Below are 57192 nucleotides of genomic sequence, written 5' to 3'. Positions count from 1 at the left end.
GCTGCGTCAGCAGCTCGTGGACAGCCTCCGCGCCGAAATCGCCTCCGGCGAGCTGGGCGCGGGCAGCGCGCTGGTCGAAAACGCGCTCAGCGAACGGTTCCAGGTCAGCCGCGGCACCGTCCGCGAGGCGCTGCGCGAGCTGCACGACCAGGGTCTGGTGGTGCAGCGGCCGCGCACCGGCACGTTCGTGCGCCGGCTCAGCCCCGCCGACATCACCGAGATCTACGACGTGCGCGCCGCGCTGGAAGGGCGCGCGGCCGTGGCGATCGCGCGCTCACCGTTGTGGGACGACTACGCCGACCAGCTCGAGCGGCACGTCGACGAGATGCACCGCGCCCGCACCGGCACGTTCCTCGACCGCATCCGCCTCGACCTCGAGTTCCACCGGCTGCTGTGCAAGCTGTCCGGCAACAACACGCTCGCCCAGGCGTGGGAGCACCTCGTGACCCAGATGCTCTCGGTCCACGCCGGCATGGGCGAATCGCTGGTCCTTCCGCTGATGGCTGCGGAGGACCACCTGGTGTTCGTCGACGCCATCCGCTCGCGCGAACCCGCCCGGATCCAGGCCACGTTCGACGAGATCATGGCCCACTCCGCGGCCCAGCTGCTCGCCTCGATGCGCGACCCCGCCCGCGGCACCACCGGCTACTCCGATTCCACCCCCCACTAGATCCCGGTACTCGACGAGGAGACCGACCATGAACCCCGAATCCTCCACGGCCCCCACGCCGCAGAGACCCGCCGAGGACGAACCGCCCGGCTCGGCCCCGGGCAAGGTCGTCGCCGCCAGCATGATCGGCACCACGCTGGAGTTCTACGACTTCATCGTCTACGGCACGGTCGCCGCGCTGGTCTTCAACCGGCAATTCTTCCCAGCCGCCGCGCCCGGTGTCGGGACGCTGCTCGCGCTCTCGACGTTCGCCGTCGGCTTCCTCGCCCGCCCGCTCGGGGCCGCGTTGTTCGGCCACCTCGGTGACCGCATCGGCCGCAAACGCACGTTGATGCTCACGCTCGTGATCATGGGCGGCGCCACGGTCGCGATCGGTGTCCTGCCGCCGTACGCGGCCATCGGGTACTGGGCGCCGCTACTGCTGGTGGTCTTGCGCGTGCTGCAGGGCGCGGCGGTCGGCGGCGAGTGGGGCGGCGCCGTGCTGCTGATCGGGGAGCACACGGCGAAAGGCCGCCGCGGCTGGGCGACGAGCTTCGCGCAGCTCGGTTCACCGCTGGGCTTGTTGCTGTCCAACGGCGTCGTGCTCGGCACCGTCGCCCTCGCCGGCAGCGACCGCTTCGCGAGCTGGGCCTGGCGGATCCCGTTCCTGCTCAGTTTCGTGCTCATCGTGATCGGTGTCGTGTTGCGTCGCACCGTCGAGGAATCCCCGGTGTTCCAGCAGATGCAGGTGCGCCAGGGCACCGCGAAGTCACCCGTGGCCGAGGTCCTGCGCCGCCACTGGGCACGTTTGCTGCTCGCGATCGGCGTGACTGTGGTGTCCTTCGGCGGCTACTACGTCTTCACCACCGTCGGGCTTGCGTACGTGAGCCTGAAGAAGATCCCCAGCTCCTACGGTCTCTACGGCACCGTGATCGGCGCGGCGCTCACCGTGCCGGTGATCCTCGGCTCCGGCGCGCTGTCCGACCGCGTGGGCCGCCGACCGCTCTACGCGGTGTCCGCGGTGCTCATGGCCGGCTGGGCGTTCGCGTTCTTTCCCTTGCTGGACACGGGTTCCGCGGTACCGGTGGTGCTCTCGTTCGCCGCCGGCATCGTCGCCTGGAGCGTGCTCTACGGGGCCCAGGGCGCGTTCCTGTCCGAGCTGTTCCCCTCTCGGGTGCGCTACACCGGCGCGTCGATCGCCTACCAGGTCACCGGTGCGCTCGGCGGGCTCGTGCCCCTGCTTTCCTTGTCCCTGCTGCAATCCCTGGGCACCACGGTCGCGATCTCGGTGTTCGTGGCGCTGACGGCCGTCGTCACGCTCGTGGCGCTGCGGCTGGCACCGGAGACCTACCGGCTGGCCGACGAGGGGGAAGGCGCATGACCACCGGCCTCACCCACCACCACGCCGACCTGGGCGACGTGCGCCTGCACTACGTCACGGCCGGGCACGGGGAACCAGTGGTGCTCCTGCACGGCTGGCCCCAAACGTGGTTCTGCTGGCGCCACGTGCTGCCCCTGCTCGCCGGCGACTTCACGATCGTCGCCCCCGACCTGCGCGGGCTCGGCGACTCCTCGCGGCCCGAGGGCGGGTACGACACGCGCACGGTCGCGTCGGACATCGACCGCTTGATGCGGGAAGAGCTGCGGGCCGACCGGTTCCACGTGATGGGGCACGACTGGGGCGGGCTCGTGGCCTACGCCCTCGCCGCGCAGTTCCCCGGCCCCGTGCGCACCCTGACCATCGTCGACGTCGCGATCCCCGGCGACGGCAGTCCCGGCATCAACCAGGGCGGCCGCCGCTGGCACCACGAGTTCCACCGGACGCCCGGCTTGCCCGAAGCGCTGATCGCCGGGCGGGAAGACCTCTACCTCGGCTGGTTCTACGACCACTACGGCCACCGCGCCGACGTGATCACCCCCGCCGACCGCGCCGAATACCTGCGTACCTACACGCAGCCCGGGGCGTTGAGCGCGGGGTTCGAGTACTACCGCGCGATCGACCAGGACGCCCGCGACAACGCCGCGCGCGCCGCCGAACAGCGGATCGCCGTGCCGGTGCTCGCCGTCGGTGGCGCGGGCGGCTGGGGCCGGGGCGCCGAGGTCGAGGCGTCGGTCTCCCGGCTGGCCGACGACGTCACCGGCGCTGTCGTGGCCGAAGCCGGGCACTGGGTGCCGGAGGAGCAGCCGCGAGAGCTGGTGCGGTTGTTCCGCGAGTTCACCGCGCGGAACACTCCACAGTAGACGGTTCACCGCCCGACCGGCTCCACGGGTTCCTGCGGTCGTCCCCTCGGTTGCAACTCTTCAGCCGCGAACATCCGATGCAGCAACTGGATCGCCACCGAACCCTCACCCACCGCCGACGCCACCCGCTTCACGGAGCCGTGCCGCACGTCTCCCGCCGCGAACACGCCCGGCAGGCTCGTTTCGAGGGGCAGCGGGGCGCGCTCGAGCGGCCACGGGCCGGCCAGGTCCGGGCCCGTCACGATGAAGCCGCGGTCGTCGCGCTCGACCTCCGGGGGCAGCCACGCGGTGTGGGGGTGCGCGCCGATCATGACGAAGAGGGCGTCGGCGGGGGCGGTGGCCGAGCGGCCGGTCAGCCGGTCGCGAAGCACGAGGTGCTCCAGCCACCCGGTGCCGCCGCCGTCGACGACCTCGGTGGCGAGGAGGACGCTGAGCCGGGGCGTGGCCTCGATTTCCCGGGCGAGGTAGTGCGACATGCCCGCGCCCAGCGACCGGCCGCGGATTAGGAGCGTGACCTGCCTGGCATACCGCGCCAGGTACAGCGCGGCCTGGCCGGCCGAGTTCCCGCCGCCGACGACGTAGACCTCGCGGTCGGCGACACCGGGCGCCTCCGAAGCCGGACCGCCGTAGTAGACGCCGGCCCCGTTCAACGCCTCGAGGGCCGGCACGCCCAGCCGGTGGTAGGTGGCACCCAGCGCGAGCAGCACCGCGCGGGACCGCACCTGCGTGCCGTTGGACAGCGTGATCGAGAGCTCGTCTTCGCGCCGCAGCTCGGCTGCCCGCTGCATGAACACGAACTTCGCCCCGAACACCCACGACTGGTCGTACGCCTGCTGCGCCAGCCGGCGGCCGCTGACGCCCCGGGGGAAACCGAGGTAGTTGCGGATCAGCGAACTGGACGTCGCCTGGCCCCCGAGCCCGCCTTCGTCGACGACCAGCGTGCCGAATCCTTCCGACGCGCCGTACATGGCCGCCGAAAGCCCGGACGGGCCCGCCCCGATGATCACGAGGTCGAACTCCATGCGGTCCGGGTTGACCGGCGCGCCCGAGGCCACGGCGATGTCGGCGTCGGTGGGGTTGCGCAGGACCGTGCCGTCGGGGAAGACGACGATCGGGAGCTCGCCCGGCCCGGCCTGGGCGATGCGGGCGCGTCCTTCGCTCGAGTCCGCCAGGGAGAACGAGTGCGGGATCGCGCACCGCCCGAGGACCTCCCGCAGCCGGTAGGCGCGTCCGGACCAGGTGTCGCCGACCACGTGGATCGTGTAGGGCGACGTGCGCCGCAGCTCGGTCCATTCGAGCAGCAGGTTCGAGATCGCGTGATGGAACACCTCGTCCGGCGCGGCGAGCGGCCGCAGCACGTAGTGGTCGATGTGCCCGCGCGCGATCGCGTCGAAGATCGCCTCACCCGTGGCCCGGTCGCCCCATTCGCCCCAGGCGATCAGCAGCCCGCGCTTCGCGTGCGGGTGCAGCCGGCGCGCCTGGGCCAGCAATTCGCCACCGGTCGTGCCGGAAAGCCATTGACCGGCAAGGACGAGCGCGACGTCTTCACCATCCGCGGCGAGTTCTTCGAGCAGCACCAACGCTTCCTGCGCCGAGGGCAGGCTCACGATGCGGTAGTGGCGCGCGTAGCGCTCGCGCAGTTCCCGTTCGACGTCACGCAGCGCATCCGCGTTCTCGTCGACGGCGAGAAGCACGGCGCCGGACATGCACCCGACAGTAACGGCGATCCACACCCGCGCGAACGCGTGGTTTTTCAGAGGCCGTCAGGCCCGGAACACGAACACCCCGCCGTCCTCGCGGTGCCGCGGCCACCCCGGGTCGCCGGTCGTGGCGAAAGCCACCCACGCCGCCTGTACCCGATCCGCCAGCGCACGCGGCGGCGTCGGCCCTTCGAGATCGGACAACCCGAGGTTGCCGAACACGAACCCCAGCTCCAGCCCGTGCGCAGCGCCCACACCGGGCAACGGCGAGGGCCACGCGAACTCGTACACGAATGCCGGCCGTGCCCGGGCGATCTCCGTGACCGGACGGCGGAACAGGGCGTCGGTCAGCACGTCGGCGTAAAGCTCGACCGGCGTCGTCCCTTCGGGAGCGGCTTCGACCGCAAGACCCAGCCGTCCCAGCAATTCCGTCACGTCCGAGTGCGAGACACCGTCCGGAAGCGACGCGCCGGCCAGCGCCAGCAGCTCGTCGGCGTTGGTGCCGATCAACAGATCCACCCCGCCGCCGCGCACGACCACGTCGAACGGCGGTTCGGTCAGTACCTCCCCGTCCACCACCGGCAGGAACGGCTGCGCGGCGGCCACGGTCGTCGCACCCCAGCGGGCGGAGTCGAGATCGGCCGTGAGGTCCGTGACGGCCGCCGTCGACAGCGCGGCGAGCTTCTCCGGCGCGACGCGCGCGAACCCCGCCGCCGTCGGCTCCACGCCGGCCGCGCGCGCGATCTCGCCGGTGACCAGAAGCGCGTCGGACGCGGAAAGCGCGGCCCGCGCGCCGGCGCTCTGCACGATCGCCCGCCGGAACAGGCCGCGATCCATCGCCACGTGCGCCAGCGTCGCGCCCGCGCCCGCCGACGTGCCGAACAACGTCACCGCGTCCGGATCCCCGCCGAACGCCGCGATGCCGGAGCGCACCCACTCCAGCGCCGCGACCTGGTCGAGCAGCGCGCGGTTCGCGACCGCGTCCGGCAGCAGCGCGAAGCCTTCCGCGCCGAGCCGGAAGTTCACCGACACGAACACGACCCCTCGCCGCGCCAACGCCGCTCCGTCGTAGATCGGCATCGCCGACGAACCGGTGACGTTCGAGCCGCCGTGCAGCCACACCAGCACCGGCAGTCCGGCCGCGTCCGGGTCGGGCGTCCACACGTTGAGGTTGAGGCAGGCCGGCCCCTCGACCACCGGCTCCGCCAGGAACGAACCCGGCAACGGAACCGAAGGCGCGGTCGGCCCGAACTCGTGCGCGTCACGCACGCCGTCCCACGCCTGGGGCGGGCGCGGCGCCCGGAACCGTGCCTCGCCGAACGGCGCGGCCGCGTAAGGGATGCCGAGGAACCGCGTGACGCCTTCGCGCACGCTGCCCCGCACCCGGCCGTACGGGGTGGTGACGATGGGATCGGTCATCCCTCCATCGTTACCAGCGCCGGGCCCGCACCGGGGCGCGGCTGCCCGAATCGCCGGCGATTTCTGTCCCGAACGCACGAACCCCCGGCCGGCGGTGATGCCGGCCAGGGGCCCGTGTCATGACTCAATCAGTGACTCAGCCGTCCGACTCGGCCGACGGGATGTACGCACCCGGCACCTGATCCGGCGAGAAGACCTTGTTCTCACCGGGGTACGGGGTCTTGAACCCGTGCGTCTGGTACCACGTGAAGTGGTTCATCTGCGCGGGGTTCGCGTAGTCCGCCGTCGCGTTCGGACCGGTGAGGCGCTGGTTCTTCTGCCACGCCGACCACTGCGAAGCGACCTGCTGCTTGTCCGCCGGCACCGCGGTGTCGGGCTGAACGGACGCGAACTGCGGAGCCACCACGTCCGGACCGCACGACGGCTGCGTCGCGAGGCCGCCCGTGAGCGACGTGCGGTTCGCCACCGCGTTGAACGGCGTGAGGTTCGGCTTGCTCGTGAACGCACTCGCCATCGGGGTGGCCGCGCTGTCCTTCTGGTTCATCGGCTGGATCCCGAGGATCTGCTCGATCGTGCGAACCATCGTGATCTGCGAGTAGTACGTGCTGTCCACGACACCGTGCTGGGCGTACGGGCTGATGATCTGGATCGGCGCCCGGTGCCCGTCGACGTGGTCCAGGCCGGCCTGGGAGTCGTCCTCGACCACGAAGATCGCGGAGTCCTTCCAGTACTGGCTGTGCGAGATCGTGTCGACGATCTTGCCCACGGCGAGGTCGTTGTCCGCGACCTGGGCGGCGGCGTTCGCGGGACCACCGGTGTGGTCACTGGAAAGCCAGAACATGTTCAGGTTCGCGGGGCCGTTCTTCTCGAAGTCCTGCTGCCAGATCTGCTCCCGGTAGACGTCCGGCACGCTGGTGTCGAACTTCGGGAAGCCGTGCACCGACACGTCGTTGAGCGACGGGATCGGCGACGACGACACGAGCGGGTAGGCGCTGGGCTCACCCGTCGCGGCCATGTTCTTGCTGTCGCAGTACAGGTTCTGCCAAGACGCGCCCGAAGGCTTGGTCAGGAACTGCTGGAACTCGCCGAAATCGCGCACGGTGTTGCCCGCCGCCTCGGCACCCGACCACAGCGTGCCGGAGGCCTGGTGGCCCAGCACGTCGTCCTCGGTGTCGTAGCTGCGCAGGTACTCACCGGCCGAGGACTCGGTGTACTCCGGGTCGTCGGCCTGCATGAGCCAGTTGTGGCCCTCGGCGGAGTTCGTGCCGATGTCGTACGTGTTGTCGTACAACCCGAACTGCTGCGCCAGCGCGTGCTGGTTCGGCGTCACGTTCTCGCCGAACTGCGCCAGCGCCGCGTCGCCGTTGCCCTGCGGGATGTCACCGAAGACCTGGTCGTAGGTCCGGTTCTCCTTGACGAGCAGGAACACGTGCTTGATCGGCGACGGGTCGCCGAGGCGAGCCGGCACGGGAACCGGCTTCTTGTTCTTGCCGTTCGCCACCTGGACAGCGTTGTTCGTCCAGCCGTTCTGCTTGAACACCTTCGGCGTGTACGACTTGATCGTCCGGTCGTCGGGCAGCTGGAAGCGCTGCACGCTGGACGTCGTGTCGTGCGTGCCGTGCCCGGCGGCCGTGGTCGGGCGCTGGGCGTCGATGCCGCGGGTGTTGGACACGACGATGTCCTTGCCCACTGTGGCGATCGCGGTCGGGAAGTAGTCCGTGGGCAGCAGGCCGATGTAGCTGGCCGGCTCCTTCGGGCTGGCGTACTTGTAGACGGCGATCGCGTTGGCGCGGCCGAGCGTCACCAGCAGGTGCCCGTCCTTGGTGAGCGTGATGCCGTCGGGCTCGTACCCGACCGTGGCCTCGGGCCACGGCTGGGTCGCGATGGTCTGGGTGACCTTGTCCTTGCCCGAATCGATCACGGACACGTTGTTGCTCGACGTGTTCGCGACGAACACCGTGCCGTTGCTGGCGTACACCGCGGTCGGGTGGAGCCCGACGTTGATGGTCGCCACGGCGGCGGCCGGCTTCGCGGTGTTGATCACTGAAACCGTGCCGGTGGTGGAGGCACCCGTGAACGGGTCGGCCGGCACCTGGGTGTTGTACGAGTTGATCGTCGTCTCACCGGGGAGCGGCATCCGGCCGCCCTCGTTGCTGACGTAGAGCTTCGAGCCCACGAGCACGAGGTCGCGCGGCGCGATGCCGGTGTTCCAGCTCTGCTGGACGGCGCCGGTCGACGCGTTGATGGCGACCACGCGGTTCTGGCCGTTCACGGCGGCGTACACGACGGCGCCGTCGGGCGAGAACACCGCCTGGGCGACCAGGGCGTGCTTGGGTCCGTCGGCGGGGATCTTGACGGACACGGGGTTGGCGAGCGAGCCGTCGGCGTTCACCGAGAACTTGGTGTAGCCGTCGGTCTGGGCGAGCCACAGGAACTTGCCGTCGGGAGAGTACGACGGACCTTCCTGGCCGACGTCGCTGCCGGCGATCTTGAGGTTCACCTTCGCCGAGGTGCCGATCAGCTGCTGGACCTTGTAGCTCTTGAGGTCCACGATCGTCAGCGCGGCGTCGCCGTCGGTGGTCAGCGCGGCGAGGTGCGTGCCGTCCGGGCTGATCTTCGACGCCATGATCTTGCCGTCGTTCACGACCAGCCGGTCGCCGATCGGGTCGAGGTACTGGTCGCTCGAGACGACCAGCCCGTCCTTGGTGTTCTGGCCGACATGCTGCTGGCCGAACTCCTGCGTCGACGCGGTGCCGATGCCGGAGCCCGTCACGACCAGGGCGAGTGTGGCGGTTCCGGCGGTGACCAGGCGGATCTGACGCGATCTGCCGGTGCTGGACCTGGCTCTCCCTGCACGCCTGCGGCGGCGTGTTACCTGCATGGGGTCATCCCTTCGGGGTGTTGGACAGCAGTTCGACGCTGGCGTCGAACTGCCACAGCGGGTTGGGTTGGTCCCCGGTCGGGGTCCGCACCTGGAAGTAGCCGTTCACTTCCTTCGGCCCGTCGCCGTCGGCGACGAACCGCCCGTCTGAGGTGACGTCGAGCTGGTAGATGGCCTGACCAGTCGCTTCGACGCCGGGGAGATGCCACGAGACGACGCACCGCCAGTCGTTGCCCGGTCCTTCCTGGGCGACGAGGCCGCCGCCCTTCTGGCACTCGGACGTGACGCCCAGCTGGGCTTCCGTCACGGCGGGGCGGTGCAGTTCGTCGGTCTGCAGGCGGTAGAGATGCGCGAACGTGGTCGAAAGCGACTGCTGCACCTTGTCCTGCGTCACGCCGGAGCCGAGCGACGGCGTGGCCACGGCGATCACCGCGAAGGCGACCACGATCAGCCCGACCAGCGGCAGCGCGCCGGCGGTGATGGTGCGGCGGGCCGAGCCGTCGTAGCTCAGGTTGGTGAAATCGCGTCGCAGGAACAGGAAGTAGGCCAGCGCGGTCGCCACGACTGTCCACACGAGACAGACGAGGATGCTGACGAGCAGCGGTCCGGCTTGCGCGGGACTGGTGAACAGCCCTTCCCACGCGATGAACGAGTACGTCGGCAGCGCGAGGCGCACGGCCACGGGCAGCGGCAGCAGCTGGGCCACCGCCATCCCGAGCGCGACGACGGCGGGCAGCAGCAGGCCCATCGGCGACCGGCCCAGCGCGACGGACCCGAGCAGCCCGACCGCGGCCAACGCGAGCGTCGGGGCGAGCGCGCAAACCCACGCGAGCAGCACGTGACCGGCGGCGGCGCCGGGGGAGAGCAGGTGCCCGTCGAGTCCGACGAGCTGCCGGTTGCCGGCGCCGAGGACACCGCCGACGGCGCTGGACACGGCCAGGCCGGCCACGAGCACGAAGATCACGGTGAGACTGGCCAGCACCTTGGCCACGAAGATCCGCCGGTACGACCGGACGGCCACCAGCAGGTGCCGCCAGGTGCCGAGCCGGTCCTCGGACGCGAACACGTCGCCGGCGACCACCGACGTGAGCAGCGGGAGCGCGTAGCTGCCGGCGAACCCGAGCATCACGAGCGAACCGGCCCAGCCGGTGGCGTTCATCCAGCGGCCGAAGACGGTGTCCACCGGCAGGTCGCTCTGCTGGCTCACCGCGGCGACGAACAGCGCCGGGGCGATCCAGCAGGCGAGCACCAGCAGGCGGACTCGCCACTGGGAGACGAGTTTGACCAGCTCGAAGCGGTAGCCGCGGGCCACGGAGGCAGGTGCCTCGCGTGCGGTCGGGGTTTCCGGTGTACCCGGCGTGCCGGGTTCGGTGAGGGTCGCGGTCATCGGGCGGACTCCTGCTGCTGAGACGCGGTTTCGGACGCCTCTTCGGATTCGGTGAGGGCGAGGAACGCGGCCTCAAGCGGCGACACCACGGGCGCGAGTTCGCGGAGAGCCACGCCCGCGTGGACCAGGCGCACCACGAGGTCGTCGAGCGCGGGCACGAGCGCGCGCACCACGAGCAGGCCACTGTCCTTTCCGGACTCGTCGCCGAGCCGGATGCCGGGGGTTTCGGCCGCGAGCTTCCGCGCGGCCTCGCGATCGGAGGTCACGAGCCGGTAGTCGAGCTCCTGATTCTCCGACGAGAGCTTGCCCAGCGGACCGGTGAAGACGACGCGGCCGGTCGCGATGATCGTGACCTCCGAGCACAGCGCTTCGAGGTCGTCCATGCGGTGGCTGGACAGCACGACGGTGGCGCCTTCGGCCGCGAGCCGCGTGAGGACCCCGTGCACGTGTTTCTTGCCGGCGGGGTCGAGGCCGTTGGCGGGCTCGTCGAGCACGAGCAGGCGCGGGTGGGTGAGCAGGGCGGCGGCGAGGCCGAGCCGCTGGCGCATGCCGAGGGAGAAGCCGCGCACGCGGTCGTCGGCGACGTCGGTGAGCCCGACCTGGGCGAGCGCGTCGTCGATGCCGGCGGTGCGGGTGTCGCCGCCGCGCAGGGCGGCCAGGGCGGCAAGGTTCTTCCGCGCGGTGAGCGAGGGGTAGAGGCCGGGGCCGTCGACGAACCCGGCGACGCCGCCGGGAGCGTCCAGCGTCCGCCCGACGGGCGAGTCGAGGATCTCCAGGCGGCCCTCGTCCGCGACGGCGAGGCCCAGCAGCAGACCCAGCAGTGTGGTTTTGCCCGCGCCGTTCGGCCCGGCCACTCCGTGGATCTGCCCCTGGGCGACGTCGAGATCGATTTCGTCGAGCGCGACGACTTCGCCGAAACTTTTGGTGATTCCCCGAGCCCGGACTGCCAGAGGTGTGTCCATGGTCCCTTTGCTTTCGTCGTGAAACGTGCGTCAGGAACTTAGGGACGGTAAATTAATCTCGAGCCGGTGCCGGGTGAACGATCGGGGAACGGGGCTCGGACGAAACAAGTCGCACTCGTGGATTGTCCGAGTTAAATCGTGATCTTGCCTTGAGTTAACTGTCGCCTTGCATCAGGGGAGTCGGAACAGGGCCAGCGCGTTGTCCCTGCCGATCTTGCGACGGTCGGGTTCGTTCAGGGGTGCGGAGTCGAACCAGCCGGCCGCGTGGTCGACGTTTTCGAACCGCCAGTCGGTGGAGAAGAGCACGCGATCGGCGCTCAGTTCCGACACCGCGGCGAGCAACGACTGGGTGCGGAAATTGCCGGACGTCGTCACGTAGAAGTGCTCGGTGAAGTATTCGGTGATCGGCCGTTTGGCAGGATAGGGGAGCGCGGCATTGCTCCATTTGTTGTGGTGGTCGATCAGCCAAAGGGAGTAAGGAAGTCCTTCGCCGAGGTGACCGAGAATGATGTTCACCCCGGCGTGGCGGTCGAACAACCCCGACGCGGCCAGGCGCAGCGCGTGCGCCGCCTTCTGCTGGCCGAATGCCCAGGCCGGGCCGAGCAGCCACTCGTGGCCGGCGTACACGCGGGCGTCCTGCGGCAGCGGGTTGCGGTCCCGTGCCCCACGGCGTCACCGGTCTGGAGCTCGACGCGCGCGGCCTGATCACGCGCGCGACCGCCGTCTGGACGGCTCCTTCGTCGACGACGCGATGCGCCGCATTGGCGCAGAAGGCGGTCGAGCACTGATGGCGGCGGGGGATCCGGATTGGTGCCGGGGAGGGTGCCGGGCGGGAGAAGCGGGTTCGGCGTTCTTCGGCTGACCCCGCTTCTCCGCGTGATCAGGCGTCGGCGGTGGTCCAGGTGTCCACGGTGCGGAAGCCGAGCGTCCGCGCGAGCTGCTCGTTGGTCGGGTCGATCGCCGGCAGTCCGCCCCGCGCGCCGCCGTCGAACGCGTCGTGCAGGATTCGGGCGGCCACCAGCGTGACGCCGCGGGCAGATCGAGCATTGCCGCGCTGAGCAGATCGCGCACACTGTCGGCCGGCGCACCCGTGGCCGCGACGGAACGTCGAGGAACGTCTAGCGCCTGTTTCAATGCGCTGACCAGCGAAGCTTCCGAACGGGGTCGCCAGCACGGCGTGTCGTAGATCAAATAGACGAGGTCTCCGGTAGATCGATCAACGACCAAGCTGATCAAGAACACCGGAGACCTCGTGGCCAGCGTAGCGGCGACGGGGCGAGCCGACCTGACCGACGCGCAGTGGGCAATCCTGGAACCGTTGCTGCCCGTCGGCCAGAAGCCAGGCCGCCCACCGAAATGGACCAAGCGTCAACTCCTGAACGGCATCCGCTGGCGAGTCCGTGTCGGCTCGCCCTGGCGCGACGTTCCACCCGATTACGGTTGCTGGCAGACGATCTACGGCCTGTTCCGGCGCTGGCAGCGAGCCGGTGTCTGGGCGGTGATCCTCGCAGCACTCCAAACCCGGGCCGACGCTGCCGGACTGATCACCTGGGACGTGAGCGTGGATTCCACGATCAACCGAGCGCATCAGCACGCAGCGGGCGCACGCACCCACAGCGAACTGCAGAAGGAGCCTCCGGGCGGCATCGGAGAGCCCGAACCGGCCGATCACGCGTTAGGCCGGTCGCGGGGTGGATGGACCACCAAGCTGCACCTGGCCACCGAACAAGGTCAAAAACCGCTGTCATTGCTGGTGACAGCTGGGCAGCGCGGTGACTCGCCGCAGTTCGAGACGGTGCTGGCCGGGATCCGGGTCGCCCGCACTGGCGGCGGGCGAGCCCGGACCCGACCGGATCGAGTGCTGGCCGACAAGGCCTACAGTTCCCGCGCCAACCGGGCCCATCTCCGGCAGCGCGGAATCGTCTGCACGATTCCCCAGCCCGCCGACCAGATCCAACATCGTCGCAACCGTGGGCGCGCAGGTGGCCGACCGCCAGCGTTCGACCCCGACATCTACAAGCAGCGGCACGCGGTCGAGTGCGGGATCAACCGCCTCAAACGCAACCGAAGCCTGGCCACACGGTTCGACAAACTCGCGGTTCGCTACGAGGCAACAGTCCACGTCGCTGCGATCAACGAGTGGCTACGCCATTGAAACAGGCGCTAGCGCGTAAGCCCCGTCGACGCGCCGTACTGTCGCACCGGGCGGGGTTGTGTCGAATGTCGTGGGGTTCTTCTCGAGAACGGTGAGCGCGCGCTGATCCTGCACCGTGAGCCTGTGCCTTTCCGCGAGCTCCGTGAACGGCGTCGCGGCACCCCTGGTCCGCAACGCCCCACGGCACCCCGTGTCACGGCATTTGTGCGGCGAATTCCGCCATTTCCGCGACGCTCGGTTTTCCGCGATCCCGAACACGCCGTTCATCCGGGCCTGGCTCTGGAAGCTGACCGGCAGCGCGCGGCCTTTTCCGGCTTGATCGGCTGACCTCGGCAACGCGCTGAGCAGGTATTTCGTGGTCTGGAGCCAGTCACTGTTCGCCGCGTCGGCCACATCCCGGCCCCGCGGCGCGGCCGTCGCGGGTGCTCCCATCGCTTGCGATATTCAAGAGTGTGAACAAATCCCGGTGTTTCCGTTCGTGAAACGTTTCCGCAAACATGAATGCACTTCGCCGATGGTGCTCAGCGGTTCCAGAACCAGTCCTTGCCCCGCGCCTGCTTGAGCGCCTGCTTCTTGCGCTCGGGCGTCAGGCGGTCCAGGTAGAGCATGCCGTCCAGGTGGTCGGTCTCGTGCTGCAGGCACTGCGCCAGCACGTCGACCCCCTCGACCTCGATCGGCTCGTTGCGCAGGTCGACGCCCCGCACCACCGCGTGCTTGGCCCGCACGGTCGGAAACCACAGCTCCGGCACCGACAGGCAGCCCTCGTCGATGTCGTGCGTCTCCTCCGACAACGAGACGATCTCGGGGTTGATGACGTAGCCCGTCAGGCCACCCACGTCGTAACTGAACACCCTCAGCCCCACCCCGATCTGCGGCGCCGCCAGCCCCGCGCGCCCGTCCGGTTTCACCGAGTCCATGAGATCCGTGACCAGCGCCTCGACCTTCTTGTCGAAAGTCGTCACGGGATCGCAGACCGTCTTGAGCACCGGGTCCCCGAAGTAGCGCAGAGCGCGCATCGCCATGATCGAACGTCCTTCTTCCCGCCGGGTATCCGGACGAAGTGTAATGACCACCGGGTCCACGGCCGTGCCGACCTCGCCCGATGCCCGTCACTCAGCCACTCAGAAACTCAGGCGCTCACGTACTCGAATACTTGGACACTCGAATACTCAGGCGCGTAACCGCAGCCCCTTCGGCGTCGCCCGGAAGCCGGCCTCCCGGAGGATGTCGGCGAGTTCCGAGGTGAGGGCTTGTTCGCCGTCGGCGCGTTGGACGGCCAGCTGGCCCAGCCAGCCCTCGCGGACGGCAGTGGAGAGGCCCGCCGCCGCGGCTTGGAGGGGGGCGCGGTCCTCGGTGAAGCTCAGTAGCGAGCGGCCGCCGCGTTCGACGTAGAGGACGGGGACGCCGTCGACGAGGACCGCGAGGGCGCCCGCCTTGCGCGCCGGGCGGTGTTTCGTGTCGCCTGTGGCGGCCGGCCAGGGCAGGGCCGCACCGTAGGGCTGGGCGGGGTCGGCGGCGGCCAGCACCACCGCGCGGTCGCTACCGGCCCGAGCCGGGGAGCCGGACCAGCCGTCCGCACCGGGCGCGGGACCCGACACGGCGCGCAGCCGATCGACCGCACCCTTCGCCGCGAACTGCGCCGCGCCGAGGCCCTCCACCACGTAGCCGCGCACGACCTGGCCCGAGTCCTCCATGCCGCGCAACACCTTGTAGATCCCCGAAAACCCGCCCGTAACCCGTTCGGTGTCGAGCGCACCGCGCGTGAGCACGCCGTGCCGTTCGAGGAACGCCTCGGTGCGCGCGTGGGCCCGGCGCGTCGGATCGGTCTCCCGCGCCGGCGTGAGAGCCCAGCGGCCCGCGACCGTCGGCGGTCCCGTGCGCGACGGCATCGCCGGGCGCCCCGCCCGCAGCCGCGCATACCGGCCGCGCGGAGCCTGCCGCCGCGGTTTGTGGGCGCCGTGGCCCGCGACCTGCGCGCGCAGCGGCGCCAGCGTGTCGCCCGTGACCAGCCCGGCCCACACGAGGTCCCACAGCGCGCCTGCGATGTCGCCGTCGTTCGGCGGCGACTCCAGCTGTGGCGAAACCCGGTCCACCAGCTGCCGGAAGAACAGTGCGCCACCCTCCAAAGTGGACAGAAGAGCCTCGTGGACCGGGCTCGACGGCGCGTTCTCCTCGACCTCCGGCAGCAGCAGGTCGGCCACGTCCGTCGGGGCGAGCGCCAGCCACCCGTCCCCGCCGGACAGCGCGCCGCAGCCCGCCCACGTGACCTCGCCGGCCGTGGTGAGCTCGTCGAGCAGCGCGGGGGAGTAGCCCGGCAGCCGGCTCGGCAGGATCAGCGACTCCACGGCACTCGCCGGCAACGGCGCGCCGGCCAGCTGCTCGACCACCGACAGCACGTCGTCAGCCGTCGGCGCCGAGCGCACCCGCGCGCCGATCCCGTGCCACGACGGCAGGAACCGGCCCAGCGCCGCGGGCTCCACGGGCTCGACCTCCGCCCGCAGCTTCGCCAGCGACGCCCGACGCAGCCGCCGCAGCACCGCCGCGTCGCAGTATTCGAGCCCCACGCCGTGGGTGTCCGGGTGCCCGATCGGGCTCAGCTCACCCCGGACCAGCCGCCCCTGCCCGGTCATCCGCTCCAGCACACCCGTGACCACGGCCGAGCCGAGCCCGAACCGCGCGGCCGCCGCCGAAGCCGGGAACGGTGCGCGAATCCGCGCGTACCGCCCGAGCAGATCGCCCAGCGGATCCTCCACCGGTTCCGTGAACGCCTCGGGCACCCCCACAGGCAGCGCGACCCCGAGCGCGTCGCGCACCCGCCCGGCGTCCTCGATCGCCAGATAGCGTTCCTCGCCGGCGATCCGCACCCGGATCGCCCGCCGCGCGGCTTCCAGTTCCTCCAGCCACTCGGGCTGGATCCCTCGTTCCAGAGCCTCCACAGTGGACAGATCACCCAGGAATCGCAACAGGTCGGCCGCGTCCTCGGCCGAACGCGCGTGCCGCTCGGGATCCAGCCGCTGCAGCGACCGCTCCACCTCGCGCACGGCGTCCGGATCCAGCAGCTCCCGGATCGCCTCCGTGCCGAGCAGTTCGGCCAGCAGCCCCGAATCCAGCGACAACGCGGCCGCGCGCCGCTCGGCCAGCGGCGCGTCGGTCTCGTACAGGAACATCCCGACGTAACCGAACAGCAGGCTCCGCGCGAACGGCGACGCCGCCGGCGTCTCCACCTCGACCAGCCGCACCCGCCGCGCCCGGACGTCGGCCATCAGCTCTCGCAGCCCGCCCACGTCGTAGACGTCCTGCAGAACCTCCCGCATCGCCTCCAGCACCACGGGGAACCGCTCGTACTTCGCCGCCACCGACAGCAGCTGGGACGCTCGCTGCCGCTGCTGCCACAACGGGGTCCGCCGCCGCGGATCGCGCCGCGGCAGCAGCAGCGAGCGGGCCGCGCACTCGCGGAACCGCGCGGCGAACACCGCCGACCCGCCGACTTCCGCCACGATCAGCTGCTCGACCTCCTCCGGGTCCAGCAGCACGTCGTCGGCGCCGATGGTGACCTCGCCGCCCTCGGCGTCGAGCGCGTCGGGCAGCCGCAGCACGATGCCGTCGTCGGAATGCGCCACCTGCGCGTCGACACCCCGGTTCTCCCGCAGCCGCGCGGCGATCGCCAGCGCCCACGGTGCGTTGACCTGCGCCCCGAACGGAGAGTGCACCACGATCCGCCAGTCGCCCAGCTCGTCGCGGTAGCGCTCCAGCAGGATCGTCCGGTCGTTCGGCACGTGCCGCGTCGCCGATTTCTGCTCTTCCAGGTACGCCAGCAGGTTGTCGCACGCCCGTTGGTCGAGCCCCGCCGCCGCGGCCCGGTCGCGCGCCGCCACGCTGTCCGAAGTGGACAGCTCCCGCACGAACGCGCCCAGTGCCCGCCCGAGCTCCAGCGGCCGCCCCGCCGCGTCGCCCTTCCAGAACGGCATCCGGGCGGGCTCGCCCGGCGCCGGCACCACGATCACGCGGTCGTGGGTGATGTCCGTGATCCGCCACGACGACGTGCCCAGCAGGATGGTGTCGCCGACGCGCGACTCGTACACCATCTCCTCGTCGAACTCGCCGACGCGCGAGCCGGGTTTGTCGTCGGCCCCCGGCGTCATCACCGTGAACAGCCCTCGATCGGGGATCGTGCCGCCCGACGTGACCGCCAGCCGCTGCGAACCCGGCCGCCCGTGCAGCTCACCGGTCACGCGGTCCCACGTGATCCGCGCCCGCAGCTCGCCGAACTCCTCGCTCGGGTACCGCCCGGCCAGCATGTCGAGCACCGCGTGCAACGCGTCGTCGGGCAACGCGGAGAACGGCGCCGCCCGCCGCACCAGCGCCGCGATCTCCGGCACCGTCCACGACTCGAGCGCCACCATCGCCACCACGTGCTGCGCAAGCACGTCGAGCGGGTTGCGCGGGTACCGCACGGCCTCGATCGCCCCCGCTGCCATCCGCTCCGCGACCACCGCGCACGACACGAGGTCGCCGCGGAACTTCGGGAACATCACGCCGGACGACACGGCCCCCACCTGGTGCCCGGCGCGCCCGACCCGCTGCAGCCCCGACGCGACCGTGGGCGGCGCCTCGATCTGCACCACGAGGTCGACCGCGCCCATGTCGATGCCCAGCTCCAGCGACGACGTCGCCACCACGCACGGCAGCCGCCCGGACTTGAGCTCCTCTTCCACGTGGGTGCGCTGCTCCCGCGACATCGACCCGTGGTGCGCCCTCGCGATCGTCGGCGCCGCACCGGTGGTGAGCCCGGACTGCCCGATCGCCTCGGCGGGGAAGTCGTCGCCGGCCCGCAGCTCCGTCTGCTCGGCCGCCAGCTCGTTGAGCCGCGCCGTGAGCCGTTCGGTGAGCCGCCGCGAGTTGGCGAACACGATCGTCGACCGGTGCGCCTGGATCAGCTCCAGCACCCGTTCCTCGACCGCGGGCCAGATCGACGGCCGCTTCACCTCGGCGCCCGCGATCTCCTCCTGCGTGCCGATGCCGCCCTCGGAAGGCAGCTGCGACAACGACGTGAAGTTCTCCAGCCGCTCCATCGGCGACGGCGCCGGCCCGTCGAGGTTCGCCATGTCCTCCACCGGCACCTCGACGCGGACCTCGATGGTCTTCGCGAGCTTCGGCTGCACCACCTTGACCGGCCGCCCGCCGGCGAGGAAGGAGCTCACCTCGTCGACCGGCCGTACGGTGGCCGACAACCCGATCCGCTGCGCGGGCTTCGGCAGCAGCGCGTCGAGCCGCTCCAGCGACACCGCCAGGTGCGCGCCCCGTTTGCCGCCCGCCACGGCGTGGACCTCGTCGACGATCACCGTCTCCACGCCCGCCAGCGACTCCCGCGCCGACGACGTGAGGATGAGGAACAGCGACTCCGGCGTGGTCACCAGCACGTCGGGCGGCGTCTTGCCGAACGACCGGCGCTCGGCCGCCGTGGTGTCGCCGGTGCGCATGCCGACCTCGATCTCCGGCACCGGCAGCCCCAGCCGCCGCGATGCCTGCGAGATCCCGGCGAGCGGCGCCCGCAGGTTGCGCTGCACGTCGACCGCCAGCGCCTTCAGCGGCGAGACGTAGAGGATCCGGCAGCGCTTGCGCGGCTCCGCCGGCGGTGGTTCCACCGACAGCCGGTCGAGTGCCCACAGGAACGCGGACAGCGTCTTGCCGGACCCGGTGGGCGCCACCACCAGGGCGTGCTGCCCGGCGTGCGCGGCCCGCCAGGCCCCTTCCTGCGCCGCGGTCGGCGCGGCGAACGCCCCCTCGAACCACGTGCGGGTCGCGGGGGAGAAGAGGTCGAGGACGTCTGCTGCCACGTCCTCCATGATGCGCGGCACCCCCGACAGTTTCCGATTCCCGCCGTCGCCAACGGCCCCCTCGCGGCGAACGCCCAGGTCACGGCGTCGCCGACCACCCGACCGGGCGACCCGGACGTGCACTGCGTCACGTCCATGACCTCCCGCACCAACCCCTCCGCCCGGTCGTCCTCTCCAGGCGACCCACCAGCGAGATCGCGCCGGCTTCGGGATTGTGCGGTGCGATCGGCCCCCGGGCCGATCCGACCGTACAATCCCGAAGCCGGCTCAAAGGCGATCTCGCACGCCCCGGTGGAGCCGGGGCAGAAAAAAACACAGGGAGTGGAAGTGCGGATCCTGTCGGTGGACCTGGGGACGTCGAATACGGTCGCCGTGCTTTCCGCACATGGCAGGCCGCCGCGGGTCGTCGAGGTGGACGGCTCGGCCAACATGCCTTCGGCGATCTTCGCCGGCGAGGACGGCCCGATCATGGTGGGCCGCGACGCCGAACGCCGCGCGCGCCTGGACCCCACCCGCTTCGAGCCCAACCCGAAACGCCGCATCGACGAGCAGACGCTGCTGCTGGGCACCGACGTCGTGCCCGTCAACGAAGCGCTCGCCGCGATCCTGCACCGCGTGCTCGACGAGACCACGCGCCAGCTCGGCGGCGAGCAGCCCGACGAGGTCCGCCTCACGCACCCCGCGCAGTGGGGGCCGGTGCGCCGCAACGTCCTGCTGTCCTCGGCCCGGCTCGCGGGCATCGGTGCGAGCGTGGTCCTGGTGCCCGAACCCGTCGCCGCGGCCGCGCACTTCGCGTCGTTCCCGGGCAAGGGGCTCGCGCCCGGGCAGGCGCTCGCGGTGTACGACCTGGGCGCCGGCACGTTCGACGTCGCCGTGGTCGGCGCGACGCAGAACGGCTACGTCGTGCTCGCCGAGGACGGCCTGCCCGACCTCGGCGGCCTCGACGTCGACCAGGCGCTGATGGTGCACGTCGGGCGCGAGGTCTTCCACTCGGATCCCCAGCGCTGGCAACGCCTTCTGCGGCCGGAGTCCACGGCGGACCGACGCACGCGGCGCGCGTTGCAGGAGGACGTGAAGGACGCCAAGGAGGCGCTGTCGCGGCACCCGCAGACCGAGGTGCCGATGCCGGAGCCGTTCAAGGACGTGCTGGTCACGCGCGGAGAACTCGAAGGCCTGGTGCGCCCGGCGATGCTGCGCAGCGTGGAGCTGCTCGCGCGCACGCTGCGGACGGCCGGGCTGACGCCGGATCGTCTCGCGGGCATCTACCTGGTCGGCGGGTCGAGCCGGCTGCCGCTGGTCGGCTCGATGATCGCGGAGAAGCTCGGCGTCGTACCCGCGAGCCTCGACCAGCCGGAGACGGCCGTGGCGCTGGGCGCGCAGCACGTGGCGCGCGACGGGCTGTCGATGCGGACGCAGAACGTGGAAGGCCAGGTCGCGGCGGGTGCGCCCGCGTATGTGCCGGGTGGGTATCCGCCGCCACCGCAGCAGCCTCCGGCCGGGTACGCGCGGCCGTCATTCCCGGCGGGGCCGGCGCCGTCGAACTTCCCGACGTACTCGCCGGCCACCGCAGCCGACCCGGCGAAGAAGAAGAGCCGCGCGAAGCTGTGGATCGGTGTCGCGGCGGCGGTGGTCGTGGTTCTCGCGGCGGGGCTGACGGTGTTCCTGACGTCGTCTTCTTCGGCGCAGACCTACACCGCGGGCCAGTGCCGCACGCCCGGGCAGGCCGACGCCCAGGGCCTGACCGGGTGCCTGCGCCAGCTCGCGGGGAAGATCGCCGACACCGGCGGCTGCCGTCCGGGCATGGGCAACGGCCCCGCCGCGCCCGCGCAGAGCCTCGGCGCCACCTCGACGTGCGCGGCGCCGGGCCGCGCCGGCTCACAGGTGACGTACGTGCAAGGCACGTCGGCCGCCGTGCTGAAGCAGTACACGGACGGGCTGCTCGCCTCCGCCGGCGGCGACCGCGTCGAGGCCGCGTGGAAGGGCAACGGGCTGGAGGGCCACTACTCGTCGGCGGCCGGGCAGAACGCGGCGGTGCTGGTGTTCACCGTGTCCGACCGGCCGCTCGTCGGGTTCATCTACCAGGTCAATTCCGCAGGTCAGGGCGCTGCGCCGACCCCGGGGACGCTGGCGGACTACTTCGAGCAGAGCGTGCAGCCCGGCGAGTGAGCGGGTTTCGTTCGCTGCCGCGGCGCGAACGGCCCGTTCGCGCCGCAGGCGAGGCCGCGAGCTAGCATTCGGCCGATGCGTATCACGGTGTTCCGGCGGCTCATGGCGGACGAGTTCGGCCCCGGGCGGGCCGAGGTCCTGGCCCAGGACCACGTGCTCAGCGGGCTCGGTGGGAAGACCGTCGACCAGGCTCTGGCTGCGGGGATCTCGGCGAAGCAGATCTGGCGTGAGGTGTGCGAAGCGTTCGACATCCCGCCGGAGCGGCGCTGACCTGCGGTTTCCTGGTTCGCCCCGGGGAAGGGGGGGGCTCGGAAGGGCGAAAAATCCTAGCGGACGGGGGTGTCGCCGCAACCCTCGAACACTTGTTCGTCTACAGTGTTGTGCACACCGGGGGCCGGCGATCCACAGATCGATCGCCGTGCCGGGAATTGTCGGTCCCTCCCCGTAGCGTCGGACCGGACAGCGCTTGATCCGGACAGAGCTTGATCTGGACAACCGAACAAGCCACACAGGCCAACCAGCGAGGTGGACCCCAATGCCAGCAGCACCCGACAAGGACAAAGCGCTCGAGCTTGCCCTTGCGCAGATCGACAAGCAGTACGGCAAGGGCTCGGTGATGCGCCTCGGCGAAGAGGGCCGCGCGCCCATCGCCGTGATCCCCACCGGTGCGATCGCCCTCGACGTCGCGCTCGGCATCGGGGGGCTGCCCCGCGGCCGCGTCATCGAGGTGTACGGCCCGGAGTCCTCCGGTAAGACAACGGTCGCCCTGCACGCGGTGGCGAACGCGCAGAAGAACGGCGGCATCGCGGCGTTCATCGACGCGGAGCACGCGCTGGACCCGGAGTACGCCAAGAAGCTCGGCGTGGACACCGACGCGCTGCTCGTTTCCCAGCCGGACACCGGTGAGCAGGCGCTGGAGATCGCGGACATGCTGATCCGCTCCGGCGCGCTCGACATCCTGGTCATCGACTCCGTGGCCGCGCTCGTGCCGCGCGCCGAGATCGAGGGCGAGATGGGCGACTCGCACGTCGGCCTCCAGGCCCGCCTGATGAGCCAGGCGCTGCGCAAGATGACCGGCGCGATGAACAACTCCGGCACCACCGCGATCTTCATCAACCAGCTGCGCGAGAAGATCGGCGTCATGTTCGGCTCCCCGGAGACCACGACCGGTGGTAAGGCGCTGAAGTTCTACGCCTCGATCCGCCTCGACGTGCGCCGCATCGAGACGCTCAAGGATGGCGGCGAGCCGGTCGGCAACCGCACCCGCGTCAAGGTCGTGAAGAACAAGATGGCCCCGCCCTTCAAGCAGGCCGAGTTCGACATCCTCTACGGCCACGGCGTCTCCCGCGAAGGCTCGCTCATCGACATGGGCGTCGACCAGGGCATCCTGCGCAAGTCCGGCGCCTGGTACACCTACGAGGGCGACCAGCTCGGCCAGGGCAAGGAAAACGCGCGGAAGTTCCTGCGCGACAACCCGGACATCGCCAACGAGATCGAGAAGCGCATCAAGGAGAAGCTGGGCATCGGCCCGCAGGTCGACGCCGAGGTCGCCGAAGCTGCGGTTCCGGCGCCGGTCGACTTCTGAAGTCGATCGGAAGGGTGAGTTGTGTTCGCGGAACGCGCTCACCCAGCGGATCGATTCAGGTGTCCTGTGGGGGTCGAACCCCCACACCCCCGCCAGGGGGCAAGCCCCCTGGACCCCCGGCGGGGTTGCGTTCGTGAGGTGACCGGCTGATCCGGGTCGGGTGTGCTCGCGGAGGGCGCTCGCCGGGATCATCCGCTGTGTCTTGTGGGGGTGGAACCCCCACACCCCCGCCAGGGGGCAAGCCCCCTGGACCCCCGGCGGGTTGCGCTGGTGAGGTGACCTCACCGGGATGAGGTGACCGGGTTGGGTTGGCGGTCTGGGTGGCTCGGCGGGGTGCGGGTGTGAATGAGGGAGGAAGGGCGTAGTGGCGAGGGCGCCGAAGGTGGAGCCGGCGGAGCTGCCGCCGGAGGAGCGGGCCAAGAAAGCCAAGGAGATCTGCTTCGATCTCCTGGCGGCACGCCCGCGAACTGTCGACGAACTGCGGCAGACGTTGCGGCGCAAGGGTTTCGATGACGACACCATCGAAACCCTGCTCGGCAAACTCGACCGCGCCGGCCTCGTCAACGACGCCGAGTTCGCCGAGATGTGGGTCAAGGCCCGCCACGCCGGCCAGGGCCTCTCCCGCACGGCGCTCGTCGCCGAGTTGCGCCGCAAGGGCGTCGACGACGAGATCGCCACGCAGGCCGCCGGCGAGGTCGACCGCGAGGCGGAGGAACAGCGGGCCCGCGAGCTCGTCCGCAAACGCCTGGGCTCCCTCGGCAACGTCGACGAGCAGACGGCCATCCGCCGTCTCCTCGGCTTCCTCGGCCGCAAGGGCTACCCGCAGGGTCTCGCCTACACCGTCATCCGCGACGAGCTCCGCGAGTTCGGCGCCGAATCCAGCCTGCTGGACGACGCCACCATCGACTGATCCGTCCCGAAGCTCCCTGTTCCGAAGCGCGCGGCCCTGCCGTTCCCCGCCCCGCGCAGGGAACGGCAGAGCGAACCTCAGCCGCGCAGCGCTGCGGCCTCCGCGGCCAGCTTCTCGACCGTCTCGAAGTCCTTGGCGGCCAACAGCTTCGCTGGTGTCAGCCACGAACCGCCGAGGCAGCCGACGTTCGGCAGCGCCAGGTACGAGGGCGCCGAGTCCACGGTGATCCCGCCGGTCGGGCAGAAGCGCAAGTCCGGCAACGGACCCGTCAGCGACTTCAGGTAAGCCACTCCGCCGCTGGCCTCCGCCGGGAAGAACTTCAACGCCGTCAAGCCACGCTCGGCCAGGCGCATCGCCTCGGACACCGTCGCGGCGCCCGGCAGGAACGGCAGGCCCGTGGCGAAGCAGGCGTCGAGGACCGCGTCGGTGCAGCCCGGCGTCACCAGGAACTTCGCGCCGGCGTCGGCCGCCTGCGCGGCCTGCGCCGGCGACGTCACGGTGCCCGCGCCCACGAAGATGTCCGGCACCTCCGCGGCCACGCGCTCGATCGCGGCGAGCGCGACCGGCGTGCGCAGGGTCAGCTCGATCACCCCGATCCCGCCGGCGAGCAACGCGCGCGCGGTGGGCACGGCGTCGTCGACGTCGTCGATCACGACCACGGGCATCACGGGCGAAAGGGCGAGCAGGTCCGAACCGGTGGTCACTGACCGACCTCCTGGGTTTCCAAGGTGTGCAATGGCAGTCCGAGTGTGCCCCGCCCGGCGGGGGCGTCGCGGAGCAGGTCCAGCTCCGCCGTCAGCGGGCCGAACACGCTCGCGCCCTGGTCGGCGGGGCCCACCGCGCGGCGCAGCGCGCCGAACAGTTCCCGCCCGGTGCCTTCCACGAAAGCCGGCGGTGCGTCCAGAAGATCACGTCGCGCGAACTCAGCGGCGTCGACCAGCACGTCAAGCGTGCCGGAGCTCGCGTCGAAGCGGACGACGTCACCGTCGGTGATCCGGGCGATCGGCCCGCCCACCGCGGCCTCCGGCGTGACCTGGATGGCCGCCGGGATCTTGCCCGACGCGCCCGACATGCGCCCGTCGGTGAGCAGCGCGACCTGGAAACCACGGTCCATCAGCACACCCAGCGCCGGCGTGAGGCCGTGCAGCTCCGGCATGCCGTTGGCCTGCGGCCCCTGCTGCCGCAGCACCACCACGACGTCGCGATCCAGCTCGCCGGCCTCGAAGGCCACCGTGAACGCCTCCTGTGACGTGAACACCCGCGCCGGCGCCTGCACCACGCGGTGCTCCGGCGCCACCGCCGACACCTTCGTCACGGCCCGGCCCAGGTTGCCGGCGACCATGCGCAGCCCGCCGTCCGGCGCGAACGGCCGCCACACCGGGCGCAGCACGTCCTCGTCGAGGCTTCGGGTGGGCACGTCGCGCCACACCAGCTCGCCGTCGGACAGGATCGGCTCCTGCGTGTAGCGGTGCAGCCCGAACCCGGCGACGGTGTGCACGTCCTCGTGCAGGAACCCGGCGTCGAGCAGCGTGCCGACTAGGAACTGGATGCCGCCGGCGGCGTGGAAGTGGTTGATATCCGCGCTGCCGTTCGGGTACACGCGCGCCAGCAGCGGCACGACGGCCGAGAGGTCCGAGAAGTCGTCCCACGTCAGCTGGATGCCCGCCGCCGCGGCGATCGCGACGAGGTGCATCGTGTGGTTGGTCGAACCACCCGTGGCGAGCAGCGCCACGATGCCGTTGACAAACGCTTTTTCGCCCAGCACCAGGGAAACCGGCGTGTACGACTCGCCGCGCGACAGCTCGACCGCGCGCCGGCCGGCCTCTTCGGTGAGGGCTTGGCGCAGCGGCGTGTTGGGCGGCACGAAGCTCGCACCCGGCAGGTGCAGGCCCATCACCTCGACGACCATCTGGTTCGAGTTGGCCGTGCCGTAGAAGGTGCACGTGCCGGCCGAGTGGTACGACGCCGCCTCCGCGTCGAGCAGGTCCTCACGCGTCGCGAGACCTTCGGCGTACAGCTGGCGCACGCGGGCTTTTTCCTTGTTGGGCAAGCCGGAGTTCATCGGCCCGGCCGGCACGAGGATCGCCGGCAGGTGCCCGAACGACAACGCGCCGATCAGCAGCCCGGGCACGATCTTGTCGCACACGCCCAGCAGCAGCGAAGCGTCGAACAGGTCGTGGGACAGCGCGATCGCCGTCGCCATCGCGATCACCTCGCGGCTGAACAGCGACAGCTCCATGCCCGGCCGCCCTTGCGTGACCCCGTCGCACATCGCGGGCACGCCGCCCGCGAACTGCGCGACGCCGCCCGCCGCGCGCACCGACTTCTTCAGCCACGCGGGGTACTCCTGCATCGGCTGGTGCGCCGACAGCAGATCGTTGTAGGACGACACGATCGCGACGCCCGGTGCGCGCAGCTCGCGCAGCGCCGCCTTGTCCACGCCGTCCATCGCGGCGAACCCGTGCGCGAGGTTGCTGCACGCGAGACCGCGGCGCACCGGGCCTTCTTCGTGGGCGCCGGCGCTGCGCGCGAGGTGGGCGGCGCGCGTTTCCGCGCTGCGTTCGACGATGCGGGCGGTGACCTCGGCGACGACGGGATGCACCGTCGTGTCGGGTGTGCTGCTCATGTCCGGCTCCCGGCTCACTGGGTGGTGGGGTCCGCGGGACGGCAGCACTGGCGTCTGAGGAACGTGACGGCCACCACGGTAGCCGGTGTGGGCCGGGTTATCAAAATCGATTCAGTAAACCACTGGGAAACAGCGAGCCGCACCCGCGTGTCGGGTGCGGCTCGCTTGTTTCCGGTTCAGGGTGCCGTGGTCGTCCAGGTGACAGGCAGCTCGTGGACGCCGTAGATGTTCATGTCCGTCCGGAGTTTCACCTGGTCAGCGGGGATGGCGAGCTGCAGTGTCGGGAAGCGCCGCAGCAACGCCGCGAACCCGGCGCGCATCTCGATGCGGGCCAGCTGCTGGCCGAGGCACTGGTGCACGCCGTGGCCGAAGGTCAGCTGGCCGCGCGAGTTGCGGCGGATGTCCAGCGTGTCGGGGTTCTCGAAGCGCCGCGGGTCGTGGTTGGCGGCCAGCGTGGAGACGACGACGGTCGAGCCGGCCGGGATCGTCTCGCCGCCGAGTTCGAGGTCTTCGGTGGCGTAGCGGAAGTTGATGTCGACCACCGACAGGTACCGCATGAGCTCCTCGACGGCCCCGGGCAGCAGCTCCGGGTCGGCGCGCAGCTCGGCCAGCTGCTCGGGATGCTCCAGCAGCGCGAACGTGCCGAGCGCCAGCATGTTCGCGGTCGTCTCGTGGCCGGCGAGCAGCAGCAGGAACGCGATGCCGGTCAGCTCCTCGATGCTGAGGTCGTCCTGCCGGGCCAGATCCGAAAGGATGTCCTCACCGGGCTCCGCGCGTTTACCCGCCACCAGATTGCCGAGGTAGGTGGTCAGCGCACCGTACGCCGCCACCTTTTCCTCCAGCTCCTGCTCCTTGACCAGGAACTTCGCCGAGTTGGCCTGGAAATCGGCCCGGTCCTCGTACGGCACGCCCAGCAGCTCGCAGATCACCAGCGACGGCACCGGCAACGCGAACTCCTTGACGAGGTCCACCGTCGGCGTCAGCTGCGCCATCGCGTCCAGCTGCCGCTCCACGACCTCGGCGATGTGGTCCTCCAGCTGCTTCATCCGCTTGACCGTGAACGCGCCCGTCAGCTTGCGCCGCAGCCGCGTGTGATCCGGCGGATCCATGGCGATGAACAACCCGGGCACCTGCGGCGACGGCTCCGTGGCGGCCGGCATCCCGGGCGTCTCGTAGGGCACGTGCATGACCCCCAGGTCCTGCCGCGAGCTGAACCGCGTGTCGGCCAGCAGCTGCCGCACCTCGTCGTACCCGGTGACCAGCCAGCCCTCGTGCCCGTCCGGAAAGAGCATCGGACTGACCGGCCGCGCCTCCCGCAACCGCGTGATCTTCCGCGGCGGATCGAACGGCCCCGCGTCGCGCTCCATCGGCAACCCCTGCGGGACGGACACCGTCTGGCTCATGGGACTTCCTCTCGTGGTGGTCGTGGTCACCACTCTGGCCGCCCCACCTGACACCGCCCTGATACGGACTGACACCGCCGTCGGAACCGTGCTCGCCGACGTGTCCGGACTGCAACTCGCCTCGCCGTCCACCGCCGCTGACCAGCGCTCCCACGGCCCACCGACGGCCCACACTCCAAGACACGCCCCGAGAGGGGTCGACTCCCAAGGTCAAAAGGCAATACGCTAAGGAATGTGCTACTTGTCACATAGCACAACGCGAGGCAGAGTCGTACGTGGCGAAAGTGATCGTCACCCGGTTCCTGTCAGCCCCACCGAACAGGGAGGCTCCCGATGTCCACCACAGAGCTCGCCGAACTGCGGCGCACCATCGGCCAGTTGCGGCAGTGCGTGGGCGCCCTGCGCTCTCGGTACGGCGACGCGTCGGCGGTGCGCCGGCTGGCCAACGATGTCGAGCGCCTCGACATCGACACCGCGGAGCTGGACGGCCACCCGCACGCCGTGCCGGCGCAGGCCAAACCCATGGACCGCGTGCCCGTCCCGGACACTCCTTACGATCCGGCGTTGTGGCAAGGCGCCGATGACGAAGGCGTTGGCGGCTACAAGCGCGACCAGCGGTGAGCGCCCCCGCTGACAACGACGTCAGCCGGGCCGGCGCCGGCGTCCGCTCTCCGGGGCGGGCGCTTCTGGCCGACCGGACGTTGCGCACCGACCGGTGGTGGCTGCAACCCCTGCTCACCGTGCTGGGGCTGGCGACCTTCATCATCTACGCGACCGTTCGCGCCTTCGTGCGCACCGCGTACTGGGTGCCCGACTACCACTACCTGACGCCGTTCTACTCGCCGTGCGTGTCCACGTCCTGCGTCGAGGGCTCGAGCCACTTCGGGCACTGGTTCGGCGACTTCCCGAGCTGGATCCCGCTCGGGGCGCTGGTCCTGCCGTTCCTGCTCGGCTTCCGCCTCACCTGCTACTACTACCGCAAGGCGTACTACCGCTCGGTCTGGTTCTCGCCGCCGGCGTGCGCGGTGGCCGAGCCGCACGGGAAGTACACCGGCGAGACGAAGCTGCCGCTGATCATCCAGAACGTGCACCGCTACTTCTTCTACGTCGCGGTGATCGTGTCGCTGGTCAACACCTACGACGCCGTGGTCGCGTTCCAGAGCCCCAGCGGGTTCGGCTTCGGGCTGGGCAACATCATCATCGTCGCCAACGTGGTGCTGCTCTGGGCGTACACGATCTCCTGCCACTCGTGCCGGCACGTCACCGGCGGCAGGCTGAAGCACTTCTCGAAACACCCCGTCCGGTACTGGGTCTGGACGCAGGTCTCGAAGCTCAACACCCGGCACATGACCCTCGCGTGGACCACGCTCGGCACGCTGGTGCTGACCGACCTCTACGTGATGCTCGTGTCGAGCGGAGCCATCGCGGATCTGCGCTTCGTCGGCTAGCGTCGGCACCCTCATCTCCGGCAGTACTTCAAGACAACGGCGTCCCAGCTCCGAGGTGGCTCTATTCATGACCGAGGTCGAACGGCACAGCTACGACGTGGTGGTGATCGGTGCCGGCGGCGCCGGTCTGCGCGCGGTGATCGAGGCGCGCGAACGCGGTTTCAGCGTCGCTGTGGTGTGCAAGTCCCTGTTCGGCAAGGCCCACACCGTGATGGCCGAAGGCGGCTGCGCGGCGTCGATGGGCAACGCGAACCCGAACGACAACTGGCAGGTGCACTTCCGCGACACCATGCGCGGCGGCAAGTTCCTCAACAACTGGCGCATGGCCGAGCTGCACGCCAAGGAGGCCCCGGACCGCGTCTGGGAGCTGGAGACCTACGGCGCGCTGTTCGACCGCACGGCCGACGGGCGCATCAGCCAGCGCAACTTCGGCGGCCACACCTACCCGCGCCTCGCGCACGTCGGCGACCGCACGGGGCTCGAGCTGATCCGCACGATGCAGCAGAAGATCGTTTCGCTGCAGCAAGAGGATTTCGCGAAGTACGGTGACTACGAGGCGCGGATCAAGGTCTTCGCCGAGTGCACCGTCACGGAGCTGCTCCTGACCGACGGCAAGATCGCCGGCGCGTTCGGCTACTGGCGCGAGAGCGGGCGGTTCATCCTGTTCGACGCACCCGCCGTGGTGCTCGCGACGGGGGGCATCGGCAAGTCGTTCAAGGTCACGTCGAACTCGTGGGAGTACACCGGCGACGGCCACGCGCTGGCCCTGCGCGCGGGCGCGAAGCTGATCAACATGGAGTTCGTGCAGTTCCACCCCACGGGGATGGTCTGGCCGCCGAGCGTGAAGGGCATCCTCGTCACCGAAGGTGTGCGCGGTGACGGCGGCGTGCTCAAGAACTCCGAGGACAAGCGGTTCATGTTCGAGTACGTGCCCGACGTGTTCAAGGGCCAGTACGCGGACAGCGAGGACGAGGCCGACCGTTGGTACGCCGATGCCGACAACAACCGCCGCACGCCCGATCTGCTGCCGCGCGACGAGGTGGCGCGCGCGATCAACTCCGAGGTCAAGGAGGGCCGCGGCTCCCCGCACGGCGGCGTCTACCTCGACATCGCGAGCCGCCTGCCCGCCGAGGAGATCCGGCGCCGGCTGCCGTCGATGTACCACCAGTTCAAGGAGCTGGCCGACGTCGACATCACCAAGGAGGCCATGGAGGTCGGGCCCACCTGCCACTACGTGATGGGCGGCATCGAGGTCGACCCGGACACGGGCGCGGCGAGCGTGCCCGGCCTGTTCGCGGCGGGGGAGTGCTCCGGCGGGATGCACGGCTCCAACCGCCTCGGCGGCAACTCGCTGTCGGACCTGCTGGTGTTCGGCCGCCGCGCGGGCCTCGGCGCCGCGTCTTATGTGGACGGTCTCGGCGACGGGCGGCCTCAGGTTGCCGAGTCCGATGTGGACGCCGCCGCGAAGATGGCGCTGGAGCCGTTCGACCCGCCGGCCCAGGGCGTGGCCGAGAACCCGTACACGCTGCACACGGAGCTTCAGCAGTCGATGAACGACCTGGTCGGCATCATCCGCAAGGCCGACGAGATCCGCCAGGCGCTGGAGAAGCTCGGCGAGATCCGGCAGCGCATGGCGCAGGTGACCGTGGAGGGCCACCGGCAGTTCAACCCCGGCTGGCACCTCGCCGTGGACCTGCGCAACATGCTGCTGGTGAGCGAGTGTGTCGCCCGCGCGGCGCTGCTGCGTACCGAAAGCCGTGGCGGCCACACGCGCGACGACTACCCCAGCATGGACGCAGACTGGCGGCACAAGCTGCTGGTGTGCGCGGCGCGGGCGGGGGACAATCCCGTGGTACCGGATGTCGACGTGGTGGAGAAGGAGCAGATCCCCCTCCGGGAGGACCTGCTCGAGCTGTTCGAGCTCGACGAGCTCGGCAAGTACTTCACCGACGCCGAGCTGGAGAACCACTCCGGGAGGAACGCGTGAGCTACAAGGCCAGTTTCCGGGTCTGGCGCGGCGACGAGACCGGCGGCGAGCTGCAGGACTTCAAGGTGGAGGTGAACGAGGGCGAGGTCGTCCTCGACATCATCCACCGCTTGCAGGCCACGCAGGCTTCGGACCTCGCCGTGCGCTGGAACTGCAAGGCGGGCAAGTGCGGCTCCTGCTCGGCCGAGGTGAACGGCAAACCGCGCCTGATGTGCATGACGCGCATGTCGACGTTCACCGAGGAGGAGGTCATCACGGTCACGCCGATGCGCGCGTTCCCCGTGATCCGCGACCTCGTGACGGACGTTTCCTTCAACTACACCAAGGCGCGCGAGATCCCCTCGTTCACGCCGCCCCCGGACCTGAAGCCGGGGGAGTACCGGATGCAGCAGGTGGACGTCGAGCGCTCGCAGGAGTTCCGCAAGTGCATCGAGTGCTTCCTGTGCCAGAACACCTGCCACGTGGTGCGCGACCACGAGGAGAACAAGGAGTCGTTCGCGGGGCCGCGGTACCTGATGCGCATCGCCGAGCTGGAAATGCACCCGCTCGACGTTGCGGACCGTCGTGACGCCGCGCAGGACGAGCACGGTCTCGGGTACTGCAACATCACGAAGTGCTGCAGCGAGGTCTGCCCGGAAGGCATCCACATCACGGACAACGCGCTGATCCCGATGAAGGAGCGGGTCGCCGACCGGAAGTACGACCCGATCGTGTGGCTGGGCAACAAGCTCTTCCGCAGGTGACGCGGGCGCAGCTGGCCGGCGCCGTCGTCACCGCGCTGGCCGTTGCGTGCCCGGGCTCGCGGACCCGGTTGCGGGGCTCTTTCGCGACCGGCACCGCCGACGCGTTCAGCGACATCGACGTGGAGTGGGTCGTCCCCGACGGGCGCGTGCCGGCTTGCGCTGCCGACGTCCGGGCGGTTCTGGAACGCGTGCGCCTGGTCGCCGCCGTGCGCACTTCGCCGGACTTCTTCCACTCGCCGCAACGGCGGCTGCTGTTCGTGCGGTTCGCGGGGGTTTCGCTGTTCTGGCGCCTCGACCTGGCGCTGCGGGAAGCGTCGGCGGTCGCCGACCCGGGCCCCGGCGACCCTGCCGTGCACGCCCGCGACGGCGAGTGGTCCCGCCCGGCGAGCGCTCTGGCCAATGCCCTCGGCGCGATCAAAGCCGTCGCCCGCGGCCGATCGGCCGACGCGGCCGGCCTGCTGGAGAGGGGTTTCGCGCGGATCGGCGAACCGGACACGGCCACGGGAGGGTGGGTCGACGACGTCACGCGGCTCTCCCGCGCGACCGCCGCCCGCGAACCGGACCTCGCGCCGTTGGCCGAGGAGACGATCGCGTTGGCAGCGGCGGAACTCGGTGCCTGAGGTCGGTGGCGTGCTCATCAAGAACGTCCGGGTGTTCGACCCCGACTCGGGCACCACCGAAGCCGCGAACGTGCTCACAGACGAGCGAATCACCGCGGTAGGGTCCGATGTGGACGGGCAGAATCCCTACGACGGCGACGGCGGGCTCCTCATCCCCGGCCTGATCGACTGCCACGGCCACGTCGCCTTCCCCGGCAACGCAGGACTTCCCCGCAGCACGCGGATCCTCGAAGCGGTCGCCACACTGCGCCGCCTGCGGACGAGAGGCATCACGACCGTCCGCGACGCTTGGGGTGCCGACGCCGGTTTCAAGCACGCGTTGGAAGAAGGCTGGATCGAAGGCCCCGACCTGCTCGTCAGCCTCCGCCAGCTGTCGCCGACGGGTGGGCTCGGGGACTGGTGGGACGCGGACACCGGCCGCCTCGATCGCATCGACGATCCCGCCCTGCCCGACGCGGTGTTCGACGGCCCGGACCAGGCGCGCGCGGCTGTGCGGCGGATGGTGCGCGCGGGCGCCGACTGGGTGAAGCTCGGCGCCGGCGGTTCCATGGCCGCGCTCGCCGAAGGGCGCGACGTTCGCCCCACCGACGAGGAGCTCCACGCCGTCACCGACGAAGCCCGCCGCGCCGGTCGCGACGTGATGGCCCATGCGCACACGGCCGCCGCAGCGACAGCCGCCGCCCGTGCCGGCGTGCGCAGCATCGAACACGGGGTGTTCCTCGACGAAAAAGCCGTCGCCGCGATGCGTGAACACGGCTGCTGGTACGTGCCCACCCTCGCTCCGATCCCGGCCGAACACGGCGAAACCCACCGCCGTTCCCTCGGTCTGGCCGTCGAAGCGGGCCTCCCGATCGCCGCCGGCTCGGACCTCGCGCCGCGTCCTCATGTCGACTTGCTGACCGAGCTGCGCCTCCTCGCCGCCTCCGGCCTCGGCGCCGCGGGCGCCCTGCGCGCCGCCACGAGCGACGCCGCCCGCCTCCTGCGCCTCGACGACCGCGGCCGCGTCGCCCTGGGCCTGCGCGCCGACCTCGTGCTGCTCGACGGCTCCGCCGTGGACGTCACCGACCTCGCCGGTCGCATCCGTGCGGTCTGGCAAGCGGGGCACCGAGTGCGCGGCTAAACCGTTCGCGAACCGGCAGCTGGGCGCGGCACACTCGCCGGCGTGGACTTCCTGCCCGGTCTCGAGCTCGCCCGCCGCTTCCACGCCGACGCCGTGCGCCCGATCCTCGAACGGCGCGGCGTCACCTACTCCGCGGCCCTCTTCGGCCGCGGCTCCGACGTCCTCGGCTTCGACACCGCGCGCTCCACCGACCACGACTGGGGCCCGCGCCTGCAGGTGTTCGTCGACGAACCGGTCGGGCTCACCGAACTGCTTGCCCACGAGCTGCCGCGGGAGTTCCTGGGCTACTCCACGCACTTCGTCGACAACGAGGGCGACCCGACGACCCGAATGGCCCCCGCCGACGGTCCGATCCGCCACGCCGTGGAGATCGCCGACGTCGACACGTGGTTCAGCGCCTTCCTCGGCTTCGTCCCCGCGAAAACCTTGTCCCGCCGCGAGTGGCTCACCACTCCCACCCAGACCCTCGCCGAACTCACCGGCGGCACGGTCTTCCACGACGGCCTCGACCGCCTCGACGCGCTCAGGGCGGTCCTGGCCTGGTACCCCGACGACGTGTGGCGCGAGGTCCTCGCCGGGCAGTGGCGCCGCATCGCCCAGGAAGAGCCCTTCGTCGGCCGCTGCGGCGAGGTCGGCGACGAGCTCGGGTCCGCCGTCGTCGCCGCGCGGCTGGTGCGGGGCCTCATGCGCCTGTGCCTGCTGATGGCGCGCCGGTACCCGCCGTACTCGAAATGGCTCGGCAGCGCGTTCGCGCGGCTGCCCCTCGCGCCGGACCTGACCCCGCACCTCACGGGCGCGATTGCCGCCCTCGAATGGCGCCAGCGCGAGACGCACCTGGTCGCGGCGTATGAAACCGTTGCCGCGTACCACAATCAGCTGGGCCTCACCGAACCCCTCGACCCTCACGTCCGCGGCTTCCACAAGCGCCCCTATCGCGTCCTGGCCGCCGCCCGCTTCGCCGACGCCCTCCACCCGGGCGCCATCGGGGCGATCGACCAGTGGGCGGACAGCACGGACGTCCTCGGCCGTCCTGAGTGGACCCGGGACCTCGGCCCCTTCGACAACGGCTAGGGACGCCGCGCGGTCAGCACCACGAACGGCCGATCGCCGGGAACCGGCGCCACGACGGGCTGCTGCCCGACCGAGCGCAACCCCGCGTCGGCGAAGGCCTCCACCGCCGGATCGACCGCACCGGAGTACGACAGGACGAGCAATCCGCCACTCCGCAGGTTCGCGGCCAGACGCGCGAGCAACGCGTCGAGCGGACCAGTGACACCGAAGGCGACCACCACGTCGAAGTCGCCGATCACCGGCAGCTTCAGCGGCTCGTGCACCTCTTAGGAGATCCCCAGCGGGTCGCGTTCCTCCTGCCGCTGGGCCTGCGCGATCAGCGAGCGGTCCGCGTCGACCCCGACCACGCGGGAAGCGCCGGCCGAGCGGAACAGCCGGGCGTGAACACCGGTGCCGCTGCCTACCACCAGAACCCAGCGGCCGGGGGACCGGCGGCCGTCAGCACGGCGTTGGTCTCGGCGCGGTCGGCGGGGGTCCAGTGGGCCGGTTCGGGAGATTCGGGCACGGTCGAACTCCTGCCGGGCGGCGGCTGCTCTTCGACGCTAACCGGCGATCCCGTCGTCCGACAGGTGCATCCGGAGCAGCGCGCGAAAAAGCCCCCGCGGGTGCGGGGGCCTTTCGCGTACCTCGTTCGTCAGATGCCGCCGGCGGCGACACCACCGCCCGCGGCGTTGCCGAGCATGACCTGCTCCGCCTTGTTGTCCGTCAACTCGATGTGCTTCTTGCTCCGCCGGTTGCGCTTCTCGACCCACGTCGCGAGCAGCGTCAGCAGCAGGCACATCACGATGTAGATGCCGGCCGCCACGATGGTCGACGGCACGATCGGGCGCCCGAACGCACCCTGCGAGCCGATGTAGCGCGCGTAGTACAGCAGCTCGGGGTACGTGACCAGGAAGCCGAGCGCGGTGTCCTTGAGCAGCACCACGAGCTGGCTGATGATCGTGGGCAGCATCGCACGGATCGCCTGCGGCAGCAGCACCGTGAACATGACCTGCGTCTTGCGCATGCCCAGCGCGTACGCCGCTTCCGACTGGCCCTTCGGCAGCGAGTTGATGCCGGCGCGGAAGATCTCCGCGAGCACGGAACCGTTGTACAGCGTCAAGCCCAGCACCACGGCGAACAGCGGTGAGGTGTCGACGCCGACCGTCGGCAGGCCGTAGTAGAAGAGGAACATCAGGATCAGCAGCGGGATCGCGCGGAAGAACTCCACGACGAACGTGGAGATCCCGCGGATCCACGTGTGCTCGGACAGCCGTCCGGCGGCGAAAACCGCGCCGAAGATCAGGGCGAATACCGCTCCGAGTGCGAACGCCTCGAGCGTGGCGAGCACGGCGTTGGCGAGGTCCGACTGCACCTGCGAGTACTCCAGCCACGCCCACTTCTGCGGGGTGAACTGGCCGCTGTCGGCGAAGCTGAAGACCACGAAAGCGATCAGGGCGATCACCAGGAGGATGCCGATCCCGGCGTAGATACGGTGCCGTACCCGTGACTTCGGGCCGGGGACGTCGAACAGGACGCTGCTCATCGGGCCACGCTCCAGCGCTTCTCCAGGCTGCGTTGAACGAACGACAGCACTGCGACCAGGATGATGAACCCGAGCGCCACCCACAGGAGGGCGACCAGCTGGCTGTCGCCGCGCTCGGAGATGTACTGGCGGATCGCACCCGCCTCGGCGACGGAGAACCCGCCCGCGATCGTGCTGTTCTTGAGCAGCGCGATCAGCGTGCTGATCAGGGGCGGCACGACCGACCGCAGGGACTGCGGTAGCACGACCTGGCCGAGGATCTGGCCGAAGGTGAGGCCGAGTGCGCGCGCCGCCTCGGCCTGGCCGACCGGCACGGTGTTGATGCCCGAGCGCACGACCTCGCAGATGAACGCGGACGTGTACACCGTAAGCGACACCACCGCGGCGGTGAAGTAGTCGATCCTGACGATGTCCAGCAGCGGGTAGGCGAACACGAAGAACGCGAACACCAGCGTGAGCGGTGTGTTACGCACGATGGTGACGTAGGCCGTGCCGATCGCGCGGAACACCGGAACCGGGCTCACCCGCAGCATCGCCAGGATCGTGCCGAACACGAGGCTGCCGACGGCGGAGATGAGGAACAGTTCGATCGTGCGCAGGAAGAACGGACCGAAGAGGTCCAGATTGTCGAGCAGGACGTCCATGGAGCCTTCCCCGCGTCCGTGGGCCGGAAGATTACGTGGAGCGACCGGTGGACGGAGGCCCCGTCCACCGGCCGTGAAACCGGATCAGTAGCGCTGGATGGTCGGCTTCGTCGCGGTCGCGCCGGACTGGCCGAGGGTGGCGTCGTAGATCTTCTGCCACGTGCCGTCGTCGAGGCTGGCCTGCAGCAGGTCGTCGATCTTCGTGCGCAGCACCTTGTCGTCCTTGTTCAGGCCGATGCCGTAGGGCTCCTGCGAGAACGGCTTGCCGACGACCCGCAGGTTCGCCTTGTCCTGCGCCGCGTAGCCCTTGAGGATCGCGTCGTCCGTGGTGAGGGCGTCGACCTCCTTGGTCAGAAGCTTGTCCACGCACTGCGAGTACTTCTGGAACTCGACGATGTTGCTCGGCTCCGTCAGGCCCTGGTCACGCACGCGCTGGATCGGGGTCGACCCCGTCACCGAGCAGACCTTCTTGCCCTTCAACGTTTCCGGGCCGGTGATCGACGTGTCGTCCGCGCGCACCAGCAGGTCCTGACCGGCCTGGAAGTACGGCCCGGCGAACGAGACCAGGTTCTTGCGCTTGTCGGTGATCGTGTAGGTGCCGACGTAGTAGTCGACCTGGCCGTTGGCGATGGCCTGCTCACGCGCGGCCGAGTCTACCGTGGTGAACTTGATCTTGTCCGGGGCGATGCCGAGACCGGCGGCCACCATCCGGGCGATCTCGATGTCGAAGCCCTGGAACTGGCCCGTCGTCGGGTCCTTCTGGCCGAGGCCCGGCTGGTCGTCCTTGACGCCGACGGTGACGGTGCCGGCCGACTTGATCTTCGCGAAGACCGGCGAGCCGGCCAGGTCGACGTTCTGCGCCACGGTGTAGGTCGGCAGGGCGGCGGTGTTCGCGCCACTGGTGTCGCCACCGGGGGCCGCGGGCGTGCCTTCCTTGCCGCAAGCGGTCAGCAGCAGGCCGCCGGCGAGCAGCCCTGCCGCGAGGGTGCGGATCCTCATAACGTGTCTCCTGTATCTGTCGTCGGTATGGCCGGTGCGGCCACCGGGTACGGCAGGTGCCGGGGAAAATCCGGTAATCGTCAGTGGGTGAGGATCTTGCCGAGGAAGTCCTTCGCCCGGTCGCTCTTCGGCTGGGTGAAGAACTCGTCCGGCGTGGTGTCCTCGACGATCTCGCCGTCGTCCATGAAGATCACCCGATCAGCTGCCCGGCGGGCGAACCCCATTTCGTGGGTGACCACGAGCATGGTCATGCCGTCCTTGGCCAGGCCGGTCATCACGTCGAGCACCTCCTGGACCATCTCCGGGTCCAGCGCCGAGGTGGGCTCGTCGAACAACATCACCTTGGGGCGCATCGCGAGCGCTCGGGCGATGGCCACACGCTGCTGCTGGCCGCCCGAGAGCTGGGCCGGGTACTTGTCCGCCTGGTTCGCGATGCCGACCCGCTCGAGCAGTTCCATCGCGGTCTTGCGCGCGTCGGCGGAGGACATCTTGCGGACCTTCACCGGCGCGAGCATCACGTTCTCGAGGATCGTCTTGTGCGCGAACAGGTTGAACGACTGGAAGACCATGCCGACATCCGCGCGCAGCGCCGCGAGCGCCTTGCCCTCGGCAGGCAGGGGCAGGCCGTCGACGGCGATCTCGCCCGCGTTGATCGGCTCCAGCCGGTTGATGGCGCGGCACAGCGTCGACTTGCCCGACCCGGACGGCCCGAGCACGACCACCACTTGGCCGCGAGGCACCTCGAGGTTGATCTCCTTCAGCACGTGCAGGTCGCCGAAGAACTTGTTCACGGCGGTCGCCTTGATCATCGGCGCCGCCACCTCCGCGGTCATCTGGCCTCCAGAGCTCCTTCACAACCGGCATCTGCGGGACCGGATCCCACGTCGATGGCGGAAACCTACTCCCGTCGGACCCTTTGTAAAGGCGGCTTGAGCAATACTTAGGGTTTCAAGTACGTATCGACTTCCGGCGCCGTCCGGGCTGGTCGGCGGCCTTCCGCCCTGCTCAGCCTAGCCACGACCGCCTCCGGGCATCACGCGATGCGGGTCAGAAGGGTGACGGAGAGTGATCCTTCGTGCCCTGTCGTGGTCGCTGTCGGGTGCCCCCTAGAGTTCCTCGCTACCGTGGGCTGGATCACCGGGGGAGGCGAGCGGTGCGGGTGCTGCTGGTGGAGGACGACGACCGGGTCGCGGGCGCCCTCGTGCCCGCGCTGACGCGGCGCGGCCTGGAGATGCAACGGCTGGCCTCGGGCGCCGGCGTGCTGGACCGCGTGCACGACGTGGACGTGGTGCTGCTCGACCTCGGGCTGCCCGACGTCGACGGCGTGGTGCTGTGCCGGCGCATCCGCGCGGTCAGCGACGTCGCCGTGATCGTGGTGTCGGCGCGCGGCGAGGTCGACGACCGGGTGCAGGGGCTGCGCGCGGGCGCCGACGACTACCTCGTGAAGCCCTACGACGTGGAGGAACTGCTCGCGCGCGTCGAAGCCGTGCGACGCCGTCGTGGCGAGCGCACCGACGGGCCCGCCCCGGTGATCGAGGTCGGCGACGTGAGCATCGACCTCGCGCGCCACGAGGTGCTCGTGGCCGGGCAGTCGATCGCCTTGTCCCGCAAGGAGTTCCAGGTCCTCGCGCTCGTCGCGGGCGCGCGTGGCTCGGTGTGCTCGCGCGAGCACGTGCTCACCGAAGTGTGGGGCCACCGGGGCGCGGCCGAGAGCCGTTCGCTCGACGTCCACGTGGCCACGTTGCGCACGAAACTCGGGCGCCCGGCGCTGATCGAGACCGTCCGCGGCGTCGGGTACCGCCTCGGCGGCGGGCGGGGCTGAGCATGCGCGTCCGCCTCCAGGGGATCGTGGTCACGCTCGTCGCACTGCTGGTGTTCGGGCTCGGCATCCCCCTGGCGCTGACGATGGCGGGCAGCTTGCAGCAGAACCTGTTCCTCGACCGCCTCACCGACACCGCGCGGTTCGCGTCGCTCGCGCAACGGCCGCTGATCGACAACCGGCCCGCGCTGCTGGAGCCGGAGCTGCGCCGCTACACCGAGGTCTACGGCGTGAAGGTCGTGGTCGTGAACCAGGACGGCGTCGCGGTACTCAGCTCGCTGGGCGGCACCGACGCGGCGCGGATCGACCGCTCGGCCATCGCGGCCCCCGTGAACGAGGCCCTCGCCGGCCGGCACCCGGAGCCCGGCCCGCTGCTGATGCCCTGGACGACGGCCCCGCTGGTGCTGGCCGAGCCGATCCTCATCGACGGCGAGGTGCGCGGCGTCGTCGTCACGGAGTCCTCGACCGACCACGTGCGCACGCGGCTGCTGTGGCAGTGGCTCGTACTCGCGGCGGGCGCGGTGGTGGCGTTCGGGCTCGCGCTGCTGGTCGCGATCCCGGTGGTGCGCTGGACGCTGCGGCCCGTGCGCCGGCTCGACGAAGCGACGGGCGCGCTGGTGGCGGCCGTGGTGAGCGGGCGCGAGGCTGAACCGGTGGGGGAGAGCGGCGGGCCGCCTGAGCTGCGGAAACTCGGCCGTTCGTTCGACCGGATGGCGGCGAGCGTGTCGGAGGCGCTGGCCGCGCAGCGGGCGTTCGTCGCCGACGCGTCGCACCAGCTGCGCAACCCGCTGACGGCGTTGAAGCTGCGGCTGGGCAACCTCGAGGGCCACGTGGACGACGAAACCGCGGCCGCCGACCTCGACGCCGCCCGCGTGGACGCCGGCCGGCTCAACCAGATCCTCGACGAGCTGCTGTCGATGGCCCGCGCCGAGGCGGCGGGCGGTGAGCTCGTGGCGGAGGACCTCGGTGCCGTGGTCGCCGACCGTGTCGCCGACTGGAGTGTGGTGGGTGCGGCGCGTGACGTCGCGCTGGAAACCGAGGCCGACGTCAACGGCGCCCGGGTGCTGCTGCCGCCGCGGGGGCTCGAGGTGATCCTGGACGCGCTGATCGACAACGCGCTCAAGTTCACCGGCCAGGGCACTTCGGTGCACGTCTCGGCCGTACACGGTGGAGACGGGGTGACCCTGGCGGTGCGGGACCATGGGCCGGGCCTGCGCGAGGACGAGCTGGACCGCGCCGTGGACCGCTTCTGGCGCAGCAGCGCGCACCAGAACGTGCCCGGCTCGGGCCTGGGCCTCGCGATCGTGCGCGAGATCGTCCGCCACTCCGGCGGCGACATGCGCCTGTCCCTGCCGGACGGCGGCGGGCTGCGGATCGAGCTGGACCTGCGGGTCGCGCCCTAGACCTTGAGGCTTCGGTAATAGGTGAGCGCACCCGGGTGCAGGGGCAGCGGCTCCGTCTCGATGCCCGGGTGGACGTCGATCGACAGGGCCGCGCTGTTGGCCTGCGCGAGGGCGGGGCGGGCGTCGTAGAGGCCGCGGGTGAGGGCTTCGGCGACGTCGTCGGCCATTTTCGTGGGGACGACGAGGAAGTTGGGGACCACGAGCGTGGTCACGGGGCCGGCCTGGTTGTAGGTACTGCCCGGGATGGTGGCGGTGCTGTAGACGGGGCTGTAGGCCTGCATGCCTTCCTGCAGGCTGGCCATGTCGAGCAGGCGCAGGCCGACTTTCTGCGTGTACTGCGTGATCAGCGGCGTCGGCAGGCCGCCGGACCAGAACAAGGCGTCGAGCTGGTGGTTTTCGAGGGCTTTGAGGGAGTCTCCGAGGCCCAGTTGCTGCACGCTCACGGAGTCGGTCAGCCCGGCGACGGCCAGCACGCGGTTGGCGATGTACTCGACCCCGGACTCGGGCGAGCCGACCGCGATGTGGCGGCCCTTGAGCATCGACACCGACGTATAAGGCGAGTCGGCGCGCACGACGATGTGCAGGTAGTCGTCGTGGATGCGCGCCAGCGCGGTCAGCTGGCCTGGGTGCTGCGTGGCGGCCTCCGCGGCGAGGTCGGCCGCGACGAAAGCCACGTCGGCGCCCCCGGCCAGCACGAGGTTGAGGTTGTCGCGCGAGCCCTGCGTCGCCAGGACCTCCGGCCGGGCGATGCCCAGGTCCTTGGCCCACGCGTCGGCGAGCGGCCGGGCGAGGTCGTTGTACACGCCGCCGACCGCGCCGGTCGCGATCCGCAGGTGCAGGCCCTCGAAGCTCGGGCCGCACGCGGCCGTGAGCCCCGCCACGAGCACTGTCGCGAGCAGCGCCGTGACCTTCCGCTTCCACCCCATGGAGTGGATCGTGCCAGACGCGCACCGCGTGCGTTCGCGGCTCAGGTGCACTGCATCGTGAACCGGGCCGCGTCGAACCTCCCCGCCGCGAGGTCGTCGGACCGGATCACCCAGTAGATCGTGCCGACGTCGCCCCACATCATGTCGACCTCGTCGTCGCTGTCGAACTGGGCGAGCAGCACCCAGCTCGCGCCTTCCTCGGCGAGGGCGGGGTCGCGGCGGCCGCCGCCGAGCGCCATCACGGCGACCTCCGTCTCCGCGGCGTCCTGGATCGCCGTGCCGTAACCGCCGATCTGGTGCCGGTGGTCTGCTCGGTCTCGGCCCAGGCGAGCTCGCCGAGCACCCCGGGCGGACCGCTTTCAGCAGCGGAGCCCCCGCCGTGGTGGCGGTGCTGTCGAGCAGCACGTGACCGACGTCCGGGGCCGAGCCGACGACCCGCGCGTACAGGTCGCGGCGCGGGTACGCGAGGTGCTCGACGGGCGCGGCCCGCTCGGCGGCCGGCGTGCCCGCCGGGACGAAGATCACCTTGTGCCCGTCGAGGTCCTCGCCGTACGCGGGTTCGTCGTCGTCCTCGTCGTACCGGCCGTCGAAGTAGAAGAACAGCAGCGTGCCGGCCTCCGTCAGGATTTCGAGGTCGCGGTGCAGCGCGGCGCAGTCCACCGACGCGATGAACGTGAGCGGTCCCCGTTCGCCCCACGTCGGCCACACCACGTCGGCGGGCAGCGCCGGGTCGCCACCCCGCTGCCCCACGGGAGTCCCGTCCCCCTCCGCGACGAGGTGCGCACCGGGGCGCAGCAGCCCCAGCCACGCGTCGACGGCCTCGGCGGGCAGGTGCTCGCGGGCGAGGGCCGTGAGCCGTTCTCTCCATGCGGTCACGGAGGGATCATCGCAGCGCACACCGACAAAAACCGCGCGCGGGACGAGCGGAGCGAGATCCGGCCGGGACCGTGTTCAACCAGGTGGGCGGCGTCTTCACCGAGGTCGGCGGGGGTTACCCTGGCTACCTGATGACCGAGAATCGCAAGACCTTCCAGATCCGCACCTTCGGCTGCCAGATGAACGTGCACGACTCGGAACGGCTCGCCGGTCAGCTCGAGGAGGCCGGGTACGTCCCCGCGAGCGCGGAGGCGAAGCCGGACCTGGTCGTGTTCAACACCTGCGCGGTGCGTGAGAACGCGGACAACAAGCTGTACGGCACCCTGGGCCACCTGCGCCCGGACAAGATCGCCAACCCCGACATGCAGATTGCCGTGGGCGGGTGCCTGGCGCAGAAGGACCGCGGGGACATCGTCAAGCGCGCCCCGTGGGTCGACGTCGTGTTCGGCACGCACAACATCGGCTCGCTGCCGACGCTGCTGGAGCGCGCCCGGCACAACGCCGAGGCCGAGGTGGAGATCCTCGAGTCGCTCGAGACGTTCCCCTCCACACTGCCCGCGCGCCGCGAGTCGTCGTACGCGAGCTGGGTGTCGGTTTCGGTGGGGTGCAACAACACCTGCACGTTCTGCATCGTGCCGTCGTTGCGGGGCAAGGAACGCGACCGCCGCCCGGGCGAGATTCTGGCCGAGGTCGAGGCGCTCGTGGCCGAGGGCGTGCTGGAGGTGACGCTGCTGGGGCAGAACGTGAACTCCTACGGCGTCGAGTTCGGCGACCGGCTGGCCTTCGGCAAGCTGCTGCGCGCGACCGGCGGGATCAGCGGCCTGGAGCGCGTGCGGTTCACCTCGCCGCACCCCGCGGCGTTCACCTCCGACGTGATCGACGCGATGGCCGAGACCGCCAACGTCTGCCACCAGTTGCACATGCCACTGCAGTCGGGTTCGGACCGGGTGCTGCGCGAGATGCGACGTTCGTACCGCTCCGGGCGCTACCTGAAAATCCTCGACGAGGTGCGCGCGGCGATGCCCGACGCGGCGATCACCACCGACATCATCGTCGGCTTCCCGGGCGAGACCGAAGAAGACTTCCAGGCGACGCTCGACGTGGTGCGCGAGGCGCGGTTCTCCAGCGCGTTCACGTTCCAGTACTCGAAGCGCCCCGGCACGCCGGCCGCGACGATGGCCGACCAGCTGCCGAAGGAGGTCGTGCAGGAGCGCTACGACCGGCTCGTGCAGCTGCAGAACGAGATCTCCTGGGCGGAGAACAAGAAGCTGGTCGGGAGCAAGGTCGAGCTGCTCGTGGCCGCGGGCGAGGGCCGCAAGGACGCCGAGACGCACCGCATGAGCGGCCGCGCCCGCGACGGGCGGCTCGTGCACTTCACGCCCGCCGGGTCCGTTGTGGACCGTGCGGTGCGCCCGGGCGACGTCGTCGAGACAGTGATCACCTACGGCGCCCCGCACCACCTGGTCGCCGACGGCGATCTCCTGACGCACCGCCGCACCACGGCGGGCGACAACGCCGAAGCCGGTCTTCGGCCCAAGACGAGCGGGGTCACGCTGGGACTTCCGGGCTTCGGAGCCCCGGCCGTCGAGCCGGCCCCGGTGAGTGGGTGTGCGCTGTGAGCGAGCCAGGAACGCCGGCCGAGGTCGACGAGGAGCTGACCGACCAGATCGACCAGGCGGGAGCGCGCGCGTCCCGCACCGTCGAGCTCGGCCGCCGCGGCTTCTACATCGCCGTGTTCATCGTTGTGCTGCTCGTGGCGCAGTTCCTGCCCTGGGTCGGCGACCACGCGGGCTACCAGGTCCTCCAAGGCGCCGGCGGCGGCATCCCGCAGCTGTTCGCCGCGACGTCCACGGGCATCGGCGTCCTCGCCGGCGCGGTCGGCGTGGCGACGCGCCGCTGGTGGGTCGCCTGGTGCTGCGCGGCCGGCGGCTGGTTCGCCTCGGTGGACGGGCTGCTGTCAGTGTGGTCTCAGCAGTCGGCCCACGCGAACGGCGCCGTCGGCGGCGGGCCGGGGATCGGGATGATCGTCGCGTGGATCGCCACGATCGTCCTGGCGACGATGTGGATGAGGACGGCTTTCTCGCGAGCTTGAGGTTCACGGGCTTGTCGGGTGGAAGCCTCGTCGCGGCTTGATCCGACGGCGTGGTGGTCCCTGTCGCGCCGCTCGTGATGCGGTTTTTGTCGTGCCGGAATGAGAGAATCGAAACCAGGGGTCCCCCTGGGCGGTCGTGAAGGGACCCTTCATTCCTTCAGTCCGCGCTCGCCCACACCGCGCGCGGCGAGCGAATCTCCTGAACACCCATCGCGACCACAACCCACCCGAACGATCGAAAAGGGCCGCCCCCGGTGGAAAATCCGGGAGCGGCCCTTTTCGAAGAACCAGCGGTCAGCGATCCGCCACAGCGGCTTCCGCCGCTTCCATCCACTCGCGCCACTGGGCGGCCTGCTCGTCGGCCTTGCGGGCGCGGCGCTCGTCGCCCGCGGCGCGGGCCTTGGCGGCCTGCGACTCGAACTGTTCGACGCGCTCGCGGAACTGGGCGGCGCGGGCCTGGGCCTCCGGGTCGGTGCGGCGCCAGCGGCTGTCCTCGGCGGACTTGACGGCGTCCTGGACCGTCTTGAGCCGACCGTCGAGCTCGCGGATGCGTTCGCGCGGGACCTTGCCGATCTCGTCCCACTGTTCCTGGATGCGGCGCAGCGCGGACTTGGCGGCGTCGAGGTTGGCGGCGACGTCGATCTTCTCCGCCTCGACCAGCAGCTCTTCCTTGCGGGCGGCGTTGCCGGCGAACTCGGCGTCGCGCTCGGTGAACACCGCCGAGCGGCGGGCGAAGAAGGCGTCCTGGGCCGCGCGGAAGCGCTGCCACAGGGCCTCGTCGCTGTCCTTGGGTGCGCGGCCGGCCGCGCGCCACTCGGCCATGAGTTCCTTGTAGCGGCCGGCGGTGGCGCCCCAGTCGTCGGACTCGGCGAGCGACTCGGCCTCGGCGATGAGCTCTTCCTTGCGGTGCTTGGCGCCTGCGCGCTGCTTGTCCAGCTCCGCGAAGTGCGAGCCGCGGCGGCGGTTGAACGCCTCGCGGGCCTTGGAGAACCGCTTCCACAGCTCGTCGTCGGTCTTGCGGTCGACGCCCTTGACCGTCTTCCACTCGTCCAGGATCGTGCGCAGCCGGTCGCCCGCGACCTTCCACTGGGTCGATTCGGCGGCGATCTTCTCCGCCTCCTCGGCCAGCTCCTGCTTGCGCGAAACGGCGGCAGCGCGGGCCTCCTCGCGCTCCTGCTTGACCTTGCCCAGCGCCTTCTCGGCGGCGGCGATCACGTATTCGACGCGCGCGGCCAGCGCGACGAGGTCACCGACCACCGCCGACTCGGCCAGCCCGTCGCGGATCTGCGTGGCGTTCGACAGCGCGTGCTTCGGGTCGCCGACGCCCGAGCTCAGCCGGGTTTCCAGCAGCTCGACCTCGGTGCGCACGTCGTCGAAGCGGCGGGCGTAGTGCAGGAGCCCTTCGTCGGGCGTGCCCGCCTGCCAGACCCCGACCGCGCGCTCGCCGTCGGCGGTGAAAACGAAGACGGTGCCCTCGGCGTCGACCCGGCCCCAGGTGGACGGGCTGGGCTCGGCGGCCGGCACCGGGGGTGCGGTCTGGGCGCTGCCGGGCGCGTGGGGCACCGGGTGCGGTGCCGGGGTGCCGCTGGACGTGTTCTCCTGGGCCATCGCAGGCTCCTTATCGCCTGTACGCCCGCTGGTGCGGGCGCCCCGCGTGCTGCGGGGCCGGGTTACGCGGTGGTGCTTCCGGGGGCATGGGGCCCCAGCGGCATTCAAGCAGCTCAGCGCCTGCTGTGGTACTGGATGAGCCACCTGAAGCCAGTGATCCTACTTCTCCTTGACGCTCCGTGTCGGCGGTCCTCCCCGTCCAGGTACCCTCGGCCAGCGTGATCAGCCCTGCTCAGCCGCCTCGTCCGGTGGCCGTCGTCGGTCCCACGGCCACCGGGAAGACGGCGCTGGCCGTGGAGCTCGCCCTCGCCCTCGGCGGTGAGGTCGTGAACGCCGACGCGCTCCAGCTCTACCGCGGCATGGACCTCGGCACGGCCAAGGCCACCGAAGCCGAGCGGCGCGGCGTGCCCCACCACCTGCTCGACGTCCTCGAGGTCACCGAGACCGCGTCTGTCGCCGCCTACCAGCGAGACGCCCGCCGCGTGATCGAAGACCTGCTCGCCGCCGGCCGCGTGCCCGTCCTGACCGGCGGCTCGGGCCTCTACGTGCAGGCCGTGCTCGACGACCTGAAGTTCCCCGGCACCGACCCCGCCGTCCGGGCCCGGCTCGAAGCCGAGGCCACCGAACGCGGCACGGCGACCCTGTACGCGCGGCTGGCCGAAAAAGACCCCGTGGCGGCTGCCGCCATCCTGCCCACGAACACCCGCCGGATCGTGCGCGCGCTGGAGGTCATGGAGCTCACCGGAGAGCCCTTCTCCGCGAACCTGCCCAAGCCCGGCCCCGCCCGCTACGGCACGGTGCTGGTCGGCATCGACCGCGAAGCCACTGAGCTCGACGGGCGCGTCGACCTGCGCGTGGCGCGAATGTTCGAGGCCGGGCTCGTCGACGAGGTGCGGGAGCTCGAAGCCCGCGGCCTACGCGAGGGCAAGACGGCGTCCCGGGCGCTGGGCTACCAGCAGGTGCTCGCCGAGTTCGACGGCGAAGGCGATTTCGCGGCGGCCGCCGCGGCGACCGCACAGGCCACCCGCCGCTTCGTCCGGCGGCAACGCTCCTGGTTCCGCCGCGACAAGCGGATCCAGTGGTTCGACGGCGCCTCCCCCGACCTGGCCGCGCGCGTGCACGACGCCCTGGCCCAGTAATCTTGTCCCCATGGGCGGCATCGAGTTTCTCAAGGGCCACGGCACACAGAACGACTTCGTGCTGCTGCCCGACGCGTCCGGCCGCCTCGACCTCACGGCGGAGCGCGTGGCGGCCCTGTGCGACCGCCGGCGGGGCCTGGGCGCCGACGGCGTGCTGCGCGTGGTGCGTGCCAACGCGCTGGGTGAGGCGTCCGAGGGCGAGTGGTTCATGGACTACCGCAACGCCGACGGCTCGATCGCCGAGATGTGCGGCAACGGCGTGCGCGTGTTCGCCCGCTACCTCGTCGACGCCGGCTTGGCGGGCGACGGCCGCTTCACCGTCGGCACCCGCGCGGGTGACCGGCCGGTGGTGGTCCATCCCGACCGCTCCGTGACGGTGGGCATGGGCCCGGCGACGATCACCGGCACCTCCGTCACGGTGGTGGCCGGGAGCCCGTTCTCCGGCGTGGCCGTGGACGTCGGCAACCCGCACCTGGTGTCGGTGCTCGACGACGACGTCGCCGACCTCGACCTGCGCGACCAGCCCGACTTCGACCACGACGTGTTCCCGACCGGCGTGAACCTCGAGTTCGTGAACCTGCTCGGCGAGGGCGCGCTGCGCATGCGCGTCCACGAGCGCGGCGTGGGGGAGACGCGCTCGTGCGGCACCGGCACGGTGGCCGCCGTCGCGGCCGCGCTGCACCTCGCCGGCACCGACACGGGGGAGTCCACAGTGGACATCCCCGGCGGCCGCGTGGTCGTGACCGTCGAACGCGGCGCCGCCACCCTCACCGGCCCGGCGGAGATCGTCGCGCGCGGTGAGCTCGACGAAGCCTGGTGGGCCGCCGCCGGGGCGTGAGCCACACCCCGGCAGCAGCGCGTCAGCCCACCGTCACCTCGACGGCCAGCTCGCCGTCACCCGGACGAGTGGTCACGGCGGAGATCACCCCGGCCGCGCGCACATCGTCCGACACCGCCGCGAACCCGCTGAGCAGTTCGTCGGACGCGCTCACCGTCAACGTTTCGACAGCCGAGCGCATCGACACCTTCGCGTCCGTCTTGGCCCGCCGCACGGCCGCGATCACCGAGCCGGCCAGCGGTAGCAGGGCGACGTCACCGTCGACCCCCGGTGCTTCCGGCCACGGCGCGCGGTGCACCGAACCCTCCTGCCACCACGACCAGACCTCCTCGGCCGTGTAAGGCAGCACCGGCGCGAACAGCCGCACCAGCACCGAAAGCGCGGTCGTCAGCGCCGCGCGGGCCGAGTCCGCGGCCGCCTCGCCGCGATCGCCGTACGCGCGGGCCTTGACCAGCTCGACGTAGTCGTCGCAGAAGGTCCAGAAGAAGGTCTCCGTGATCTGCAGCGCCCGCGCCTGGTCCAGGCCTTCGAACGCCGCCGTCGCCTCGGTGACCACGCGCGCGAGCGCGGCGAGCACCGACCGGTCCAGCGGTTCCGTCACGGAAGCCCCCGGCGTGGGCAGGCCGAGGCCGAGCACGAACCGGCTCACGTTGAGCAGCTTCGTCGCCAGGCGCCGCCCGACCTTCATCTGGCCCTGGTCCTCGGCCGTGTCGACGCCGGGGCGCGCGCTCGCCGCCCAGTAGCGCACGGCGTCGGGCCCGAACTGGTCCAGCAGCGCCGCGGGCGTGACGACGTTGCCCGTGGACTTCGACATCTTCTTGCGGTCCGGGTCGAGCACCCAGCCGGAGATCACGGCGTCGCGCCACGGCAGCACGTGCTCTTCCAACTCGGCTCGCACGGTGGTGGAGAACAGCCAGGTGCGGATGATCTCGTGCGCCTGCGGCCGCAGCGAGTACGGGAACACGCGGCGGAACAGGTCGTCGTCGAGGCTCCAGCGCCCGGCGATCTGCGGCGTGAGCGACGACGTGGCCCACGTGTCCATCACGTCCACCTCGCCCGCGAACCCGCCCGGCTTCCCGCGCTGGTCCTCGGTGTAGCCCGGCGGCACGTCGGTGCTCGGGTCCACGGGCAGGGCCGCGTCCGAAGCCACCAGCACGGCTTCGTGGTCGGGCTCGCCGTGCTCGTCGAGCGGGTACCAGACCGGAATCGGCACGCCGAAGAACCGCTGGCGGCTCACGAGCCAGTCGGACGTGAGGCCCTCGGTCCAGGCGCGGAAGCGGACCTCCATGTGCGGGGGCACCCAGTTGAGCTCGCCGCCGCGATCGAGCAGCTTCGCGCGCAGCTCTTCGTCGCGCCCGCCGTTGGTGAGGTACCACTGGCGGCTCGTGACGATCTCGAGCGGCCGGTCGCCCTTCTCGTAGAACTTCACCGCGTGGGTGATCGTCCGCGGCTCACCGCGCAGCGACCCGTCGGCGCGCAGCGCCTCGACGAGGAGCTGGCGTCCCGTGTGGACGGTCTTGCCGGCCAGCGGGGCATACGCCTCGGCGGGTACCCCGCGCGGCGGCTCGGACAGGAACCGCCCGTCGCGCCCCAGCACTGGGCGGGTCTCCAGCCGCAGCGCGCGCCACCACGTGACGTCGGTGGTGTCGCCGAAGGTGCAGACCATCGCGATGCCGGTGCCCTTTTCGGGATCGGCGAGGTGGTGCGCGTGCACCGGCACGTCGACGCCGAACACGGGCGTGCGCACGGTTTTCCCGACCAGGTCGCGGTACCGCTCGTCGTCCGGGTGGGCCACGAGTGCGACGCACGCGGGCAGCAGTTCGGGCCGGGTGGTGGAGATCAGCACCTCGGCGCCTTCGCCCGTGCGGAACACGAGGTCGTGGTACGCGCCGGGCCGCTCGCGGTCCTCCAATTCGGCCTGCGCGACGGCGGTGCGGAACGTGGTGTCCCACAACGTCGGCGCCTCGGCCTGGTAGGCCTCGCCGCGCGCGAGGTTGCGCAGGAAGGCGCGCTGGGAGATCTCCGTGGTGGCCGGGTCGATGGTCTGGTACGCCAGCGTCCAGTCCACCGACAGCCCGACGCGGCGCCAGACGTCCTCGAAGACCTTCTCGTCCTGTTCGGACAGCGTGCGGCACAGCTCCACGAAGTTGCGGCGCGACACCGGGATCACGTCCTTGCCGGGCTTGGCCGGCGGCGTGAACGATGGGTCGTAGGGCAGGGCCGGCTCGCAGCGCACGCCGTAGTGGTTCTGCACTCGCCGTTCGGTGGGCAGGCCATTGTCGTCCCAGCCGACGGGGTAGAACACCTCACGCCCGCGCATGCGCTGGTAGCGCGCGAGGACGTCGGTGTGCGTGTAGGAGAACACGTGCCCGATGTGCAGCGAACCGCTCGCCGTGAGCGGCGGCGTGTCGATCGAGTAGATGGCTTCGCGCGGCTTCGTGCGGTCGAAGCGGTGGACGCCGTCCCGCTCCCATACCGCTACCCACTTGTCCTCCAAACCGTCGACACCGACCTTGTCCGGGACACGAGGGCTGGGCTGCGGAGTAACGTTCATGAACCAACTCTAGGCGGGCGCTGGCATCGCTTTCTCGCCCACCGGCAGGTCACGCATGTGCCGCAGCGGCGAGCAAACCACCCACAGCGCCGCGGCGAGTTGGCCGATCACCGCCGCCCACAGGGCACCGGTCAGTCCCAGCGCCTCGCCGAGCGCGCCGCCCAGCAGCCCGCCGAGCGGCATCGTGCCCCACACGACGAACCGCACGCTCGCGTTCATCCGCCCGAGCAGCCGGTCGGGGGTGATCGCCTGGCGGTAGGAGACCTGCGCGACGTTGTAGAGGATCACGCCGAACCCGGCGAGCGCCAGGCCGAAACCGGCGAGCGGCACGCGCCAGCCGGGCCCCGCGAGCGGCACGAGAAGGTTGCCCGGCCACACGAGCATCGGCAGGAGCCAGATCGAGCGCGCCTGCCCGACGCGCCGGATGATCGCGCCGGCGAACAGCGCGCCGAGGATCCCGCCGATGCCGCCGACGGCCAGCAGCCCGCCGACCGCCGCGGGCGGGAGCCCGGCCGTGCGCGTCAGGAACAGCACCTGCACGGCCTGCGCGGCGGCGCCGAACAGGTTCGCGGTGGCGGTGCACGCGACGATGGCGCGCAGCGGCTTGTCGGTGAACACGAACTTGAGGCCCTCGATCATCTGTGGCACCAGGCGTTCGTGGCCGGTTTTCTCGGGTAGCTGCTCGACTGTGCGGATCCGCCAGAGGCACAACGCGGACGCGAGGTAACCGAGACCGGTGACCAGCACCGTGCTGGCGGCGCCGACGAACTGCACCAGCACGCCCGCCGCGCTCGGCCCCGCGATCTGGGCCGAGGACTGCACGCCCTGCAGCTTCGCGTTGCCCTCCAGCAGCCGGTCGCGGCCCACGAGCGCGGGCAGGTAGGCCTGGTAGGAGACGTCGAAGAACACCGTGCCGATGCCCACGAACAGCACGACCACGATGAGCTGGACCATCGTCAGCCCGCCCGCCCACCACGTCAGCGGGATGCTCAGGATCAGCGCCGCGCGGGCCAGGTCGGCCGTGAGCATCACCGGCCGCTTGCGCAACCGGTCCACCCACACACCCGCCGGCAGGCCGATGAGCAGGAAGCCCAGCGTCTCGGCCGTGGTCAGCAAGCCCATCTCGAACGGCGTCGCCGCGAGCGTCACCGCCGCCAGCAGCGGGATCGCCGTGACGCCGACGAAGGTGCCGAGCTGGCTCGCCGTGTCGCCGGCGAACAGCCGGCGGAAGTCGGCGTGGAAGAGGAGGGAGTCCCGATTCACCCGATCGAGTGTCGGCGAGTGATTGGAAAGTGTCAATCACTTTGCCGTGCTTACGCTGTGCGGGTGCCGACCTCACGACGCCCTTCGACGGAGGCCGAGGCTGCCGCGCTCGCGTCCGGAATACGCCTGCGCATCATCCGGTTGACGTCCTTCGAGGCGATGACCAACAAGGAGCTGGCCGAGCGGCTCGGCCGCGACCCGGCCACCACACTGCACCACGTGCGTCGCCTGGTCGAAACGGGTTTTCTCACTCCGCTGGAAGAGCGCCGAGGCGCTCGCGGGGCCAAGGAGATCCCGTACCGGTCCACCGGCCTGTCCTGGCAGCTCGACAACGGCACGGCGGTCGCGTCCGTCGGCCAGGCCATGCTCGAGGCCTACCTCGCCGAGATGGGGGAGGCCGACGCCGCCGAGGTCGACTCCAGCCGGCTCGTCTTCCAGGTCGCGCCGGCCGAGGTCGCCGAGTTCAAGGACCGGCTCACGCAGCTGCTCGAGGAGTTCCGGGAACGGCCCGCGGAGCCTGGCGCCGACCGCACCGCCATCTACGTATCGATCTATCCCAGCAGGTAATCACTCGGCTCCCGCGCCGAATCGTGGGAGCATGGAGGCACGATGACAGAACTGACACACGAAGACCTGTACGACGACGACCCGTCGACCGGTGAGATGGAGCTCGAGGACCGCGCCTCGCTCCGCCGCGTCGCAGGCCTGTCGACCGAACTCACGGACGTCACCGAGGTCGAATACCGCCAGCTGCGGCTGGAGCGCGTCGTGCTGGTCGGCGTGTGGACCGAAGGCACCGCCGAGCAGTCGGAAGCCTCCCTCGCCGAGCTGGCGAGGCTGGCCGAGACCGCCGGTTCCGAGGTGCTCGAGGGTCTCGTCCAGCGGCGCGCCAAGCCCGACCCGGCGACCTACGTCGGCTCCGGCAAGGTGCGGGAGCTGCGCGACGTGGTCGTGGCGTCCGGCGCCGACACGGTGATCTGCGACGGCGAGCTCTCGCCCGGCCAGCTGCGCCAGCTCGAGGAGAAGGTCAAGGTCAAGGTGATCGACCGGACCGCCCTGATCCTCGACATCTTCGCGCAGCACGCCCGCTCCAAGGAGGGCAAGGCCCAGGTCGAGCTGGCCCAGCTGCAGTACCTCATCCCGCGGCTTCGCGGTTGGGGTGCGTCGCTGTCCCGGCAGGCCGGTGGTCGCGCCGGTGGCGCCAACGGCGGTGTGGGCCTGCGCGGTCCCGGTGAGACGAAGCTCGAAACCGACCGCCGGCGGATCAACAAGCGCGTGTCCAAGCTGCGCCGCGAGATCGCCGCGATGGACACCATCCGCGAGACCAAGCGCGGCCGGCGGGTGGCCAACGAGGTGCCCAGCATCGCGATCGTCGGCTACACCAACGCCGGCAAGTCGAGCCTGCTCAACGCGCTGACCGGCGCGGGGGTGCTGGTGGAAGACGCGCTGTTCGCCACCCTGGACCCGACCACGCGCCGGGCCCAGACGGCCGACGGGCGCACCTTCACCCTCACCGACACCGTCGGGTTCGTGCGACACCTGCCGCACCAGTTGGTGGACGCGTTCCGCTCGACGCTGGAGGAGGCGGCCGACGCCGACCTGCTGCTGCACGTCGTCGACGGGGCCGACCCGGCGCCCGAGGAGCAGGTGAACGCCGTGCGCGAGGTGCTCGGCGAAATCACCCGCACCCGCAAGGAGCCGCTGCCGCCCGAGCTGCTCGTGATCAACAAGGCCGACGCGGCCGACCAGGTCACGCTGGCGCGGCTGCGCCACCAGCTGGCGGGTTCCGTACTGGTGTCCGCCCGGACCGGCGCCGGTATCCCGGAGCTGGCCGAGGTGCTCGCCGACCGGCTGCCGCGGCCGCAGGTCGTGGTCGAGGCGCTGGTCCCCTACTCGCGGGGCGAGCTCGTGGCCCGTGCGCACTCGGACGGCGAGGTGCTCGAGGAGGAGCACGTCGCCGACGGCACGAGGCTCCTCGTGCGAGTCCACCCGGACCTCGCGGCGGCTTTGCGCCGGTACGAAACCAACTCCTCGGCGCTCTGAACGTCTTCCGTAGTGTGCGGCCGGACCGGGCCGCACACTACGGAGGTGAGCTGGTGCGGGTCGTCCTCGCGGTGACGGCGGTTTTGCTGGTGCTGGGCGCTGTGCCCGCTGCTGCCGCGGCGCCACCACCGGCGCCCGAATCGCTGTGCAAGGTCACCGACTCGCGGCTGGGGGAGCTCTCCGGCCTCGTCTCCGACGGCGAGCACTGGTACGCGATCAACGACGGCGGCACGAAAGTGCAGGTCTTCGTCCTCGACCACTCTTGCAAGGTGCAGAAGGTGCTGTCGGCGAGCACCGACCCGTACGACGTCGAGGACCTCGCACGCGCGGCCGACGGCACCCTGTGGCTCTCGGACACCGGCGACAACAGCCACAAGCGCACGACGGTGGCGCTGATGGAGATGAAACCTTCGGGCGGCAGCGTGACGCTGCACCGCCTGACCTACCCCGACGGGCCGCACGACACCGAGGCCCTGCTGCTCGACCGGTCAGGCACGCCGTACCTGATCACCAAGGAAGTGCTGGGCGATGCCGCCGTCTACCGGCCGACCGGTCCGTTGGCCTCACCGGGGCCGACGAAGCTGGAGAAGGTCGGTTCGCTGACCATCCACGACACCGACACGGTGGGCGGGCCAGTGGGCGCGTTCGGGTCCGTGCTGGTCACGGGTGGTGCCACCAGTGCCGATGGCAGCGTCGTGGCCCTGCGCACCTACACCGACGCCTACCTGTACGCGGCTCCGGATGGCGACGTACTCGAGGCGCTCAAACGCAACCCCGTGCGGATCCCGCTGCCGAACGAGAAGCAGGGCGAAGCGCTCGCTTTCGAACCCGACGGCACACTGCTGTCCGGCGGCGAAGGCGTCGGCCAGCCCATCCGAGCGGTGAAAAACGCGACGGCTCTGGTGGCGGGTGCCGCTGCGCCGCAGCGTGAAGCGTCCAAGCCCGCCGCTTCCGGCGCGACCGGCGGCTCGGACGACTCGTCCGGGCTGCCGCTGCTGCCGGTGGTCGGTATCGCGGTGGTCGTGGTGCTGATCGGCTGGTTCCTGCTCAGCCGGCTGCGTCGCCGCCCGCGCCGCTGAGTTCTGACCGCTGAGTTCTGACCGCTGAGTTCTGACCGCTGAGTTCTGGCCGCTGAGGTCCGCTCCGGGGAGGCAACCGGGGCACGGTGCGCACAGCGGGAAGACCACAACGCAGGACCATTCAGCACACGGACCACTCAGCACACGAACCACGCAGCGGACCGCACGGCACCGTCCACACCGGACACCGGGAAGCTCCCGCCCGCGGCGCGGGGACGATCGAGGCCGGGCATCCTCGTCGCCGGCCCGCGGCCGCGTGGGTGGGCTCCCGGGTCTAGAGGCGCCGCAGGACCGCGACGACCTTGCCGAGGATGGTGGCGTCGTCGCCGGGGATCGGCTCGTACGCCTCGTTGTGCGGCATCAGCCAGACGTGGCCGTCCTTGCGCTTGAACGTCTTCACCGTGGCCTCGCCGTCGATCATGGCGGCCACGATGTCGCCGTTCTCCGCGGCGGGCTGCTGGCGGACCACGACCCAGTCGCCGTCGGTGATCGCGGCGTCGACCATCGAGTCGCCGGTGACGCTGAGCAGGAAGAGCTCACCTTCGCCGACGATCTCGCGCGGCAGCGGGAAGACGTCCTCGATCGCCTGCTCGGCCAGCACCGGGCCACCGGCCGCGATCCGGCCGACCAGCGGCACGTACGCCGCCTTCGGCATGGACGGCTGCTGGTCGATGTCGATGCCCATCGGGTTGTCGTCCGTCGTCGACAGGACGCCCACGGCCCGCGGCCGGTTCGCGTCGCGGCGCAGGTAACCCTTGCGCTGCAGCGCCTTCAGCTGGTGGGACACCGACGAGGTCGACGTGAGCCCCACGGCCTCGCCGATCTCGCGGACGCTCGGCGGGTAGCCGAACCGGCTCACCCAAGTGCGAATCACGTCCAGCACCTGCTGTTGCCGCACGGTCAGCGTCTCGTCCACGTCGTAGACCTCGGGCAAGGCCGTCACCTTGCCCGAGCCACCGGGCGTGGTGCCCGCCTTGCTCTCCTTCGCCACTGTGTGTCGCCTCCCAGCCGTTCGCGGTCGCCTCGCCGGCGTGCCGCGCGTTCCCGCGTGCGCCGGCCGGCTCCCGCGGACGCGGGTGCCCTCGCCGGCGACATCTGCCCGGCAGATGTCCTGGTCACCGACGTTAGCCCACCGAGCGTGACGATTTCAAACATCTGTTCGATCGACACGCCGTGTCCTCTCGATTTTGTCGGTGCGGGGTGGTAGACCTTCGCACGGACGTTCGATAGAACGCCTGTTCGACCTGAACCGCATTGTCGCCGGTGAGAGCACCGGACCGGGCTCGGATCGAACCGATCAGCAGGTCAGAAGGAGGTTCGCCATGTCGATTCTGGCAGACCGCGGGATCGTCCGCCCGCTCCGGCCCGTCCGGCAGGCCGCCGCCCCGGCTCGGGTTCCCTCGGGTCCCGCCGCACCCGTTCGCGGTACGCGCGAGCGCCGTGGCGAGCCGCTGCGGCCGCCGACGCGCGCCCG

Annotated in this window: 49 protein-coding genes and 1 pseudogene (1 of these 50 only partly in view); 25 read left to right on the top strand and 25 right to left on the bottom strand. The window is 70.8% G+C overall.

The genetic code is table 11. The features are described from left to right. The 3 genes in view from AB0M56_RS22950 to AB0M56_RS22940 are tightly spaced (at most 28 nt apart) and all read left to right on the top strand, a layout consistent with a single transcriptional unit that may run on beyond the window. Positions 1-670: the 3' portion of a GntR family transcriptional regulator gene (locus AB0M56_RS22950; protein ID WP_364179369.1), read on the top strand. It extends 26 nt beyond the left edge of the window; the window shows 670 of its 696 coding nt (coding positions 27-696); its start codon lies beyond the left edge, outside the window; it ends in the stop codon at positions 668-670. Between the two features lie 28 nt (positions 671-698). Next, complete coding sequence (locus tag AB0M56_RS22945; protein WP_364179367.1) at positions 699-2030, top strand: MFS transporter; 1332 nt, start codon at positions 699-701, stop codon at positions 2028-2030. Further along, positions 2027-2890 carry an alpha/beta hydrolase gene (locus AB0M56_RS22940; protein ID WP_364179366.1) on the top strand — a complete coding sequence of 288 codons (864 nt, stop codon included), beginning with the start codon at positions 2027-2029 and terminating at the stop codon, positions 2888-2890. Before AB0M56_RS22945 ends, AB0M56_RS22940 begins: the two co-directional genes overlap by 4 nt. Positions 2891-2895: 5 nt before the next feature. On the opposite strand, the gene AB0M56_RS22935 is transcribed toward AB0M56_RS22940, so the two are convergent. The 6 genes from AB0M56_RS22935 to AB0M56_RS22910 all read right to left on the bottom strand — a co-directional run bounded on the left by AB0M56_RS22935 (position 2896) and on the right by AB0M56_RS22910 (position 11866). Then, complete coding sequence (locus tag AB0M56_RS22935) at positions 2896-4596, bottom strand: FAD-dependent oxidoreductase (protein ID WP_364179364.1); 1701 nt, start codon at positions 4594-4596, stop codon at positions 2896-2898. Positions 4597-4653: 57 nt separating this feature from the next. After that, on the bottom strand, positions 4654-6009 hold the full coding sequence (locus AB0M56_RS22930; RefSeq protein WP_364179363.1) for a carboxylesterase family protein: 1356 nt from the start codon (positions 6007-6009) through the stop codon (positions 4654-4656). Positions 6010-6145: 136 nt separating this feature from the next. Beyond that, the gene (locus tag AB0M56_RS22925; RefSeq protein ID WP_364179362.1) at positions 6146-8890 is read right to left on the bottom strand and encodes an alkaline phosphatase family protein; all 2745 of its coding nucleotides are present in this window, start codon (positions 8888-8890) and stop codon (positions 6146-6148) included. Between the two features lie 4 nt (positions 8891-8894). Beyond that, on the bottom strand, positions 8895-10277 hold the full coding sequence (locus tag AB0M56_RS22920) for an ABC transporter permease (RefSeq protein ID WP_364179360.1): 1383 nt from the start codon (positions 10275-10277) through the stop codon (positions 8895-8897). After that, positions 10274-11239, bottom strand: coding sequence for an ABC transporter ATP-binding protein (locus AB0M56_RS22915; protein ID WP_364179358.1), 966 nt, complete (start codon positions 11237-11239; stop codon positions 10274-10276). The genes AB0M56_RS22920 and AB0M56_RS22915 overlap by 4 nt, the downstream gene beginning before the upstream one ends. Before the next feature lie 171 nt (positions 11240-11410). Beyond that, the gene (locus tag AB0M56_RS22910) at positions 11411-11866 is read right to left on the bottom strand and encodes an amidohydrolase family protein (RefSeq protein ID WP_364179356.1); all 456 of its coding nucleotides are present in this window, start codon (positions 11864-11866) and stop codon (positions 11411-11413) included. A gap of 32 nt (positions 11867-11898) precedes the next feature. Between AB0M56_RS22910 and AB0M56_RS22905 the strand changes: the two genes are divergently transcribed. Then, a complete protein-coding gene (locus tag AB0M56_RS22905) occupies positions 11899-12027 on the top strand; it encodes a hypothetical protein (protein ID WP_364179354.1) in 129 nt (42 codons plus the stop codon). A 92-nt stretch (positions 12028-12119) separates the two neighbouring features. Here AB0M56_RS22905 and AB0M56_RS22900 read toward each other — a convergent pair whose 3' ends face one another. Next, entirely contained in the window at positions 12120-12257 is a 138-nt protein-coding gene (locus AB0M56_RS22900) for a hypothetical protein (protein WP_364179352.1), read from the bottom strand. 234 nt (positions 12258-12491) lie between these two features. Here AB0M56_RS22900 and AB0M56_RS22895 point away from each other — a divergent pair, with 234 nt between their 5' ends. Beyond that, positions 12492-13394: an IS5 family transposase gene (locus AB0M56_RS22895; protein WP_364179350.1), complete on the top strand. Its 903-nt coding sequence runs from the start codon at positions 12492-12494 to the stop codon at positions 13392-13394. A 521-nt stretch (positions 13395-13915) separates the two neighbouring features. Here the strand turns inward: AB0M56_RS22895 and def are convergent. Both def and AB0M56_RS22885 read right to left on the bottom strand, forming a co-directional pair. Continuing rightward, positions 13916-14416 (bottom strand): peptide deformylase, encoded by a 501-nt coding sequence (def, locus tag AB0M56_RS22890; RefSeq protein ID WP_364179348.1) that lies wholly within the window; start codon positions 14414-14416, stop codon positions 13916-13918. Between the two features lie 147 nt (positions 14417-14563). Then, a complete protein-coding gene (locus AB0M56_RS22885; protein WP_364179611.1) occupies positions 14564-19240 on the bottom strand; it encodes an ATP-dependent helicase in 4677 nt (1558 codons plus the stop codon). 318 nt (positions 19241-19558) lie between these two features. Here AB0M56_RS22885 and AB0M56_RS22880 point away from each other — a divergent pair, with 318 nt between their 5' ends. From AB0M56_RS22880 to AB0M56_RS22865, 4 genes are all read left to right on the top strand, one after another. Continuing rightward, positions 19559-21397, top strand: a complete 1839-nt coding sequence (locus AB0M56_RS22880) for an Hsp70 family protein (RefSeq protein ID WP_364179346.1) — start codon at positions 19559-19561, stop codon at positions 21395-21397. 75 nt (positions 21398-21472) lie between these two features. Next, on the top strand, positions 21473-21667 hold the full coding sequence (locus AB0M56_RS22875) for a DUF3046 domain-containing protein (RefSeq protein WP_364179344.1): 195 nt from the start codon (positions 21473-21475) through the stop codon (positions 21665-21667). Positions 21668-21932: 265 nt separating this feature from the next. Beyond that, complete coding sequence (gene recA, locus AB0M56_RS22870) at positions 21933-22982, top strand: recombinase RecA (protein WP_364179342.1); 1050 nt, start codon at positions 21933-21935, stop codon at positions 22980-22982. Between the two features lie 382 nt (positions 22983-23364). Further along, positions 23365-23892 (top strand): regulatory protein RecX, encoded by a 528-nt coding sequence (locus AB0M56_RS22865; RefSeq protein WP_220247485.1) that lies wholly within the window; start codon positions 23365-23367, stop codon positions 23890-23892. A gap of 77 nt (positions 23893-23969) precedes the next feature. Here AB0M56_RS22865 and eda read toward each other — a convergent pair whose 3' ends face one another. The 3 genes from eda to AB0M56_RS22850 form a co-directional block, all read right to left on the bottom strand. After that, positions 23970-24596, bottom strand: a complete 627-nt coding sequence (eda, locus tag AB0M56_RS22860) for a bifunctional 4-hydroxy-2-oxoglutarate aldolase/2-dehydro-3-deoxy-phosphogluconate aldolase (protein WP_364179340.1) — start codon at positions 24594-24596, stop codon at positions 23970-23972. After that, positions 24593-26518, bottom strand: a complete 1926-nt coding sequence (gene edd, locus AB0M56_RS22855) for a phosphogluconate dehydratase (protein WP_364179338.1) — start codon at positions 26516-26518, stop codon at positions 24593-24595. The genes eda and edd overlap by 4 nt, the downstream gene beginning before the upstream one ends. A gap of 176 nt (positions 26519-26694) precedes the next feature. Further along, positions 26695-27921, bottom strand: a complete 1227-nt coding sequence (locus AB0M56_RS22850) for a cytochrome P450 (RefSeq protein WP_364179336.1) — start codon at positions 27919-27921, stop codon at positions 26695-26697. Positions 27922-28254: 333 nt separating this feature from the next. Between AB0M56_RS22850 and AB0M56_RS22845 the strand changes: the two genes are divergently transcribed. The 7 genes from AB0M56_RS22845 (at position 28255) to AB0M56_RS22815 (ending at position 34910) form a co-directional block, all read left to right on the top strand. Further along, on the top strand, positions 28255-28542 hold the full coding sequence (locus tag AB0M56_RS22845; RefSeq protein WP_364179334.1) for a hypothetical protein: 288 nt from the start codon (positions 28255-28257) through the stop codon (positions 28540-28542). After that, positions 28539-29369: a hypothetical protein gene (locus AB0M56_RS22840; RefSeq protein WP_364179332.1), complete on the top strand. Its 831-nt coding sequence runs from the start codon at positions 28539-28541 to the stop codon at positions 29367-29369. Before AB0M56_RS22845 ends, AB0M56_RS22840 begins: the two co-directional genes overlap by 4 nt. 67 nt (positions 29370-29436) lie before the next feature. Next, entirely contained in the window at positions 29437-31356 is a 1920-nt protein-coding gene (locus AB0M56_RS22835; protein ID WP_364179330.1) for a fumarate reductase/succinate dehydrogenase flavoprotein subunit, read from the top strand. Beyond that, positions 31353-32099 carry a succinate dehydrogenase/fumarate reductase iron-sulfur subunit gene (locus tag AB0M56_RS22830; protein WP_364179328.1) on the top strand — a complete coding sequence of 249 codons (747 nt, stop codon included), beginning with the start codon at positions 31353-31355 and terminating at the stop codon, positions 32097-32099. The genes AB0M56_RS22835 and AB0M56_RS22830 overlap by 4 nt, the downstream gene beginning before the upstream one ends. Further along, positions 32096-32719 (top strand): hypothetical protein, encoded by a 624-nt coding sequence (locus tag AB0M56_RS22825; protein WP_364179326.1) that lies wholly within the window; start codon positions 32096-32098, stop codon positions 32717-32719. Before AB0M56_RS22830 ends, AB0M56_RS22825 begins: the two co-directional genes overlap by 4 nt. Next, entirely contained in the window at positions 32712-33839 is a 1128-nt protein-coding gene (locus tag AB0M56_RS22820) for an amidohydrolase family protein (RefSeq protein WP_364179324.1), read from the top strand. The genes AB0M56_RS22825 and AB0M56_RS22820 overlap by 8 nt, the downstream gene beginning before the upstream one ends. Positions 33840-33881: 42 nt before the next feature. Then, positions 33882-34910, top strand: a complete 1029-nt coding sequence (locus AB0M56_RS22815; RefSeq protein ID WP_364179322.1) for a DUF4037 domain-containing protein — start codon at positions 33882-33884, stop codon at positions 34908-34910. Here the strand turns inward: AB0M56_RS22815 and AB0M56_RS22810 are convergent. From AB0M56_RS22810 to AB0M56_RS22785, 6 genes are all read right to left on the bottom strand, one after another. Continuing rightward, positions 34907-35173, bottom strand: coding sequence for a hypothetical protein (locus AB0M56_RS22810; RefSeq protein WP_364179320.1), 267 nt, complete (start codon positions 35171-35173; stop codon positions 34907-34909). The genes AB0M56_RS22815 and AB0M56_RS22810 overlap by 4 nt on opposite strands. Before the next feature lie 3 nt (positions 35174-35176). Beyond that, on the bottom strand, positions 35177-35317 hold the full coding sequence (locus AB0M56_RS22805; protein ID WP_364179318.1) for a class I SAM-dependent methyltransferase: 141 nt from the start codon (positions 35315-35317) through the stop codon (positions 35177-35179). 227 nt (positions 35318-35544) lie between these two features. Next, a complete protein-coding gene (locus tag AB0M56_RS22800; protein ID WP_364179316.1) occupies positions 35545-36435 on the bottom strand; it encodes an amino acid ABC transporter permease in 891 nt (296 codons plus the stop codon). Then, positions 36432-37079 (bottom strand): amino acid ABC transporter permease, encoded by a 648-nt coding sequence (locus AB0M56_RS22795; protein ID WP_220238096.1) that lies wholly within the window; start codon positions 37077-37079, stop codon positions 36432-36434. The genes AB0M56_RS22800 and AB0M56_RS22795 overlap by 4 nt, the downstream gene beginning before the upstream one ends. 84 nt (positions 37080-37163) lie before the next feature. Then, positions 37164-38078 (bottom strand): glutamate ABC transporter substrate-binding protein, encoded by a 915-nt coding sequence (locus tag AB0M56_RS22790; RefSeq protein ID WP_364179313.1) that lies wholly within the window; start codon positions 38076-38078, stop codon positions 37164-37166. An 80-nt stretch (positions 38079-38158) separates the two neighbouring features. Then, positions 38159-38887: an amino acid ABC transporter ATP-binding protein gene (locus AB0M56_RS22785; protein WP_364179609.1), complete on the bottom strand. Its 729-nt coding sequence runs from the start codon at positions 38885-38887 to the stop codon at positions 38159-38161. Positions 38888-39231: 344 nt separating this feature from the next. Here AB0M56_RS22785 and AB0M56_RS22780 point away from each other — a divergent pair, with 344 nt between their 5' ends. Together AB0M56_RS22780 and AB0M56_RS22775 are read left to right on the top strand one after the other, a co-directional pair. Then, positions 39232-39900, top strand: coding sequence for a response regulator transcription factor (locus AB0M56_RS22780; protein WP_220238098.1), 669 nt, complete (start codon positions 39232-39234; stop codon positions 39898-39900). Between the two features lie 2 nt (positions 39901-39902). Continuing rightward, positions 39903-41300, top strand: a complete 1398-nt coding sequence (locus AB0M56_RS22775; protein ID WP_364179311.1) for a HAMP domain-containing sensor histidine kinase — start codon at positions 39903-39905, stop codon at positions 41298-41300. On the opposite strand, the gene AB0M56_RS22770 is transcribed toward AB0M56_RS22775, so the two are convergent. From AB0M56_RS22770 to AB0M56_RS22760, 3 genes and pseudogenes are all read right to left on the bottom strand, one after another. Beyond that, positions 41297-42226, bottom strand: coding sequence for a TAXI family TRAP transporter solute-binding subunit (locus AB0M56_RS22770; protein WP_364179608.1), 930 nt, complete (start codon positions 42224-42226; stop codon positions 41297-41299). The two genes, AB0M56_RS22775 and AB0M56_RS22770, sit on opposite strands and share 4 nt — an antisense overlap. Before the next feature lie 41 nt (positions 42227-42267). Next, entirely contained in the window at positions 42268-42552 is a 285-nt protein-coding gene (locus AB0M56_RS22765) for a DUF1963 domain-containing protein (protein WP_364179606.1), read from the bottom strand. Positions 42553-42739: 187 nt separating this feature from the next. After that, positions 42740-42976: pseudogene (locus tag AB0M56_RS22760) on the bottom strand (DUF1963 domain-containing protein); the annotation flags it as partial. 257 nt (positions 42977-43233) lie between these two features. Here AB0M56_RS22760 and miaB point away from each other — a divergent pair. Then, positions 43234-44721 (top strand): tRNA (N6-isopentenyl adenosine(37)-C2)-methylthiotransferase MiaB, encoded by a 1488-nt coding sequence (gene miaB, locus AB0M56_RS22755; RefSeq protein ID WP_364179604.1) that lies wholly within the window; start codon positions 43234-43236, stop codon positions 44719-44721. Next, a complete protein-coding gene (locus AB0M56_RS22750; protein ID WP_220238102.1) occupies positions 44718-45194 on the top strand; it encodes a hypothetical protein in 477 nt (158 codons plus the stop codon). The genes miaB and AB0M56_RS22750 overlap by 4 nt, the downstream gene beginning before the upstream one ends. 294 nt (positions 45195-45488) lie before the next feature. On the opposite strand, the gene AB0M56_RS22745 is transcribed toward AB0M56_RS22750, so the two are convergent. Next, on the bottom strand, positions 45489-46802 hold the full coding sequence (locus AB0M56_RS22745) for a DUF349 domain-containing protein (RefSeq protein WP_364179309.1): 1314 nt from the start codon (positions 46800-46802) through the stop codon (positions 45489-45491). A 218-nt stretch (positions 46803-47020) separates the two neighbouring features. Here AB0M56_RS22745 and miaA point away from each other — a divergent pair, with 218 nt between their 5' ends. Continuing rightward, positions 47021-47941: a tRNA (adenosine(37)-N6)-dimethylallyltransferase MiaA gene (gene miaA / locus AB0M56_RS22740; RefSeq protein WP_364179307.1), complete on the top strand. Its 921-nt coding sequence runs from the start codon at positions 47021-47023 to the stop codon at positions 47939-47941. A 10-nt stretch (positions 47942-47951) separates the two neighbouring features. After that, on the top strand, positions 47952-48779 hold the full coding sequence (gene dapF / locus AB0M56_RS22735; RefSeq protein WP_364179305.1) for a diaminopimelate epimerase: 828 nt from the start codon (positions 47952-47954) through the stop codon (positions 48777-48779). A 22-nt stretch (positions 48780-48801) separates the two neighbouring features. On the opposite strand, the gene valS is transcribed toward dapF, so the two are convergent. Together valS and AB0M56_RS22725 are read right to left on the bottom strand one after the other, a co-directional pair. Beyond that, positions 48802-51333, bottom strand: a complete 2532-nt coding sequence (gene valS, locus AB0M56_RS22730; RefSeq protein ID WP_364179303.1) for a valine--tRNA ligase — start codon at positions 51331-51333, stop codon at positions 48802-48804. Positions 51334-51342: 9 nt separating this feature from the next. Further along, complete coding sequence (locus AB0M56_RS22725; protein WP_364179301.1) at positions 51343-52596, bottom strand: MFS transporter; 1254 nt, start codon at positions 52594-52596, stop codon at positions 51343-51345. Positions 52597-52659: 63 nt separating this feature from the next. Between AB0M56_RS22725 and AB0M56_RS22720 the strand changes: the two genes are divergently transcribed. The 3 genes from AB0M56_RS22720 to AB0M56_RS22710 are packed head-to-tail and all read left to right on the top strand — an operon-like array spanning position 52660 to position 55718. After that, positions 52660-53163 (top strand): winged helix-turn-helix domain-containing protein, encoded by a 504-nt coding sequence (locus tag AB0M56_RS22720; protein ID WP_364179300.1) that lies wholly within the window; start codon positions 52660-52662, stop codon positions 53161-53163. Positions 53164-53205: 42 nt separating this feature from the next. Continuing rightward, complete coding sequence (gene hflX, locus AB0M56_RS22715; RefSeq protein WP_364179298.1) at positions 53206-54639, top strand: GTPase HflX; 1434 nt, start codon at positions 53206-53208, stop codon at positions 54637-54639. A 53-nt stretch (positions 54640-54692) separates the two neighbouring features. Next, positions 54693-55718 carry a hypothetical protein gene (locus tag AB0M56_RS22710; protein WP_364179297.1) on the top strand — a complete coding sequence of 342 codons (1026 nt, stop codon included), beginning with the start codon at positions 54693-54695 and terminating at the stop codon, positions 55716-55718. 274 nt (positions 55719-55992) lie between these two features. Here the strand turns inward: AB0M56_RS22710 and lexA are convergent, their stop codons facing one another. Further along, positions 55993-56709, bottom strand: coding sequence for a transcriptional repressor LexA (gene lexA / locus AB0M56_RS22705; protein WP_364179295.1), 717 nt, complete (start codon positions 56707-56709; stop codon positions 55993-55995). Positions 56710-57192: the final 483 nt, after the last annotated feature.

This window comes from Amycolatopsis sp. NPDC051372 (assembly GCF_040682095.1).
Lineage (GTDB): Bacteria > Actinomycetota > Actinomycetes > Mycobacteriales > Pseudonocardiaceae > Amycolatopsis.
This window is presented reverse-complemented; position numbering and strand designations above follow the sequence as displayed.

What these genes read in the sequence shown, in the direction of transcription:
- AB0M56_RS22945 (WP_364179367.1), top strand. Translation starts at nt 699, where the DNA reads ATGAACCCCGAATCCTCCACGGCCCCCACGCCGCAGAGACCCGCCGAG.
- AB0M56_RS22940 (WP_364179366.1), top strand. Translation starts at nt 2,027, where the DNA reads ATGACCACCGGCCTCACCCACCACCACGCCGACCTGGGCGACGTGCGC.
- AB0M56_RS22935 (WP_364179364.1), bottom strand. Translation starts at nt 4,596, where the DNA reads ATGTCCGGCGCCGTGCTTCTCGCCGTCGACGAGAACGCGGATGCGCTG.
- AB0M56_RS22930 (WP_364179363.1), bottom strand. Translation starts at nt 6,009, where the DNA reads ATGACCGATCCCATCGTCACCACCCCGTACGGCCGGGTGCGGGGCAGC.
- AB0M56_RS22925 (WP_364179362.1), bottom strand. Translation starts at nt 8,890, where the DNA reads ATGCAGGTAACACGCCGCCGCAGGCGTGCAGGGAGAGCCAGGTCCAGC.
- AB0M56_RS22920 (WP_364179360.1), bottom strand. Translation starts at nt 10,277, where the DNA reads ATGACCGCGACCCTCACCGAACCCGGCACGCCGGGTACACCGGAAACC.
- AB0M56_RS22915 (WP_364179358.1), bottom strand. Translation starts at nt 11,239, where the DNA reads ATGGACACACCTCTGGCAGTCCGGGCTCGGGGAATCACCAAAAGTTTC.
- def (WP_364179348.1), bottom strand. Translation starts at nt 14,416, where the DNA reads ATGGCGATGCGCGCTCTGCGCTACTTCGGGGACCCGGTGCTCAAGACG.
- AB0M56_RS22885 (WP_364179611.1), bottom strand. Translation starts at nt 19,240, where the DNA reads ATGGAGGACGTGGCAGCAGACGTCCTCGACCTCTTCTCCCCCGCGACC.
- AB0M56_RS22875 (WP_364179344.1), top strand. Translation starts at nt 21,473, where the DNA reads ATGCGTATCACGGTGTTCCGGCGGCTCATGGCGGACGAGTTCGGCCCC.
- recA (WP_364179342.1), top strand. Translation starts at nt 21,933, where the DNA reads ATGCCAGCAGCACCCGACAAGGACAAAGCGCTCGAGCTTGCCCTTGCG.
- edd (WP_364179338.1), bottom strand. Translation starts at nt 26,518, where the DNA reads ATGAGCAGCACACCCGACACGACGGTGCATCCCGTCGTCGCCGAGGTC.
- AB0M56_RS22850 (WP_364179336.1), bottom strand. Translation starts at nt 27,921, where the DNA reads ATGAGCCAGACGGTGTCCGTCCCGCAGGGGTTGCCGATGGAGCGCGAC.
- AB0M56_RS22845 (WP_364179334.1), top strand. Translation starts at nt 28,255, where the DNA reads ATGTCCACCACAGAGCTCGCCGAACTGCGGCGCACCATCGGCCAGTTG.
- AB0M56_RS22835 (WP_364179330.1), top strand. Translation starts at nt 29,437, where the DNA reads ATGACCGAGGTCGAACGGCACAGCTACGACGTGGTGGTGATCGGTGCC.
- AB0M56_RS22800 (WP_364179316.1), bottom strand. Translation starts at nt 36,435, where the DNA reads ATGAGCAGCGTCCTGTTCGACGTCCCCGGCCCGAAGTCACGGGTACGG.
- AB0M56_RS22795 (WP_220238096.1), bottom strand. Translation starts at nt 37,079, where the DNA reads ATGGACGTCCTGCTCGACAATCTGGACCTCTTCGGTCCGTTCTTCCTG.
- AB0M56_RS22790 (WP_364179313.1), bottom strand. Translation starts at nt 38,078, where the DNA reads ATGAGGATCCGCACCCTCGCGGCAGGGCTGCTCGCCGGCGGCCTGCTG.
- AB0M56_RS22785 (WP_364179609.1), bottom strand. Translation starts at nt 38,887, where the DNA reads ATGATCAAGGCGACCGCCGTGAACAAGTTCTTCGGCGACCTGCACGTG.
- AB0M56_RS22775 (WP_364179311.1), top strand. Translation starts at nt 39,903, where the DNA reads ATGCGCGTCCGCCTCCAGGGGATCGTGGTCACGCTCGTCGCACTGCTG.
- AB0M56_RS22770 (WP_364179608.1), bottom strand. Translation starts at nt 42,226, where the DNA reads ATGGGGTGGAAGCGGAAGGTCACGGCGCTGCTCGCGACAGTGCTCGTG.
- miaB (WP_364179604.1), top strand. Translation starts at nt 43,234, where the DNA reads ATGACCGAGAATCGCAAGACCTTCCAGATCCGCACCTTCGGCTGCCAG.
- AB0M56_RS22745 (WP_364179309.1), bottom strand. Translation starts at nt 46,802, where the DNA reads ATGGCCCAGGAGAACACGTCCAGCGGCACCCCGGCACCGCACCCGGTG.
- dapF (WP_364179305.1), top strand. Translation starts at nt 47,952, where the DNA reads ATGGGCGGCATCGAGTTTCTCAAGGGCCACGGCACACAGAACGACTTC.
- valS (WP_364179303.1), bottom strand. Translation starts at nt 51,333, where the DNA reads ATGAACGTTACTCCGCAGCCCAGCCCTCGTGTCCCGGACAAGGTCGGT.
- hflX (WP_364179298.1), top strand. Translation starts at nt 53,206, where the DNA reads ATGACAGAACTGACACACGAAGACCTGTACGACGACGACCCGTCGACC.